The 41,396-nt window shown below is 63.8% G+C and carries 46 protein-coding genes; 23 read left to right on the top strand and 23 right to left on the bottom strand.

Features of this window, described 5'->3' with window-relative positions; translation table 11 throughout:
• Positions 1-162 precede the first annotated feature (162 nt).
• Both AU465_RS35675 and AU465_RS35670 read left to right on the top strand, forming a co-directional pair.
• Entirely contained in the window at positions 163-432 is a 270-nt protein-coding gene (locus AU465_RS35675; protein WP_192258147.1) for a type II toxin-antitoxin system RelE/ParE family toxin, read from the top strand.
• Positions 433-458: 26 nt separating this feature from the next.
• Entirely contained in the window at positions 459-767 is a 309-nt protein-coding gene (locus AU465_RS35670) for a HigA family addiction module antitoxin (protein WP_192258145.1), read from the top strand.
• A gap of 247 nt (positions 768-1,014) precedes the next feature.
• On the opposite strand, the gene AU465_RS35665 is transcribed toward AU465_RS35670, so the two are convergent.
• Complete coding sequence (locus tag AU465_RS35665) at positions 1,015-1,800, bottom strand: hypothetical protein (protein ID WP_192258143.1); 786 nt, start codon at positions 1,798-1,800, stop codon at positions 1,015-1,017.
• Between the two features lie 232 nt (positions 1,801-2,032).
• On the opposite strand from AU465_RS35665, the gene AU465_RS37585 reads away from it, so the two are divergent.
• Positions 2,033-2,629, top strand: coding sequence for a CatB-related O-acetyltransferase (locus AU465_RS37585; protein WP_192258141.1), 597 nt, complete (start codon positions 2,033-2,035; stop codon positions 2,627-2,629).
• Between the two features lie 102 nt (positions 2,630-2,731).
• On the top strand, positions 2,732-3,670 hold the full coding sequence (locus AU465_RS35655; RefSeq protein ID WP_192258139.1) for a glycosyltransferase family 8 protein: 939 nt from the start codon (positions 2,732-2,734) through the stop codon (positions 3,668-3,670).
• A 440-nt stretch (positions 3,671-4,110) separates the two neighbouring features.
• On the opposite strand, the gene AU465_RS35650 is transcribed toward AU465_RS35655, so the two are convergent.
• Positions 4,111-4,353, bottom strand: coding sequence for a DUF982 domain-containing protein (locus tag AU465_RS35650; protein ID WP_192258137.1), 243 nt, complete (start codon positions 4,351-4,353; stop codon positions 4,111-4,113).
• A 286-nt stretch (positions 4,354-4,639) separates the two neighbouring features.
• On the opposite strand from AU465_RS35650, the gene AU465_RS35645 reads away from it, so the two are divergent.
• Positions 4,640-4,825 (top strand): hypothetical protein, encoded by a 186-nt coding sequence (locus AU465_RS35645; protein ID WP_192258158.1) that lies wholly within the window; start codon positions 4,640-4,642, stop codon positions 4,823-4,825.
• Positions 4,826-4,974: 149 nt separating this feature from the next.
• Here the strand turns inward: AU465_RS35645 and AU465_RS35640 are convergent, their stop codons facing one another.
• Together AU465_RS35640 and AU465_RS35635 are read right to left on the bottom strand one after the other, a co-directional pair.
• The gene (locus AU465_RS35640) at positions 4,975-5,220 is read right to left on the bottom strand and encodes a DUF982 domain-containing protein (RefSeq protein ID WP_059186167.1); all 246 of its coding nucleotides are present in this window, start codon (positions 5,218-5,220) and stop codon (positions 4,975-4,977) included.
• 115 nt (positions 5,221-5,335) lie between these two features.
• Positions 5,336-5,524 (bottom strand): hypothetical protein, encoded by a 189-nt coding sequence (locus AU465_RS35635; protein WP_192258156.1) that lies wholly within the window; start codon positions 5,522-5,524, stop codon positions 5,336-5,338.
• Between the two features lie 448 nt (positions 5,525-5,972).
• Between AU465_RS35635 and AU465_RS35630 the strand changes: the two genes are divergently transcribed.
• Positions 5,973-6,332 carry an ArsR/SmtB family transcription factor gene (locus AU465_RS35630; protein ID WP_059186266.1) on the top strand — a complete coding sequence of 120 codons (360 nt, stop codon included), beginning with the start codon at positions 5,973-5,975 and terminating at the stop codon, positions 6,330-6,332.
• 338 nt (positions 6,333-6,670) lie between these two features.
• A complete protein-coding gene (locus AU465_RS35625) occupies positions 6,671-7,210 on the top strand; it encodes a cytochrome b (protein ID WP_192258135.1) in 540 nt (179 codons plus the stop codon).
• Positions 7,211-7,539: 329 nt separating this feature from the next.
• Here the strand turns inward: AU465_RS35625 and AU465_RS35620 are convergent, their stop codons facing one another.
• The 5 genes from AU465_RS35620 to AU465_RS35600 all read right to left on the bottom strand — a co-directional run bounded on the left by AU465_RS35620 (position 7,540) and on the right by AU465_RS35600 (position 12,631).
• Positions 7,540-8,346 carry an ABC transporter permease gene (locus AU465_RS35620; RefSeq protein ID WP_192258133.1) on the bottom strand — a complete coding sequence of 269 codons (807 nt, stop codon included), beginning with the start codon at positions 8,344-8,346 and terminating at the stop codon, positions 7,540-7,542.
• 4 nt (positions 8,347-8,350) lie between these two features.
• Positions 8,351-9,184: an ABC transporter permease gene (locus AU465_RS35615; RefSeq protein ID WP_192258131.1), complete on the bottom strand. Its 834-nt coding sequence runs from the start codon at positions 9,182-9,184 to the stop codon at positions 8,351-8,353.
• A 23-nt stretch (positions 9,185-9,207) separates the two neighbouring features.
• Positions 9,208-10,320 carry an ABC transporter substrate-binding protein gene (locus tag AU465_RS35610; protein ID WP_192258129.1) on the bottom strand — a complete coding sequence of 371 codons (1,113 nt, stop codon included), beginning with the start codon at positions 10,318-10,320 and terminating at the stop codon, positions 9,208-9,210.
• A gap of 69 nt (positions 10,321-10,389) precedes the next feature.
• Positions 10,390-11,484, bottom strand: a complete 1,095-nt coding sequence (locus tag AU465_RS35605) for an ABC transporter ATP-binding protein (RefSeq protein WP_192258127.1) — start codon at positions 11,482-11,484, stop codon at positions 10,390-10,392.
• Between the two features lie 259 nt (positions 11,485-11,743).
• The gene (locus AU465_RS35600; protein ID WP_192258124.1) at positions 11,744-12,631 is read right to left on the bottom strand and encodes a LysR substrate-binding domain-containing protein; all 888 of its coding nucleotides are present in this window, start codon (positions 12,629-12,631) and stop codon (positions 11,744-11,746) included.
• An 82-nt stretch (positions 12,632-12,713) separates the two neighbouring features.
• Here AU465_RS35600 and AU465_RS35595 point away from each other — a divergent pair, with 82 nt between their 5' ends.
• From AU465_RS35595 to AU465_RS35575, 4 genes are all read left to right on the top strand, one after another.
• Positions 12,714-14,306: a zinc-binding metallopeptidase family protein gene (locus tag AU465_RS35595; protein ID WP_192258122.1), complete on the top strand. Its 1,593-nt coding sequence runs from the start codon at positions 12,714-12,716 to the stop codon at positions 14,304-14,306.
• 32 nt (positions 14,307-14,338) lie between these two features.
• Positions 14,339-15,271: a dimethylarginine dimethylaminohydrolase family protein gene (locus AU465_RS35590; RefSeq protein ID WP_192258120.1), complete on the top strand. Its 933-nt coding sequence runs from the start codon at positions 14,339-14,341 to the stop codon at positions 15,269-15,271.
• Between the two features lie 376 nt (positions 15,272-15,647).
• Entirely contained in the window at positions 15,648-15,908 is a 261-nt protein-coding gene (locus AU465_RS35580; RefSeq protein WP_192258118.1) for a hypothetical protein, read from the top strand.
• 4 nt (positions 15,909-15,912) lie between these two features.
• On the top strand, positions 15,913-16,173 hold the full coding sequence (locus AU465_RS35575; protein ID WP_192258116.1) for a hypothetical protein: 261 nt from the start codon (positions 15,913-15,915) through the stop codon (positions 16,171-16,173).
• On the opposite strand, the gene AU465_RS35570 is transcribed toward AU465_RS35575, so the two are convergent.
• The 8 genes from AU465_RS35570 to AU465_RS35535 all read right to left on the bottom strand — a co-directional run bounded on the left by AU465_RS35570 (position 16,170) and on the right by AU465_RS35535 (position 21,849).
• Positions 16,170-16,874, bottom strand: a complete 705-nt coding sequence (locus AU465_RS35570) for an SOS response-associated peptidase (RefSeq protein ID WP_192258155.1) — start codon at positions 16,872-16,874, stop codon at positions 16,170-16,172. The genes AU465_RS35575 and AU465_RS35570 overlap by 4 nt on opposite strands.
• A 108-nt stretch (positions 16,875-16,982) precedes the next feature.
• On the bottom strand, positions 16,983-17,282 hold the full coding sequence (locus tag AU465_RS35565) for a hypothetical protein (RefSeq protein WP_246506740.1): 300 nt from the start codon (positions 17,280-17,282) through the stop codon (positions 16,983-16,985).
• A 513-nt stretch (positions 17,283-17,795) separates the two neighbouring features.
• The gene (locus tag AU465_RS35560) at positions 17,796-18,350 is read right to left on the bottom strand and encodes a dihydrofolate reductase family protein (protein ID WP_192258114.1); all 555 of its coding nucleotides are present in this window, start codon (positions 18,348-18,350) and stop codon (positions 17,796-17,798) included.
• 88 nt (positions 18,351-18,438) lie between these two features.
• Positions 18,439-18,585: a hypothetical protein gene (locus tag AU465_RS35555; RefSeq protein WP_192258112.1), complete on the bottom strand. Its 147-nt coding sequence runs from the start codon at positions 18,583-18,585 to the stop codon at positions 18,439-18,441.
• A 94-nt stretch (positions 18,586-18,679) separates the two neighbouring features.
• Positions 18,680-18,913, bottom strand: a complete 234-nt coding sequence (locus AU465_RS35550; protein WP_192258110.1) for a hypothetical protein — start codon at positions 18,911-18,913, stop codon at positions 18,680-18,682.
• A gap of 316 nt (positions 18,914-19,229) precedes the next feature.
• Entirely contained in the window at positions 19,230-19,652 is a 423-nt protein-coding gene (locus AU465_RS35545; protein WP_192258107.1) for a hypothetical protein, read from the bottom strand.
• Positions 19,653-19,765: 113 nt separating this feature from the next.
• Complete coding sequence (locus tag AU465_RS35540; RefSeq protein ID WP_192258105.1) at positions 19,766-20,302, bottom strand: cytochrome c; 537 nt, start codon at positions 20,300-20,302, stop codon at positions 19,766-19,768.
• Positions 20,303-20,328: 26 nt separating this feature from the next.
• Complete coding sequence (locus tag AU465_RS35535) at positions 20,329-21,849, bottom strand: multicopper oxidase family protein (RefSeq protein ID WP_192258103.1); 1,521 nt, start codon at positions 21,847-21,849, stop codon at positions 20,329-20,331.
• A gap of 188 nt (positions 21,850-22,037) precedes the next feature.
• Between AU465_RS35535 and AU465_RS35530 the strand changes: the two genes are divergently transcribed.
• The 4 genes from AU465_RS35530 to AU465_RS35515 all read left to right on the top strand — a co-directional run bounded on the left by AU465_RS35530 (position 22,038) and on the right by AU465_RS35515 (position 27,197).
• Entirely contained in the window at positions 22,038-23,957 is a 1,920-nt protein-coding gene (locus AU465_RS35530) for a multicopper oxidase domain-containing protein (protein ID WP_192258100.1), read from the top strand.
• Between the two features lie 191 nt (positions 23,958-24,148).
• Complete coding sequence (locus tag AU465_RS35525) at positions 24,149-25,216, top strand: type III polyketide synthase (protein ID WP_192258098.1); 1,068 nt, start codon at positions 24,149-24,151, stop codon at positions 25,214-25,216.
• Positions 25,213-25,947 (top strand): methyltransferase domain-containing protein, encoded by a 735-nt coding sequence (locus AU465_RS35520; RefSeq protein WP_192258096.1) that lies wholly within the window; start codon positions 25,213-25,215, stop codon positions 25,945-25,947. Before AU465_RS35525 ends, AU465_RS35520 begins: the two co-directional genes overlap by 4 nt.
• A complete protein-coding gene (locus tag AU465_RS35515; RefSeq protein ID WP_192258094.1) occupies positions 25,944-27,197 on the top strand; it encodes an NAD(P)/FAD-dependent oxidoreductase in 1,254 nt (417 codons plus the stop codon). The genes AU465_RS35520 and AU465_RS35515 overlap by 4 nt, the downstream gene beginning before the upstream one ends.
• 113 nt (positions 27,198-27,310) lie before the next feature.
• Here AU465_RS35515 and AU465_RS35510 read toward each other — a convergent pair whose 3' ends face one another.
• On the bottom strand, positions 27,311-28,123 hold the full coding sequence (locus tag AU465_RS35510; RefSeq protein WP_192258092.1) for a class I SAM-dependent methyltransferase: 813 nt from the start codon (positions 28,121-28,123) through the stop codon (positions 27,311-27,313).
• A 241-nt stretch (positions 28,124-28,364) separates the two neighbouring features.
• Here AU465_RS35510 and AU465_RS35505 point away from each other — a divergent pair, with 241 nt between their 5' ends.
• From AU465_RS35505 to AU465_RS35490, 4 genes are all read left to right on the top strand, one after another.
• Positions 28,365-28,844 carry a DUF2231 domain-containing protein gene (locus tag AU465_RS35505; RefSeq protein WP_210325408.1) on the top strand — a complete coding sequence of 160 codons (480 nt, stop codon included), beginning with the start codon at positions 28,365-28,367 and terminating at the stop codon, positions 28,842-28,844.
• 306 nt (positions 28,845-29,150) lie between these two features.
• The gene (locus AU465_RS35500) at positions 29,151-29,369 is read left to right on the top strand and encodes an RNA-binding protein (RefSeq protein ID WP_192258090.1); all 219 of its coding nucleotides are present in this window, start codon (positions 29,151-29,153) and stop codon (positions 29,367-29,369) included.
• A 497-nt stretch (positions 29,370-29,866) separates the two neighbouring features.
• Entirely contained in the window at positions 29,867-31,501 is a 1,635-nt protein-coding gene (locus AU465_RS35495; RefSeq protein WP_246506738.1) for a DUF2778 domain-containing protein, read from the top strand.
• A 294-nt stretch (positions 31,502-31,795) separates the two neighbouring features.
• Positions 31,796-33,037, top strand: coding sequence for a glycosyltransferase (locus AU465_RS35490; RefSeq protein WP_192258088.1), 1,242 nt, complete (start codon positions 31,796-31,798; stop codon positions 33,035-33,037).
• A 2-nt stretch (positions 33,038-33,039) separates the two neighbouring features.
• Here AU465_RS35490 and AU465_RS35485 read toward each other — a convergent pair whose 3' ends face one another.
• A complete protein-coding gene (locus tag AU465_RS35485) occupies positions 33,040-33,795 on the bottom strand; it encodes a bestrophin-like domain (RefSeq protein WP_192258086.1) in 756 nt (251 codons plus the stop codon).
• 219 nt (positions 33,796-34,014) lie between these two features.
• Between AU465_RS35485 and AU465_RS35480 the strand changes: the two genes are divergently transcribed.
• The 3 genes from AU465_RS35480 to add all read left to right on the top strand — a co-directional run bounded on the left by AU465_RS35480 (position 34,015) and on the right by add (position 37,251).
• Positions 34,015-34,800, top strand: coding sequence for a ThuA domain-containing protein (locus tag AU465_RS35480; protein ID WP_192258084.1), 786 nt, complete (start codon positions 34,015-34,017; stop codon positions 34,798-34,800).
• A 112-nt stretch (positions 34,801-34,912) separates the two neighbouring features.
• Positions 34,913-35,971 carry a Gfo/Idh/MocA family protein gene (locus AU465_RS35475; protein WP_192258082.1) on the top strand — a complete coding sequence of 353 codons (1,059 nt, stop codon included), beginning with the start codon at positions 34,913-34,915 and terminating at the stop codon, positions 35,969-35,971.
• Positions 35,972-36,258: 287 nt separating this feature from the next.
• Complete coding sequence (add, locus tag AU465_RS35470) at positions 36,259-37,251, top strand: adenosine deaminase (RefSeq protein ID WP_192258080.1); 993 nt, start codon at positions 36,259-36,261, stop codon at positions 37,249-37,251.
• 106 nt (positions 37,252-37,357) lie between these two features.
• Here add and AU465_RS35465 read toward each other — a convergent pair whose 3' ends face one another.
• Both AU465_RS35465 and AU465_RS35460 read right to left on the bottom strand, forming a co-directional pair.
• Positions 37,358-38,080 (bottom strand): 3-keto-5-aminohexanoate cleavage protein, encoded by a 723-nt coding sequence (locus tag AU465_RS35465; protein ID WP_192258078.1) that lies wholly within the window; start codon positions 38,078-38,080, stop codon positions 37,358-37,360.
• Between the two features lie 369 nt (positions 38,081-38,449).
• Entirely contained in the window at positions 38,450-38,866 is a 417-nt protein-coding gene (locus tag AU465_RS35460) for a winged helix-turn-helix transcriptional regulator (protein ID WP_192258076.1), read from the bottom strand.
• A 102-nt stretch (positions 38,867-38,968) separates the two neighbouring features.
• Here AU465_RS35460 and AU465_RS35455 point away from each other — a divergent pair, with 102 nt between their 5' ends.
• Positions 38,969-39,565 (top strand): dihydrofolate reductase family protein, encoded by a 597-nt coding sequence (locus AU465_RS35455; protein ID WP_192258074.1) that lies wholly within the window; start codon positions 38,969-38,971, stop codon positions 39,563-39,565.
• Between the two features lie 22 nt (positions 39,566-39,587).
• Here AU465_RS35455 and AU465_RS35450 read toward each other — a convergent pair whose 3' ends face one another.
• Positions 39,588-39,830 (bottom strand): hypothetical protein, encoded by a 243-nt coding sequence (locus tag AU465_RS35450; RefSeq protein WP_192258072.1) that lies wholly within the window; start codon positions 39,828-39,830, stop codon positions 39,588-39,590.
• A gap of 140 nt (positions 39,831-39,970) precedes the next feature.
• A complete protein-coding gene (locus tag AU465_RS35445; RefSeq protein ID WP_192258070.1) occupies positions 39,971-41,218 on the bottom strand; it encodes a cytochrome-c peroxidase in 1,248 nt (415 codons plus the stop codon).
• Positions 41,219-41,396 lie beyond the last annotated feature (178 nt).

Below are 41,396 nucleotides of genomic sequence, written 5' to 3'. Positions count from 1 at the left end.
TGTAACCCATCTATCCGGAATGAACTGTCACCCATCTCTCGGGAAGGGCACAGTTTCCCAATCTGGAGAATGGCAGAACAATCTCGAAGTCGTCAGTCCATCTGTGTATGCTTTTCGCTTACGAAACCTTGACGTGTGTATGCTATTTGCTTACATGACGGTATGATCGAGTCGTTCAAGAGCAAGGCGCTGGCGGACCTATTCTCAGCCGGCAAGACCGGGAAGATCGACCACCAGCGTATCCTTGTCAGGCTTGACCGTCTCGAAGCCTCCGAGCGGCCCGAAGACATGAACCTTCCGGGTTTTGATTTTCATGCTTTGAAGGGCTTCGACCCGACACGCTACAGGGTCCATGTGAACGGTCCGTGGTGCATCACGTTCGAATTCGACGGCAAGGACGCCGCCCGCGTCGACTTCGAGCAATATCACTGAGGCGGACAGATTGGAGACGTCTGTTTATGAGCGAGCACAAGCCGAAGCGTCCGATCGAGCGCGGCCCGTCCCACCCGGGAGCGCTGCTTGAGGACATCATCCCGGCGACCGGAAAGACCAAGGTGGAGATTGCCAGGCTGCTGGGCATTTCGCGACAGCAGCTTTACGACATCACCCGTGAGAGGAAGCCGGTATCGCCGGCCGTCGCGGCGCGGCTTGGAAAGATGTTCGGCGATGGCGCCGCCATCTGGCTTCGTATGCAGGCTGCCTATGACGCCTGGCATGCCGAGCGCGAAGTGGATGTGAGTGCTATTCCAACTTTGCGCGCAGCATAAGGGGTGTTCGCCGACGATCGGCCGGCGATCTGGTTGAGCATCGAATCGCCACGGTCATGGAGGTCAGCCCGTCAGGTACGGGGCTGTAAAGATCAAGGAAATGACCGAATACCTGTCGCGATACTACAGCCGGTGCGTGGTCCTTAACGAAAAGCAGGAGAGGGAGATCGATATTCGCGATCTGTCTGACCCGCGCGATATTCTTCTTTTGCCTTGAAGCGAAAAACAGCCGAACGAATGGCCGGAGTCAACGCGACCACATCTGTCGCTGGTGCCATAAGTCTACAGGCGTTCGCCAAAGACGATATCGAGCGGCTTCTGCAATTTGCTGAGCAATTGGCGCGTCGCCGTAGACATTGAAGAATTTACGAACGCGCGGCCCGGCGAACAGCTTTTTGCCCCGCGTGTTGTAGTTCCTGATTTTCAGGCGATGCGGGCTGATGGTTCGGCCATCTTGGGATAGGGCGATCCCAATGCAGAACTGCTCAGCAGCATCTATCTTCGCGATCTCATGAACGGCGAGGATCGGAGGATAGGCGTCGAGCAGGGCAGGAAGGTTGTCGCGATGCACGCCGAGGATGCCGCTATTCCACATCGGCTCATGGCCGGTCACAACATAGTCGCCGACCCGAACACCCTTGCCCTCCAGCCGCGGGCACCAAGCATGCGGCCCCTCGCAAAGACGCATGATTGAATTGCAGGGCGTAATGGCCTCGAAGGCACGGGATAGATTCCCGACCGGGTACATGTCCGTGTCCATGAAAAGCAATCGGTCAGCGCGCTTCAAAAGCTCGATAAGGCCGCCAGCCTTGATGCCGAAATGGTAGCGCCAATCGAAGGATAGCTCGTTCTTCTTCTCGGCGCTCACAAGTATCGTCTCAAGCGGGTATCCGCGAAAGAATGCCGGTCTGTCAGTTGCGACGATTATCCTGGCGCCGGGGCAATGGTGCAGAAGCTTAAGCGCGCTGAGTAGCGCGCCAAAGTGATAGAGCTCGTTGTCGCCATAGGCGATGTAACCAAAGAGGTCATTCATTCGGTCAAGTCGTTCATTCGATTAAGTGGAGCGGGCCGTTCGCTCCACTAGCAACACTCCCAGGCGCAATCCACCGCAAAACACAGCGCCAACAGACGAAAAAGGCTGCAACCGGTATCTTCGGCAATCTGCTCCCAGCCTGAAGATCACTCGCCCGGCTTGTGAAACCTCAGGCTTGTGGATTTGGTCCGTCTGCGGCTATGTCGTTATTGTGCTGGGGTAGGCTTTCAGAATGTCCGTATTATCCGACTGGTTGAGGAACGCTCGCTCGAAACTGCCGGAATACGTGACGGTAGGACGCCACACCTATGGTGTGTCACGGCGGAAGGTTTTTTTCGCCTCGAAGGAGGCCCCGCTGACGGTTGGGGCTTTCTGCTCGATCGCGGGTGAAGTGCTTTTCATGTGCTCCGGTCAGCATTTGACCGATCGCGCCACGACATTTCCGATCCACAGCCGGATGCTAAAGCAATCCGATCCCGTCGGAAATGGCGGCAAACCGAGTGGCGTCACAATCGGCAATGACGTCTGGATTGGCCACGGCGCTATAATATTGCCGGGGGTCGTAGTCGGCGATGGCGCGGTCGTCGGCGCAGGGGCTGTGGTAACCAAGGACGTGCCGCCCTATGCGATCGTCGGCGGGTCTCCGGCCCGATTGATCAGGTACCGGTTTTCTGAGGATGTGATTTCCAAGCTGTTGGCAATCCGGTGGTGGGAATGGGATGACGATAAGATCAAAAGGGAAGCCGGCACGCTCACCGGCCCCATCGAGCCTTTCATCGACAGGCATTTTGTGGCAGGCACCGGCTCGGGTGTAGTGCGGCTGGGATAAACATTCGGGTGGCTTAGCCGGATAATCGCGATCGATTTTTGATCGACCCATCATGCGAAGCTCGATATCACGGAGGCTGGCTTGCAGCGCCCATGCTACTTCTTGGCCACGGATAGCAATTATTTTCCCTATGCATGCCTGGCGGCGCGGCGGATATTGGATGTTTCCGCGCCAATTGATGGCTTCATTCTCCACGTGAAGGCTCATGAGCGCGATATGCAAGTCGCGAGGCGACTGCTTGGCGACAGAGTAGCGTTGCTCGACGTGTCCGACTTCATGGATCGCGTTGGCTTCCGTTTTGGTACCTACAGCATCGCTGCCTATGTCCGCCTGTTCGCAGACCTGCTACCGCAATTCGACGGTTATGGCCGGGTCGCCTACACTGACTGTGATGTCCTGTTCAATCGCGACATTAACGACCTGGCCTGCCAGGAGCTTGGCGCGCCTCTGCTCGCGGCCCACGACGATTATATGTACTTCCGGCCGTCTTATCGCAAAAGCCTCGGGATGCAGCCGGGCGCGCCATACTTCAATTCCGGCGTGGTGGTCTTCGACATGGACGCAGTGCGCACGGAAGGCCTCCTGGAGAGGACGCGCCAGACCGCCATTCATGGAAAAATGAACGATCAGAACGCGCTCAATGTCGCGTTCGAGGGCAAGTGGCAGACGATGCACCCGAACTGGAATCTGATGTCGGTCAGCAGGGAATATCGATTCCCGCAAGCCTATGCGCGCCACTTTGCGGGCAGCAAGCCATGGGAAAAGCAAATAGATGTTGAACTCGAGGCACTGGCGGTTTACCGCGACCTTGCGAAGGATACGCCATGGGGTGAGCCTTTTCGGCAAAGGTTCCCATTCGAACGCGGATTGCTGAAGCGTTTCAGGCGCCGTTTCGACGTCTTGGGAGGCCTCTTCGGCAGGGACGTTCATCGCCGCCGCGCGCGCTATGACGGGGCGAAAATGCACCAGATCTACGCCAGGCAGGCGGACGACAGGGCAATGGCGGTTCAATTCCCGGAAGTGCTCGGTGGGTTCGGCTGATCGACGCGGCGAAACGGTCCGGGTCGATCGGGACATCCTGTGGATAGTAACCTCCCGTTCACCACGGCCCGGTCTTCGCGTTGAACGCGGAGGCCCAACTCGCCAAAATGAAAGGGCCTGAACAAAAAGGCGCCCTGAAGCGCGGCGGCCGACGTTTTCATGTACCCCGTGGGATGCGCTCTGAACGCTCTCCAGTATACGTCGGCCGCGGTGCGGTTTTCCGTCCAGATTGCCCAGCGCAAAATCAAGCCCGCCCCGGCGATGGGAAGTCGGAACGGACTCGGCTTGGGTCTGGAACCCCGTAGTCAGGAGACTACGGGGAAGAAACAGGTCGGCGGCTGCGATGTTCCGAAATTTTCTCGGCTTGCGGACCGCCGAGGGCCGGGGGCAACTCGACACGATCCGGGTGCCCGTTTCTCCGCCCGGGACCGCGATGCGCTTCAGGCCAGCAGGCCGGCGGCCTTCGCCGCTCTGCGCAGGATCTTGCGCGCTTCGACGGGACTTCTCAAGCCGTCGAGTGCGTCGCGGCAGACGCGGCTTGCCGACCGCCAGGCGCCGTCGCGCGCCCGTCTTGGCCAGCGCTGGTCGAGGCATTCGACTGCTTCGAAGCAGCTCGAGACCTTGTGTTGTCCGCTTGGTTCGAAATCGATCACGACCGGCTCGGAAAACCAGACGTCGTTCATCACATCCTCCGTTCGTATGGTGGTCTTTTTGATCGAGCGACGGCGCCGGCAGGCGCCTATTGGGATGCGGGTCCGGGATGATTGGCGGACCCGCGCATTAACCATCCACTCCCGATAATGTTCCGAAGAATTTTGAGGTCGGCGATCGGCCGTCCGGGTCGGCTCACAGCCGGGATTCATTTTACCGGCGCGCCGCGCAAAAACACGTGACCAAAGTCACTGGCTGCGCTGTCGCCCGCGGCGATAATCGGGATCCGACACGCAGTTGAAACGCGGGGAACCTCTCATGCTGATCGCCGTGCTTGCATCCACCATGACCGTCGCCACGTTGATGGCGACCGCTTTCGGGCTCTATGAGGAGGCTGAGCGCAGCCGTTCGCACGCCGAAGCGGGCGCCAAGCAGCGGTTTCGGCCGGCGCGCCGGCTAGCCGCAAATTCGCGCAAAACCCCCGTCGAATTGCGCAACCGATAAGTGCCGGCACCGCCAGGCATGGCCAATCCGCTCTACCTGCCCATGTGCGTTTTGCGGGCCGCAATCCTGCTTTCCCCGGCGGCGTTCGCGGTGGTGGTGCTTTTGTGGCTCTTCTACCGATAGGCAGGTCGTCAAGTACCGCCTTGGGCCTATTCGACCAGCACATGCGCTTCGCGCGCGGCGCTGATGAAGGCTTCCCTGGCATTGTCGGCCGGAACGTCGCCGCTCATTGCCCGGCGGCAGGCGCGCAGCGCCGCGCCATGCTGCGCGCTGCCGGCGTCGCGCCATTGGCCCGTCAGCAATTCCACGGCCTGCTGCGCATTGGAAATGTGTCGGATCGAGCCTGCCACGCCGACGGCGACTTCGACCGGCCTGGAAAACCATCCCTGGATCATCGCGAAACCCCTGATGCATTGTGAGCGGATGATAAACGCGCAACTGCCCGGCAGGTTTCATCCCGATATTTCAACAGGATGTGAGCAGCGCGCCGGCAGCGGAGATGGTTCCTGTCTATCTTCCGAGCGGTTTGCGGGACAGTTCGATGAGTTCCGCCTCATCGGTGATGCCGGCCATGTAGTTGGCGATGATGCGCGAGGCGCGCGCTTCCTTCTGCTCTTCGGTTTCTCCATCGACTCGCCCGCTCTCGAAGACGCGCCCGAACAGGGCCGTCTCGGCGGGTGTGAACGTGTTTTGTGACATATTGGACACGGGCCTCCTCCTTCAGCTCATGTCCCCCTTTTCTGCCCCGGCTAATATTAGCACGGGTTCCGAAACGAGGGTGAGTCTCAAGGAGATGGCGACAATGTGCGTCGTGGCGCCCCGGCCGATGGGATTTCGTCCCATTGTCTTGCCCGGAGGCATGCCGGATACTGGGCCAGCTTCGCTATATCCTTGCTGAAACAACGAAGCGCTGATACTCATTAGCGGCGCGGAATTATTCCGAGTCTGCGCCAACTTGCGTCACGCAGCAACGCGGCGCATGCTGTCCGAGGCCAATATCCCGACGTGGTGGCAACCGGGTTACGAAGGGGTTTGGTCGAATAAAGAAGCAGGGCAGGTTCCGTGTCGGAGCAGGCCCACCAAATGCTCTGGAATTCTGAAGCCATTGCCCCCATGGCCTCGGAAGAGCATGGACATGGGGAAATCGATGGTGACGAAGAAACTTACCGCCAACGCAGAAAGCGCCGCAGCCTTTCTTGCGGTGATGGGCAACGAGAAGCGTCTGCTCATCATGAACTACCTGGCCGAGGGCGAACTGTCGGTCGGCACGCTTGCCGACAAGGTCGAACTCAGCCAGTCCGCACTCTCCCAGCACTTGGCCAAACTGCGCAGGTTTGGCCTGGTCGACACCCGCCGCGACCGCCAGATGGTCTACTACTCCTGCAAGTCGTCCGCAGCGCGCGAGCTCCTCGCTCTCCTCGACGGCCTGCTGACCATGGACAGGCCGCTCGCCGGCCCGGCCCGGCAGGCTCTGGTTGAAAGGATGCGGCGGCCGCAGGCCGCCTGATCGGCTGCGACGCAGGCGAAGGCCTGAGGGTCTTCGCCTGCGCGGTGCCTTCTAAAGGCGCGGATGCAAACGGGATGGCAACGCGCCGCGCGGCGCCGCGTATCCGCTTTTGCCTATTGTTTGGCCGGAATATTCCGGATCCGTAATTCCCATTACAAATTCGTAATTTAGCGGCCACAAGTTCGCCGGGAATGCGCTTGAGACAGCGGCTGTCTGTCTGATGCATGTCGCCCAAAAGTGCGCAGCGGTTTTGGGAAAACGACATGCATCAAAACAAAGACTTAAAACGCGTCGCCTGAACCCGTTTCTGCGCGACGCGCCTCACGGAGCCGCGCCGAATGCCCAGTGACGCCTACACGTCCACCCAAAAGTTCCTGCATTGGGCGCTCTTTGCCCTGGTCGTATTGCTCTACGCCCTGACCTATGGCGAAGACCTGCTGCCCCGCGGGGATCCGACCCTCGACGCCGTCTGGCGGCTGCATATTTCGTTCGGACTTCTGCTCGCCGCGCTCGTCTTTTGGCGGGTCGTCCTGCGCGGCATGAGAGGAGCGCCGCGCCTGCCGGCGGATATGCCTGCCCCGGAGCGTACCGCCGCCAGGATCGGGCATTTCATTCTCTACGCGCTGCTCGTCGCGATTCCCGTCCTTGGCATCCTTTTGACCTGGTTCAGGGGCGACGTGTTGAGCTTCTTCGGTCTGTTCATCGTGCCGGCCCCGTTTGCCCCGGACAGAGCGACCGCGCGAACCGTTCGCGAACTGCATTCGCTGTGCGCAAACGGCATACTGATCGTGGCCGGTGTGCACGCCCTGGCCGCGCTCTATCATCACTTCGTTCGCCGGGACACGATCCTGACCAGAATGCTGCCGGGAAATCGGTAACCCTCTGAGCGCTCGCCTGATCGCCTCGCATGGCGGGAGCGGCCGTCGCTATGCCGGTCCGGCTCGACGTCGCGCCGGCGTTCCCATCACTTTTGATTGAAGGGCGCCGCACCGGCGTGCTCTCGGATGCTCGCAAGGCGATGATAGTGCGACCCTTTTTGTCGACGCCGCTTGCTCTTGCCGGCCCGAAGTTTACGGATTTGTAGATCGACCGTCGGGCCTCTGTTGGCTAGGCTGTGCGCGATCCACACCCCCGGATCATTAGGAGCCGAACTTCCACTTTGGCGCCTGACGAGGCCCGTCGCTCCCGGCGGGCCTCTTTTCGTTTCTTACGGTGCAGCTTGCCGGCGCGTGATGACGCTGCGCACCGCGAGCACCAGCACCGTGATGATGATGAGGATCACCGAGAGCGCCGCGATCGCCGGGTCGATGTTGTCGCGCAGGCCCATCCACATCAGCCGGGGCAGGGTGATCGCGTTCACCGAGGTGATGAACAGCGTCACGCCGATCTCTTCCCAGGAAAGCACGAAGGAGAGGAGCGCCGCGGTGACGATGCCAAACTTGATGTTGGGCATGATGACGCGTGTCGTGCGCTCCCACACGCTGGCGCCGAGCCCGCGCGCGGCGAGGTCGATGCGCCGGTCGAGCTGGCTGAGCGAGACCAGCATCAGCACCGTCGCGAAAGGCACGGTCATCACCGAATGCGCCATCGCCACACCCAGCCATGTGTCGTAGCCGAAGAAGGACGAGATGCCGGACACCGAGGTGAGCAGGAAATAGAGCGTCACCGCCGAGACCACCGGCGGCACCACCATCGGCAACAGCACGAAGCCGACGAGGGCGGCGGTGAAGCGCGGCTGGAACATCCACACGCCCAGGCTGAACGTGAGCGCGAGCACGGTGGAGAGCGCGCTGCTCACCACGCCGATCCGCAGCGAAAGCAGGATGGAATCCAGCCAGCGCGGATCCTCGATCAGCGAGCGATAATGGCGCAGCGACAGTTCGCCCGTCGGCATGGTCAGCATGCGGCTCGGCGTCAGCGACACCGGAATGACGGCGAGCAACGGCATAAGCAGGAACAGCGCCACCAGGACGGCGAGCGCCAGCGAGACGGGACCGGGGCGGTAGGTCGGCATCGCGCTACACCAGTTGCTTCGGTTTGACGTAGCGGAAGACGAGCGCCATCAGCGCGCCGACAAACACCACCAGCACGACGCTGATCGCCGCGCCCAGTCCCCAATCCGGGCTCTGGAAGATGCGCAGGTAGATGAGCTCCGCGATCATCACGCTGCGGCCGCCGCCGAGGATCGCTGGCGTGACGAAGAAGCCGAGCGAGAAGACGAAAGTGATCAGCGCCGAGCCGATGATGCCGGAGCGCGTCATCGGCACGAACACCGTCCAGAAGGTGCGCATGCGGCTGGAGCCAAGCCCGCGCGCCGCCAAGAGCACGCGCTCGTCGAGGCTGCGCATGGCGGACGCCAGCGGGAACACCGCGAAGGGGATGAGGAAATGCGACATGCCGACGATGACGCCGAACTCGTTGCGCACCAGCGTCAGCGGCTCGGAGATGAAGCCGATCGATTGCAGCCAGGTGTTGATGAGACCGCGGTTGGACAACAGCGCCACCCAGCCGAAGGCGCGCGTCAGCACCGAGATCCAGAACGGCACCAGAATGCAGAACTCGGCAAGCACGCGCTGCACCGGGCTGCCGCGCACCCACACCACGGTGATCGCATAGGCGGCGGTGACCGAGACCACGGTGACGATCGCCGCGATGCGCAGCGTACGGATGAACACCGATTGAACCAGGTCATCGGTGAGCAGGGCATGGTACTGGCCGAAGCCGGGCGTGGGGAGGGTAAAACTCCACTTCACCACGCCGAGGAAGGGCCAGGCATAGGCAAGGATCAGGAACAGGAGCAGCGGCGCCATCAACAGCGCCGCGCCCATCCTGTCGGAGAGAGTGCCTCTCATGTCGGCTCGGTATCTCGGCCTGATCAGGCCGAGATGATCTTGGTATATTCGTCGAGCGCGGCGCCGTAGTTCTTTGCGTACCAATCCATGTCGAGCGGGATCTGCTTCTTCATGTTCTCCGGATCGACCGGGTTGATGCGCTTCTTGTCGGCCGGGATCAGCGCGTCGGCCGCGGGGTTTGCGGGACCCTGGCCGAGCTTGTCGAACATCACCAGCTCCTTCTGCGGATCCTGCGTGCTGGCGATGAACTTCATCGCCGCTTCCTTGCCGCCGGGATTGTTCTTCAGCACCGCGAGCGCGCCGGGCGAGATCAGGCCCTGGTCCCAGATGAACTTGATCTGGCCGCCCGAGTCCTGCTCGATCAGCGAGGCGCGCGTCGACCACACGATCGCCATCGAGGCCTCGCCGTTGAGCAGCACGCTCTGACTTTCGGCGCCGCCGCCCCAATAGGAGACGACGTTTTCCTTGAAGGCGGCGATCTTGTCATGCGCGCGCTTGAGATCCAGCGGATAGAGCGAGGCCGGCGCGACGCCGTCGGCGAGAAGGGCTGCCTCCCAGCTCGATACGCCCCATTTGTAGAGCGAGCGCTTACCGGGAAATTTCTTGACGTCGAAGAAATCGGCCATGCCGGTCGGCGCATTGCTGCCGAATTTCTGCGAGTCGTAGGCGATCACATAGGAGAAGAAATAGGTCGAGGCTGCATATTCCCAACCAAAACCCTCGCGCATCTTCTTCTTGTCGACGATCGTATAGTCGATCGGCTCGAGCATGCCCTGGCCGCCCAGCGTGATCGCCGAGAACGGATCGACGTCGACCAGATCCCAGGTCGGTGCGCCGCTCTTGAACTGCGCAGCGATCGCGCCTTCGGTCGGGCCCGAGCCGTCCATCTTGACCGGGATGCCGGTGTCCTTGGTGAAGGCCTGGCCGTAGGCGGCGTCGTATGCCGTGATGGCGTCGCCGCCCCAGTTCACCAGCACCAGTCCTTTCGTCTCGGCGAAGGACTGGGTCGAGCGCAAAAGCATCGGCGTGCCGGCGAGCACGAGGCCTGCAAGCTGCGCGAATTGCCGGCGCGAGATCTCGCCGCACTTTGCCCTTTCGGCAAGGGATTCGATGGTCTGTTTCTTCGTATCGCTCATGTCAGTTCCCCTTGTTGTCGTTTATCTGATCCGGAAAGCCGGTGTGGCGATGTCAGGCCGCTTCGGTGCTCATTGTCCTCCGTCCGGAAGGAGGAAGCCTTTTTCGGCCGGCCAGGTCAGCCAGACGGAATTGCCTTTGCTGAGCGCTGCCGCCGCCACCTCGTTCGGCACCGACACGGTGACCTTCGCGCCCTGGCGCGTGGTGAGGTCGAGCTTGGTCGCGGCGCCAAGATAGGTCGAGGCGATCGCGGTCGCCGCAATGCCGTTCTCGCCGGCCGCCGCTTCCCGCGCGATCGACATGTGCTCGGGTCGGATGGCCAGGATGGCGTCGCCGCGGACCTTCTCGGCCTTGCATCGCATGTTGACCGCGCGGTCCTCGCACAGGCCCGTCGCGCCATTGTCGGCGGGCTTGACGCCCTTGACCGGCAGCATGTTGATTTCGCCCAGGAATTCGGCGACGAAGCGATTGTCCGGCCGGTCGTAGACCTCGTCCGGCCTGCCCACCTGCAACAGCTTGCCGTGGTTGAAGATGGCGACGCGCGAAGACAGCGCCAGTGCTTCGCTCTGGTCGTGGGTGACGAAGACGAAGGTGGTGCCAGTCTCCTGGTGCAGCCGCTTCATCTCGGCCTGCATCTGGCCGCGCAGGCTCTTGTCCAGCGCCGAGAAGGGCTCGTCGAGGAGAAGCACGCCCGGCTCGAACACAAGCGCGCGGGCCAGCGCCACGCGCTGCTGCTGGCCGCCGGAAAGCTGCGCCGGCAGCTTCTTTTCGTGACCCTTGAGCCCGACGCGCTCAACCATCTCGCCGACGCGCCGCTTGATCTCGGTGGCGGATTTCTTGCGCACCTTGAGCGGGAAGGCGATGTTCTGTTCCACGCTCATATGCGGGAAGAGCGCATAGCCCTGGAACACCATGCCGGCGGCGCGCTGTTCGGCCGGGCGGTCGGTGATATCGACGCCATCGCTGAAAAGCCGGCCCTCGCTCGGTTGCACGAAGCCGGCCAAAATCATCAGGAAAGTGGTCTTGCCGGAGCCGGAAGGCCCGAGCAGCGTCAGGAACTCGCCGCGGCCGATATCGAGCGTCAGGTCGTCCAGCGCCCGGAACGAGCCGAAGCTCTTGCCGATCCCGTTCGCCTTGATCTCTGCGGCCCGGCCGGGTTGCTGCATCCTGCGTCTATCCTCACCGTTGGTCCAAATCGTAGGCAGGGCCGGGGCTCACCGCAACCGAATAGTTTTCGCCTGATCGGCAAATTTGATTCACGGGTGGCGCCAAATCTCCCCCTTGAGGGGGAGATGTCGCCGAAGGCGACAGAGGGGGCCGCCGCGCGTGAAGCGCCAACGCCGTTCGCGACGCCGATGGCGCCGGCGCTCTACGTGAGACGACCCCCTCTGGCCGCTTCGCGGCCGCCTCCCCTCAAGGGGGAGATTAGAGCCTGTTCTCCGACAGCTTCGCCCTCAGCCAGTCGCTGAAGGCATCGAGCACCGGATGGCCGGCCTTGGCATGCTCGAAGACCAGATAGTAGGAGCGCGGCGAGGGGACGGTGGCTTCGAACGGCTTGACCAGCCGGCCTTCGCTCAGCGCCCGGCGGCCGGTCAGCTCGTCACCCATGGCAATCCCCTGGCCGGCGATCGCCGCCGAAAACACGAGGTTCATGTCGGAAAAGAAGATGCCGCCCTCGGTGTCGGGATTTTCCACCTTGGACAGCGCCAGCCAGCGCGCCCAGTCCTCGGTGTCGCTGAGATGCAGCAGATTGGCGCGCAGCACGTCGGCCGGTTTGGAAAAGCCGCCGACCTTGTTGAGCAGCGTCGGGCTGCAGAGCGGCGTGAAGGAGACTTCGCAAAGCAGTTCCACCGCCCGGTTCGGCCAGTTGCCGACGCCGAAGGCGATGAAAGCGTCGGCCTCCGGATTGCTGACATCGTCGAGCCGCCGCGGCGTCAGCACGGAGAGCGCGACGTCCGGATACATCTGCTGGAACTCGCCGATATGGGTGCACAGGAACATCGAGGCGAAGCCCGGCGGACAGGAGATGCCGAAGGAACCGCCGACGCCGGCGCCGCTGTTGTGCGTTCCCGCGTCGCCGAGCACGGTCAGCGCCTTCCTGACATCGGCCGCGTAGCGCTGGCCGCGTGGCGTCAGCGCCACGCCCTTGCCGATGCGCTGCAACAGATCGAAGCCGAGGTCGCGTTCGAGCAGCCGAAGCTGATGCGAGACCGCGCTTCGGGTGAGGTGGAGCTCGTCGGCGGCGCGCCACACGCTGCCGTGACGAGCAAAACTGTCGAGGGCGCGCAGCGCCTGCGTGGAAGGTATTCGCAAGAGGCCTCAGGTGAACCGAATTTGCACGAGCCGGGAAAACATATCACTTTTTGATGGGCCGCTTCACTGCTTTCTTTAAGGCATGGAGGAACCGGTGACGACTTCAGCGCAGGAAACAGCGCTTGCCTGTATCGACGGCATCCAGCCGCTCTTGTCGGCCTGGACCCGCACCATTTTCGATTTCGGCGAGACCGCCTGGCGCGAGTACCAGTCGGCCGCCTGGTATGTCGACCGGCTGAAGCGCGAAGGCTTTTCGGTCGAGGAAGGTTCGGGCGGCATGCCGACCGCCTTCTGCGCCCATTGGACGAATGGCGACGGGCCCACCGTCGGCATGTATGCCGAATATGACGCCGTGCCCGGCAACTGTCAGGACGTCGCGACGGTGAAGCGCCCGCGGCCCGGCCTGGGCGTCGAGGCCGGCGGCCACACCGATCCGCATTCGGGTCTCGGCATCGGCAGCCTCGGCGGGCTGCTCGCCACCAAGGCGGCGATGCAGCAGCACAACATCCAGGGCACGCTGCGCTTCACCGGCGAGCCGGCGGAGAAGGTGAGGGGCTCGAAGCCGATCCACGCGGCCAAGGGCTATTATGACGGCCTGGCCGGTATGATCTCCTTCCATCCCTTCTACATGCTGCCGCTCTGCAACACGGCGCGCTGGGACACGCATTGCGGCGCGGCCTACGCGATGATCTACCGCTTTATCTGCGACGAACCCGAAAATTGGGTTCGCGCAAATGACGGCGCGCCGATCCCGCAGGCGCATTCGGCGGTCAGGGCGCCCGGCGCCAACGACGCGCTGATGATGATGTACATGGCCTCCAAGGCGCTGCGCGACTCCATGCTGCCGCATCAGGGCGGCTGGTCGATCAGCGAGGCGATCCTGACGGCGGGGCAGGCGACCGCCGACAATCTGCCGGCCGGGCTAGCCGAGATCCAGTACATGATCCGCGTGCCGACTATTGCCATGGCCGAGCAGGTGACCGCCGTGCTCGACCGCAATGCGGAAGCGGCCGCCAGGCTGAGCGGCTGCCGCTACGAGCGGCACTGGGTGTCGAAGTCGCGGCCGGGCCTCGCCAGTCACGCCATGGCCGACATCACCTATCAGGCGCTCGCAGCCGTCGGCCCGCCGCAATGGAGCGAGGAGGCGAGGGCCATCGCCCGCGAGATTCAGGTCAATGCCGGCGGCGAGGCGACCGAGAACCCGTTCATTGACGAGCTGGAGCGGCTGATCACGCCGCAAGAGGCCGAGGCGATCCTGCGCCGTGATCTGCCGCCATCGCAGGTGAACTCGACCTCCGACGACTACACCGACATGAGCTGGCACGCGCCGACCGCGCGTTTCTATGTCGCCCGTCCGGCGCTGCGCTCGGAGAACGGCCATGCCTATCCGGCCTGGGTGATGAACGCGCTGGGCGGCATTTCAGCCACTATCGACCCGATGGTGACCTGCGCCGCCAAGACGGTTGCGCTCACCGCGTTGCGCGTGCTCGAGGACAGGGCCGCGCGCGAGGCCGCGATGGACGAGTTCGTGAAGCGAACCGGCGGGGGCGTCGGCGGCTCGAACTGGATCGCGCCGCTTTGCGACTACGAGCCGCCGATCAACTTCCGCTGGCCGGAATATGTCACCACGCCGCGCGGGCGCGACTGGTGGATCCCGGCTGCTTCCACCGCATGACACACGAACACTATCAGCTCGAGGAGAACACCATGACCGTCCATGATCGCATCGTCGCCGAACCCTTCTCGCTGCAGCGCCGCAACCCCAACGGCGGCACCAAGCCGCTGACCGCCTGGGGCTTCGCCAACGAAACCGATGTGCTGACCGATGTCCTGCTCGGCTCGCCGAATTTCCTCAGGCATCTGTCGACCAGCTCGCTGTCGAGAAAACATCTGCGCGAGGCGCCCTGCAACATCCAGATCGCGCAGGCGCAGCACAAGGACCTCGTCGCGGCTTACGAGCATTTCGGCGTCAACATCCACTGGCACGAGCCGACGCCGGAACTGCCGATGCAGGTCTATTCGCGCGACTCCAGCGTCATGACGCCCTACGGCGCCTTCATCACCGCCATGGCCAACTGGTGGCGCCGCGGGGAGAACTACGCCGCCATCCGCACCTATGAGAAGCTTGGCATCCCGATCTACGACATGGTGACGGCCGGTACCTTCGAGGGCGGCGACTTCAACGTCATCGAGGAAGGCGTGGTGCTGATCGGCTGCGGCGGCGCCCGCACGCAGGAGGAAGGCGCGCGCCAGGTGCAGGCCTGGTTCGACAAGGAAGGCTGGGAGACCCGCATCGCCTTCATCGACGAATATTATGTCCATATCGACCTGATGGTGGTGCCGATCGCCGAAAAACTCACCGCCGTCTGCCTCGCCTGCACCGAGCCCGGCATCGTCGACTGGCTGAAGGGCAAGGGCCACGAGATCATCGACGTGCCGTTCCAGGACACGATGGCGCTCGGCTGCAACTTCATGTCGCTCGGCAGGGACAGGGTGATCGCGCCGACCTCCAGCAAGAGCCTGATCGGCCAGTTGAAGGCGCGCGGCTTCGAGGTCGCGGCCGTCGACATGAGCGAGATCTCCAAGACCGGCGGCGGCATCCACTGCATGGCGCAGGCGCTGAAGCGCGTGAAGGCATAGGGCTTCAGGGTCGCCAATTGTCAAAGCCGCGATCCTTCGCGCCCCTCTGTCCTGCGTTAGCTACCTTGCCGCCCAGCCCGCTTCGGCGCGCCGAGTGCTTCCAGCCGCTCCTGCAAATGCCCGTTGAGCACGATCATCTCCTTCAGCGCCTTCACTGATTGTGCTCGGCGATGAAGCGCTCGGCGATTGCCTGAAGCGCGGCCTCCTGGCGGCTGTCGAGCCTGACGATATGGTCCATATCCGTTGCTCCCTTCAGCTCATATTAGTAAGTGAACAAAAAGTGAACAAAAATGTCAAGGACGAATTGACTTCGCGAGGAAGAGATTCCTATTTTGTCAGGAGATGGGGCGGTTGCTCGGTATCAGGGAGAGCCGCATTGGGCAGACGGAAAAGCCGCTATGACAGATTGTTCCGGTCGGACGTGGAGGCGATCATCCTTGACGCGCTGGAGCTACGCCAGACAGTGCTGGCGGCGCAGCTCAACCTCAAGACCAATGGCGAAATGTACTGGCGGCTTAACGGCTTGGTGGAGAGGCTGCATGAGGTGATGGGCGCGGTTGCGGGTCGGGAGCCCGATTTCCGGGCCGCTTGGCTCGGCCTCTTGCCCCTGCCCGAGGATTATTCAGACCGGACATGAGAAAATGGCCGGACCCATGGACAGCGTTGGCCGAGCGGCCAAGGCCAACATGCTGCTTATCGTCGAATGCCGCCACTGCTACCACGTCGGCCGCTTCAAGGCGAACGACGTGGCCAAGGTGGTCGGCTGGAACAAGCCGCTCGAAGCCATCCGCTTCCGCTGCAAGCGCTGCGGCCGCAGGGACACGGAGGTGAAGACCCAGTTCATCGACCAGGACCACCCGTCAAAGGGCTATATCTGGGTGCTGCAGAAGGCGAGGGGTTAAAACAATGATCCCTGCGCCGGCGGCGCGGTGGGAAACTTGATCTGCGTCGCCGGCTTCTCGACGATCACCAGCGCATCATCAGGCGCCGGTCGCTGCAGCTTCTTCGCCTCCGACCATGGCGCGGTGAGCCAGAGGTCGGTCTCCTCCAGCGTGGTCAGGATCACCGGCATAGCCTTCTCGTGGATCGGCGCGATCAGCGCGTTGGGCCTAGTCGTCAGGAAGCCGTAGAGTTCGTGGTCGCCCGGACCTTCCTTGACCTTTCGCACCCCGTGCCACGACGTCCACAGCCCGGCGAAGAAGAACAGCGGCAGCTCTTCGCTGCGCGCAAACCAGAAGTTCTTCTGGACACCGGTTTCCGGGTCCTTGTCCCCGGGCTTGGGCGAGGGTTCGGCAAAACTTGTCACCGGCACCACGCAGCGATTCTCGACGCCGAGATAGGGCAGCCAGTGCCCATATTGCGGGTTGCGGATGTTGGTCGTGCCGGAATCGGCATTGCCGCGCATGCGCTCGAGTGGCGTCGGCATGCCCCAGCGCAAAGTGGCGAGCTCGCGACTGCCGTCGGCGGCGTTGCGCACCACCGGCGCCGGCTGGTTCGGATAGATGTCGATCGAAGGCTCGAGGTTGCCGATCAGGTCGCGCAGCGTGCGAGTCCACTGGCGGATCGCCTCCTGGCTGGTGGTGATGTTGTAGAGATTGCACATCGGCAGCACTCCCCCGTCCGCCGATTGTTCCCGCATTTTCGCGCCAAGCGCAAACACCCGTCGCGGAGGTGGAGCCAATCGTGCCAGGAGCTTACGTGCCGGATCGTGTTAACGCCCGCGCCCGCCGCGCCGCCTTGCCTCGACCGGCTCCTCGGCCGGTGGTTCTCCGGGCAGGCCGATCCGGTGGCGTTCCTCCTCTGCGAAGGCTTCGGCTTCCGCGTGAATGTCAAACACGAGCTGCGTCAGTCTTCCGCCCTCGACGACGCGCACGATCCACTGGCCGTTGATGCCCTTTACGCGGACGCTGTCTGGCTCGCCTGCCACCATGTGCAGCTCCAGCTCGTTGCCACAAGAAATGCATCCTTGAACAGCAATACGATTTAACTTGCGAAGGGTTGCCGCAAGCATCAGCGCATTGGCCTTTAGTAGGAGAACAGTCGCCGGGCGCCCGCCGATTTGACATTGTAAATAAAAATATCGAGAAACCGCCCGTCGCCGTGTAAAAAGCCAGGTTTTGAAACCCCAGGTTCGGGCGTGCTCGGCAGAATTCGATGTCGATAGGCCCGGTTCGACCCAACGACACGCCATCGCGTCTCGAACGCGTCCAAGCGGATCGTGAGGCCGGACGTGTCCGGCATGCCGATGGAATTGGTTCGGATCGGAGGTTATGTGGCCGAAGGCTTGCTTGAGCGGCGTCCGCCGCGCCGGCGGCCCGGCAGCCTGGGGGGGTGTATTGGGTTCGGCGGCCGGGCCTGACCGGAGTTTGCGAGCCTGCCGGCTGCCTCGAACATGCGCTTGTGCTCATACAAGGGCAAGAACGACCTAGGCCCTAGGACCAAAGCAGTGGGGGCGGCGCAAAACGGCCGAGGCGCCGGCGTTTCCCGCTTCTGTTTCGGCTGGCGCGTATTGAACTTGCGGCGCTCAGGCCGGTGCGTAGCGCAGCAGCGTCACGCCTTGGGAAAGGCGCTCGGCGCCAAGCGGCGTCAGCGCGAGCGACAATCCATGCTGGAAATACGGCTTGCCGCCGCCCAGTACGACCGGGTGCATGTAGAGCCGGTACTCGTCGATCAGGCCCGCGCGGGCCAAGTGCCCGGCCAATTCGGCGCCGCCGACGCTGATCTGGCCGTCCGTCTCCGTCTTCAGCGATCTTGCCATCGCGACGGCGTCGCCATCCGCCAGCCGGGCATTGGCGCCGACCTCGCGCAGCGTCGTCGAAAACACGATCTTCGGCGTCTCGCGCCAGGCGTGGGCGAAGTCGCGCTCGACCTCTTCGGCGCCGGTCTCACGGTCGGCGCTGTCCCAGAAACGCATCGTCTCGTAGAGGCGCCGACCGCAAAGCGCGATCGCGGTTTGCCGCATCTCCTCGTTGAAATGCCGGTGCAATTCCTCCTCGGGCACTGGCAGGTCGATGCTTCCGTCCGGCCCGGCAATATAGCCGTCCAGCGACATCAGCATGGAATAGACGATCCTGGCCACCGGCGCCTCCTTCTGACCCGTTCGAGGCCAAGGATGCACATCTGATTGCGTTTTGCAATCGGTTACCAGAAAGGTAGCGAGTCCTGGATCAGAAGCCGAAGAACTGCTTGCCGACGAAGTAGCCGAGCGCGACGACCACCAGCGGGAAAAGCGCCGGCGCGATCCTGCCGAGCGGCGAGGGTTTCATCTCTCTCGCTGGAGCATTGGGCTTGGCGTTGCCGAGGTTCTTGGTCATGGGGTTCGTCGCCGGTTGACCCATAATATTAGAATTCGCTGATTAATTTTCTCACAATTCGATCGATGCAATTTGCAGCTATCGTCGGTGGTCGCTATTCCGCCTGCTGGGTGCGCTCGGCGAGCGCGAAGGCTTGCAGGCTCCTCGATTTGCCGAGATCCTGGTTGGCATCGGCGATGATGGCGTGGAAGGCGGCGCGGGCGATATCCTTCTTCTTGGCATCGGGATGCACCTTGCGGACGGCCTTGACCAGTTCCTTCGGTGTCATGTCGGGGGTGACGAGGCGCATCATCGTGTCGCCTATGGCCTGCAGTTCGCTGGCATCCATAACGATGAACCCTGTCTTGGCTGCATGAGGCTAGCATATAGCGTGATCAGAACGTCACTTTTGTGATGCGCGCCGATCGAATCGGAGCGGGAGCTTCTACAGAATCTTCGTAGCGAAGGCATCGAGACGTGAATTCTCTCGATAGCCAAGCCACACCGCCAGGGCGGCCGCAACCCCGGTGGTGGCGCCGCCCATGACGTCACCCGCATAGTGGATGCCGATATGCAGCCGCGACCAGCAGATCAGCGGTTGGAGCGGTTCAGCGACCCTACCCGAACGCCGAACCGGCCCCGGTCTTCTACGCAGGAATCACTTTTTATGCCGGGATCAGCATGGCGATGCGATGGACGCCGACCTCCTTGCTTGTATTCGTCGCGTCGTCGGTCTTGCCCTTGGCGCAGGTGTACACGTCGCCGACCTTGAGCTTGAACTCCTTGTCCACCTTCTTGATGGTGAATGCGCCGGAAGTAATCGTGCACACCATGTCGTTGTCCATCACGCTTTGCGGCGCGTGTGCTCCGGGCTGAAACACCACGTCGACAATTGCAATGCTCTTATAGGCCGGAATGTCGGAATTGCCGGTGCCGACTTCCACCACCCTGACGCCGGGCGCGATCTCCTTGCCTTCGTTCGCACCGTATTTCTTGGTTTTCGCAAACGTTGCCGTCGTGAACAGGGGCGCCACCGCGGCAGCCGTTACACCGAGAGCGATTGCAGACCTGCGATTCATCTTTTTCATCGCATCCTCCTAAACCTGTCATGCGTGCATGAGCATGGCACAACATATTAGCACGAACTGATCTAATTGTGCAGAACAGTGCCTGCCGATCACCGCGCTGCTTAGGACGTACCTCACTCCACCTTTTGACGGAATTTCGAATGGCAACTCGAGCAATCCTGCAGGATGAGATGCAGGAGATGTTCGGCCGGCATCTTCGTCGGGTTTTCCTCCGCCGCATTTGGCCGCTTGCCGAGCAGGCTGCCGCCATCCATCGGCAGCATGGCGCCCATGCGCATGTCGCGGGTGATCGCAGGCGGCGCATTCTCGGCCTTGGCGGCGAGCGCTTCGGCGAGCCGGCCGATATGGCTGGCGAGCGCCTCGAACTCCGGCCGGGCCTGGTCGATTTCCGGTTTGGCGCCGGATGGCGCGCCAAGCGAGCGGGCGGGGAACTCGGCGATCAGGGCAGGGCCGGCGCGGGCGCTGAGCGTGTCCGCCGCCACTTTGAAAGCTTCTGGTGCGTAGGCGCGCCTGCCATCGAACATTTCGGCGATCGCCTTCACGGCAGCCGCCATCTCCTTCATCGAGGCCTGGCGCGCCGCCACGGCGGGATCGCCCGGACCGTCTGCCGGCGACGGAGCTAAGATCAGCGGGCCGGCGAGCACAAGCATCGCCGTCCCAAGAACGACGCGGAACCTCACGCCTGCACGTCGACAATGCCCATCATGCCGAGCTGCTCATGCTCGAGGATGTGGCAGTGATACATGCGCGGCCCCGCCCGCTCTTGGCGGAGCAGCAGCCGCACCGTCTCGCCGCGCGCCACGTTGACCGTGTCCTTCCAGGCGAGATAGGGCGGCTTGGCGACCTTGCCGCCGCGCTCGCGCTCGATCACTTGGAACTGCGTGCCGTGAAGATGGAACGGGTGGTCCATGTCGGCCTGGTTGACGATTTCCCACAGCTCCGTCTCGCCGGCCTTGGCCACGATGTCGACCCGCCGCATGTCGAACGCCTTGCCGTTGATCAGGAAGCCCATCTCCATGCCGGCGGCGTTCATCACCATGGTCTCGGTGAAGACGAGGCGGCGGCTGACCGTGGGCTGCCCAAGCTGCGCGATTGGCCTCAGCCTTTCGGGCAGCGTCGGCATCGCCTGCACCGGCGTGTCGGAGACATCGACCGTCAGCAGCGTCAGCCCGGCGTCCGCGGGCCGGCCCGGGCCCATCCACCCGCGGTCATAATCGAGTGTGGTGAGCGTGACGGTTCCCGGTCGGTCGAAGGCGACGACCAGCTCGACGCGCTCGGCCGGGCTGAGGAGGATCTCGTCGGCCGCCATGGGCGCCTCCAGCAGGCCGCCGTCGCTGCCGATCACCGTCATCGCGGCGTTGCCGAAGGCAAGCCTGAGGAAACGCGCATTGGTGGCGTTGTAGAGCCGCAGGCGCAGCTTCGCGCCCATCGCCACGGCGAGCCGCGGGTTCTTCTGGCCGTTGACCAGCACATGGTCGCCGACCCGGCCGTTCATCAGGTCGGCCATGGTGTTTTCGGGCATCGAGCCGTCGGCGGCAAGGCGAAGATCGGTGAACATAAGCACGGTGTCGCCATACTCGGCTGGAACCGGATCCGCCTTGGCCTTGACGACGAAGGCGCCGGCAAGGCCGCGATAGACCTGCTCGGCTGTCTTGCCGTGCGGATGCGGGTGATACCAGTAGGAGCCGGCGCTGCCTTCCGGCAGCTCGAAGGTGTAGACGCGGTCCGCGCCCGCCGCCACCGGGTCCATCGGATTGCCGTCCTGATCGGCCGGCACCGGCATGCCGTGCCAGTGGATGGTGCTCTGCTCGCCTTCAATCCGGTTGGCGAAGGCGATCTCGACGCGGTCGCCTTCATAGGCCTCGATCAGCGGCCCCGGGATCATGCCGTTATAGGCGAGGATCGGCGTGTCCCGGTCGGCGGCAAAGCGCGTTGTGGCCGACGCCGCCGTCAGCCTCGCCCTGAACAGGCCGGGCCGGCCGGTTTCGTTCGCCAGCGGCGGCAATTCGCGCAGCGTCTCGCCCTCGGGCAGCACGGCTGGGGCCTGCGCTCCCATGTCATGGCCGGCATGGTCACCCATGTCCGTTCCGGGCATGGAGCCCATGTCCGACGCGCCGTCCATCTTCATCTGCGCCAGCGCGCGCGAGCCCGACAGGACCGTTGCCAGGCCTGCCGCCAGAAAGCCGCGTCGATGCATTTTTCGCTCCTCGATCTCGATTGAAAAGGCCCCGCCGAAAACCTCGCCGTTGACGCTAAGGGTTCCAGTTGCTGGAAGGTCAAGCGGATCGAGCGGCTTGAGCCGGAAATTCCGGCGGATGGATCGGACTGGGCGCGGCCGCGTTCATGCGCATACAACCAGCCGTTTCATCGAGCAGAGGCCGGATCATGCTCATCCAACCGATCGATTATTTCCTCGTTGCCTGGTTCGCGCTGGCGGCCGTCTCGACGCTCTATGTCGGCTTCGACCAGTATCGCAACAATCCCGAGCCGGTGGTGATGAAATGGGGCTTCATCCTGGTGACGCTTTATATGGGCCCGCTCGGCCTGCTGCTTTACGTGCTGTCCGACAAGGAACCGCGCCCCGGCGAGCATGAGGCCTTCACCAGCCCACTCTGGAAGCAGGGCGTCGGCTCGACCATCCATTGTGTGGCCGGCGACGCCACCGGCATCATCCTCGCCGCCGTCGTCACCGCCACGCTCGGCCTGCCGATGTGGCTCGACCTCATCGTCGAATACCTCGCCGGCTTTGCCTTCGGCCTGTTCATCTTCCAGTCGCTGTTCATGAAATCAATGATGGGCGGCAGCTACTGGCAAAATGTGAAGAAGAGCTTCCTGCCCGAATTCATCTCGATGAATTTCATGATGGCCGGCATGGCGCCGGTCATGAGTTTTCTGATGATGGGCCGTGACATGCGCGCCATGGAGCCGACGGAGCTTCTGTTCTGGGGCGTGATGTCGATCGGTGTCATCGCCGGTTTTACGCTTGCCTATCCCGCCAATGTCTGGCTGGTCGCGCGCGGGCTGAAGCATGGCCTGATGACCGAGCGCCCACCAACAGCCGAGACAGACAAGCGGGAGCCGCCTGCTGGGAGGCAACACGCGAAGATGCAAATGCAGCGGGCCGACGCAAGTGGTCATGGCCATCACGAGCACGGCCACGATATGGGTTCCCACAAGGGAAGCGGTGGCCACCAGATGCGGTCGGACGCCACCACGCCGCAGATCGCGGCGCTCGGCGTGGTGTCGCTGATTGCGCTCGGCATCGGCATGGTTGCCCCGGCGAACTGGCTGAACTTGCGATTGTCGGCCCGCGATGTCGGCGGGGTGATCATGCCGCAAGGCATGATCATGGACCGCGACACGCCAGCCGACACCATGCGCGACATGGCGGCGGCCGATCCGCGCCTGGTGACGGCCTCCTACGGCCTCGTGGCCAAGGGCGACCATGATCTGCCGTTCCGCATGGAGAACGGTGTGAAGGTGTTCGAACTCAGGCCCTCGGTGGTCCGCTGGCAGATCCTGCCGGATGTCGCGGTCGACGCCTATGCCTATAACGGCCAGATTCCGGGACCGCGCATCCATATCCGGCAGGGCGACCGCGTCCGCATCAACGTCACCAACGGCCTGCCGGAGGAAACCACCGTGCACTGGCACGGCCTGATCCTGCCCAACCAGATGGACGGGCCGGCCGAGATCACGCAGGCGCCGATCGAGCCGGGGCAAACTTATTCCTACGAATTCACGGCCACCCAGCACGGCACCTATTTTTATCATCCGCACGCCAAGCCCGACCGCACCCAGGCGCTCGGCCTCTATGGCGCGCTGATCATCGATCCCGCCAATCCCGCCGACGAGGTCGCCGCCGATCATGACTATGTCATCGAGCTGCAGGAATGGCTGGTGCGCGAGGGGCTGACCTATCCGTCGATGCCGATGGACGGCGGCATGCCGAACTTCTTCACCATCAACGGCAAGGCCTATCCCTCGACCGAGACGATCCGCATGAAGGTCGGCGAGACGCTGAAGGTCCGCTTCATCGGCACCAACAACGGCTTCATTCACCCGATGCACATCCATGGCGGGCCCTTCGAGGTCGTCGCCCGCGACGGTGAGACGATTCCCCCCGCGGCCCGCTTCCTCGCCGACACCATCAATGTCGGGCCGGGTCAGCGCTACGACGTCGTCTGGAAAGCACAGCGTCCGGGCAAGTGGCTCATCCACTGCCACATCCCGCATCACACCACGAACAACAATGCCGAGGAGAAGGGCGGCGGCGGGCTGATGGTGGTCATCGGTGTGGGCTGACTGGCCATGTCCCGGGACGAAACCAGTTTTGCGAAACGTTTATCGAACAGGCAACGCTCAAGACCGGTGTTTGGCACCGGCGCTCCGGTGCTGGCGCCCAACTCGGGTGCCCCAATATCGGTGCCGATAAGCAAAACCCCTCCGACAGCAGCGCCACGGTTCTTCCGTGCCCGACGCCCAGGAGACAGAACATGACTGTCAACGCCTATATCAACCGGATTGCCACAGCGGTTCCGGAGCACGAAGTACACCAGTTCTACCTGCGCTACGCGGCCTCCATGCTGGCCGACGATCGCAAGAGGCTATTCGAACGCATGGCCGGCCTCGCCGGCATCGAGCACCGCTTCTCTTGCTTCGCGCCCGCCCTCGACCCCGAGGGGCCGTCAGCCGACCTCAGCGGAACCTTCAAGCGCGGCGCGTTCCCCGGAACGGCCGCCAGAATGGCGATGTTCGGCGAGGCCGCGCCCGTCCTGGCGCAGAAAGGCGTCAACGGGCTCCATCTCGGCAACGAGGCATCGCGCATCACCCATCTCATCGTCACCTCCTGCACCGGTTTTTCCGCGCCGGGCATCGACCTCGACCTGGTTCGGCGCTGCGGCCTGCCGGACGGTATCGAGCGCACGATGATCGGGTTCATGGGCTGCTACGCGGCGGTCAACGGCCTCAAGCTTGCCCGCCACATCGTCCGCTCCGATCCGCAGGCGAGGGTGCTGCTGGTCAATATCGAGATATGCACGTTGCACATCAGGGAAACCACCGAGCTCGAAAAGCTGCTTTGCTTCTGCCTTTGGGGCGATGGCTGCGCAGTGAGCCTTGTCACCGCCGAGCCGCCCGGCATCGAGCTCAACTCCTTCCGCTGCATCCTCGCTGACGAGCAGCGCGACCTGATGACCTGGGATATCAGCGACCACGGCTTCGACATGGTCCTTTCCGGCAAGGTGCCGGCAGCCGTCCAGATGGTGCTACGCAGCAACCACGACGCCATCCTCGGCGGCCGGCCGCCGGCGGCGATCGACCTCTGGGCCGTGCATCCCGGCGGCCGCACCATTCTCGACGCCGTCGAAAGGGCGCTCGATCTCGAGCCCGCCGCGCTCAAGCCGTCGCGCGAGGTGCTGCGCCGATACGGCAACATGTCGTCGCCGACCGTCATGTTCGTGATGGAAGAGATGCTGAAGAAGCCGGGCGGCCTGCTCGGCTGCGGCATGTCGTTCGGACCCGGGCTGACGGCCGAGACCATGCTGTTCAGGACCGTCTCATGAGTGCGCTCGCCCAGCGCAGCCTCGTTCCGGAAATCCTGGACGGGCTCGCGGCCGACGACGCACGGGCGCTTCGCTCGCGCCGCGATCTCGCCCGCATCAACGCGCTGATGTTCCAGGCGCCGATCATGGCATCGCTCATGCGGAAATTCTTGCCGAGGCCGCCCGGCCGCATCCTGGAGATCGGCGCTGGTGACGGCACCTTCATGCTGAAGGTGGCGCGGCGCATGGCAAGGGACTGGCGCGAGGTGGAGTTGACGATGCTCGATCGCGTCGGTCTCGTCACGCCGAAGCTCGCGGCCGATTTCGCCGCGCTGGGGTGGACAGTCGAAACCATCACCGCCGATGTCTTCGATTGGGCGGAGAAGGCGGATGGCAGGCTCTTCGACGCGATCACGGTCAACCTGTTCCTGCATCATTTCGACGACGCCGGACTGCTGCGCCTATTTTCGCTTTTGCGGCGCAAAGCGCCGCTCATCCTGGCATCGGAACCACTGAGGACAGGCTTCGCGCTGACCGCCGCCCGGCTTCTGCCGGCAATCGGCGTCAACGACGTCACCCGGCATGACGCCGTCCAGAGCGTGCGAGCCGGCTTTCGCGGCAGCGAGCTTTCCGACCTCTGGAGCGCCGCCGGCGGCAGCCCGCTCGAGGAGCGCCGCGCCGGGCCTTTCTCACACGTCTTCGTCGGCGAAGCGCGGATGCCGACCAGGCATACGCCCTGGGGTACGATGTGAGGCGGCCATCCACCCACGATGCGATCGTCATCGGCGGCGGTCCGGCCGGCACGTCGGCGGCGCTGGCGCTCGCCCGGCGCGGATGGGCCGTGGCGATCGTGGAAAAGAGTGCGTTTCCGCGCCGCAAGGTGTGCGGCGAATACATCTCGGCGAGCAATCTCGCGCTCCTCGACTGGCTGGAGATCGGCGATACCTGGCGCGCCGAGGGCGGTCCCGAAATCCGCCGGGTCGGCCTCTTTTCCGGCGACACCAGCATCGAGGCGCCGATGCCGGGCGCGCGGTCCGGACCCGCGGCAAGAGACGGCTTCGGCCGCGCGCTTGGCCGCGACATGTTGGATACCTTGCTGCTCGATGCAGCCCGGTCGGCTGGCGCTGAAGTCTTCCAGCCCTGCCGCGCCGTCGCCATCGAACGCGACGGTGACCGCCAAGCGGTGCGGATCCAGGCCAAAGGCGGCGGTTGTCGCGACGAGGCGGCGATCCTGCGGGCGCCGGTGATCGTCGCCGCGCACGGTTCGTGGGAGCCGGGGCCGCTGCCGAGCCAACTCGAGAAGCAAAGCCGCCCCTCGGACCTGCTCGGCTTCAAGGCGCATTTCACCGCATCGTCGCTGCCGCCCGACCTGATGCCCCTGCTGACATTCCCCGGTGGCTATGGCGGCATGGTGCTCGCCGACCACGGCCGCATGTCGATCTCCTGCTGCATAAGGCGCGACATGCTCGTCCGGCTGCGCGGCAGCCTCGCCCGAGAACGCGGTAGCCGTGTCTCGGCCGCCGAAGCCGTCGAGCATCACATCATGGCGACGTGCCGTGGCGCGCGGGAAGCCTTGGAGCAAGCCCGCCTCGACGGTCCGTGGCTTGCCGCCGGTCCGATCCGGCCCGGCATCCGCGTCGGCTACGAAGCGGACATCTTCCGCGTCGGCAATGCCGCCGGTGAGTCGCATCCGATCATCGCCGAGGGCATATCGATGGCGCTTCAGTCCGGCTGGCTCCTGGCGCATGAGCTCGGCGCGGCGGAAAGCGGGCAAACGGGACGGGAAGCGGCCGGCAGACGCTACGAGGCGGCCTGGCGGGGATTGTTCTCGACGCGGATCCTTGCCGCCGAAGCCATCGCCCGGATGGCCCTTGGCCCCGGCGGCGCTGCACTGATGGAGGCGGTCGTCCGCAATTTTCCGCGGGCGCTGACTTTGGGGGCACGGCTCAGCGGCAAGACGAGGTCCGTCCCCGGTTTGGCCGACGCGCGCCTGGCTCGATAAATTGGCCTAAAGCAGCGCGTCGCGATCTTTCAGATTCGCTCAGTGCGCTTTAGGTCTTTGATTTTACGCATGTCTTGTCCCGAAACCGGTTCCCACTTTCGGGAGACATGCTTTTAGAACTCAGCCACGACGATGTGCGCCTGAATTTTGGCGGCAACCTCGCCGCTGCCGTGCCTGTCCGCAATCGCGGATGCGGCGAAATCGGTCGCGGCTTCCAGTTTTCCCGAGTCCCTGGCCTCGATTTCGTTGCGAAGCAGGGTTCCCTGGCAATAGGCGACGGCCGGAAGCCGCGGCGAGGATGCTCGGCTTTGTTCGGCTCGTGTCTCGATCGCCACTCGGGAGAAACCTGCGCCCTCCAGCTCGCTGCGGATCAAAGCCGTATCGTGGTAGCCGTGCGGCGTGCGCGCCAGGAAGCGCGGCGGATCGTTCGGAAAAATCCTTGCAAGCGCATTCGTCACGTCATCGGCGAAAATATTCTCCTCGATGCGATCCCATACGCTGAACAGGAATCGTCCTCCGGGCTTGAGCACGCGCTTTGCCTCGCGATAGGCGGTCGAGCGGTCGGGGAAGAACATCGCCCCGAACTGACAGCAAACGAGATCGAAGGCCGCATCCTCGAACGGCAGCGCCAGAGCGTCCGCCTGGCGCCACGTGATTCGGCTGTCGGGTCCTTGCCGCGACGCGGCATAGTCGAGCATCGGCAGGTTGAGGTCGGTCACGACATAGCTTGCGCCGGCGGACAGTTTTGGCGCCAACGCGCGGGTGACGACGCCGGTGCCCGCGGCGGTTTCCAGGACGGTGATGGGCGATGACGACACTGCCCGTTGTGCAAGATCGGCGGCGTAGGGCTCGAAAATCAGCGGCACCATGTGGCGGTCGTAGTTTTCCGGAACCGAGCCGGCGAAGACCTTGTCCGTTTCCAGCATTGCGACCACCCACGTCCGTCTGGCCCGCAAGGCTAGCATACAAATATTTGTTTTGGCTTGGTTTCGATCGAGAGTCGTCCAACGGCATATGCGGCTATGTCGGCTGCTCCGGGCGCGGGGATTATGGAACATTCCGGGGCAATCGGAGTTCGATATTTAGTCCGGCTCTTTGCCGCCATGCCCGTGATGAGTTGTGCTGTGGCCTGAGGCGGCGCTCGCCACGCCTCCGGGAGGCAATACGATGACCCACGAAACGATCAGCCACAATCCGCACAGCACGGCAAGCATTGCCGGCCATCCTGTCCATGCAATGCTGATACCGTTCCCGATCGCCTTCTTCGTCGCGACCTTCGTTTGCGACCTCATCTTCTGGCGGACCGGTAATCCGGGCTGGGTCACCGCTTCGCTCTGGCTGCTGGGAGCCGGTCTGATCATGGCCGCGCTGGCCGCTCTTGCCGGCCTGACCGACATTATGGGCGATGCCCAGATCCGCAATCTTCGGGACGTATGGCTTCACGCCGGCGGCAACGTGATCGTCGTCCTGATCGAGCTTTACAACTGGTACACGCGATATGCCCAAGGCGAGGCGGCGGTGTTGCCGGTTGGCCTCATCCTGTCGCTGATCGTTGTTCTCATCCTTCTGTTCACCGGCTGGAAGGGCTGGGGAATGGTCTATCGGCATCATGTGGGGGTCGCCGACGAACCGGACCAGATGCGCTGAATACCCGACGTTTGCCGGTGTTTGAAGCATTCAGGAAAAGTGCGCAGCGATTTCCGTCAGGAATTGCGTAAAAACAAATAGTTGGACCGGGTAAGCGATTCAAAGGCTGAAAGGCTCAAGGCGCCCCGCAGGCCAGAGGGGCGTCGGACGACGGGTAGTGGGTCGGTTTGAAATTTCGACTGCGAACGAGTCGCTACGCCGCCTCGAAAGGTGTAGAATTGACTCGTCGTCCGCACCGAGCCGAGGCACACGGACGCTTGAAAGAGTAGATCGCGCTTTCGCCCATCCAAGGGGGAGGGAAGCGTCATGGCTTTCACCAAACACAGCGGCATATTCACGCCAGTCGAGCTGGAGCTTCTCCAGAGGGTATTTAACCAGTTGTGCGACGAGCGCCGTCTGGCCCTTAAGGACGGGGACCAAAGAGAACAGCTTGCCTGCCACGTCATCGAAGCTTTCCAGGACGGCTTCACCGCCGAAGCGGAGTTGTGGCAGTCGCTTTCGAAGCGCCGCGCGGCCAGGGCGTGAAGCCATCTGGCTTGATAATTCTGTCATTGATTTTCGGGCACACGGCGAAATCTTCCTTCCTGCCGCGGGGTTCGCGTTGCGTTCTGTTCCCGAAAAGATGTCGCACCTCACCGCGCCAGGCTCTTCCTGCCGTTTTTTAACCTCAATCCGCCCTTAGCCGGCGATCGCCCGAAAGGGTAGAACCTTCGCGCTTGCTTGACTCGGCCCGCAAAAACGGGCAGCAAAAGCGGGCGAAGGCGAGCATTTTTACCGTGGCGGAGACCATGGAGGGCTCTTTTTCGTATGGACCGTCGCCAGATTGGCGGCTGGTGGAGGGATTGGTTAACCATCTTTGTCCATCTTTTGAATCAATCGGCAACAGGCGCGTGAAGGTGCAGGGGGCACCAGGCGAACTGTGATCGTGACGGGTGCCAGGTCCGCAAACCGGCATGCCGATTGAGAGTGGTCGTATGGCGTTTTTGCGTTTGAAAAACCGGGGTGACACTCCTGAGAGGGGTTTGACTTCGAAGAGATCCGGCCAACGCTGGGTCGTGGTGCCCGCCATCGGCGGAGCGCTCGTTCTATGGTCGGTGGCGACCATGGCCGGCCTCTATTCCGTGAGCACCTCGCTCACCGCCGCATCCAACGGATTGCCGCAGAGCCTGCTTGCGCCGCGCAGCATTGCGCTTGGCGACCAGCGTCGCAAGCTCGTCAATGCCTGGGCGCCCCGCCTTGCCGCGGCCGGCGCCTACAAGACGGGCTCGCTCACCCGCGGCTGCGATGCCGGCTGCCTCAGCATTGCCACCAGCTTCGCGCCCTCGGTCTCAGCCCATGACGGCAAGGCCGCGCGGCTGAAGCCGGCGGCTCCCGACAGCGTATCGCATGAAAAGGTCGTGCTGGCTTCCGCCGCGGACGCCGCCGACCGTTTCGACAGCGTCATCAAGCGCGCCGGGCTTTCGCCGCAGAAACTCGCCGATGCCTTCCATCGTGCCGAGAGCGCGCCTTTCCTGCTGGCGAGCCTGCCGTCGGCAAGCCGCTTCGGCGGCGCCGTCCAGACCGACCCGACCCAGACCGACCCGACCTTGAGCGGTCCGGCCGAGGCACGGTTCGGCTCGAACCAGGTCGATGTCCAGCGTGCGTCCGAGCTGGCACTGGCGCTGGCAAATGTCGTGCCCGAAGAGACGGTCGACGTGCCGACCGCGGTCGCGCTCGCCAACACCCGTGCGCCCGACGCGACGGCCGGCGCCTCCGATGATGCCGAAGCCTCGGGGCAGGCCGCTGGAAATCAAGCCGCTGGAAACCAGGGCGAAGTGCAGGTCGCCTCGCTGCCGTCGCAGGATGATTTGCCCGACAGCATCGCCGTTCCGGGCCTGAGGCCGCGCGCCACGCTCGAGCGCGCGACCGAGGAGCCCGAACAGAATGCCGCGCGGAAGCCCGAGCCGGCAAAGCCGCAGGCAACCCAGAAGCCCCAAGCTGCCAAGCCGGAGCCTGCCAAGCCGCAGCCGTCCGTTGCCGACACTGCACAAGGACTGCAGACGCCGCGCTCGATGAGGAATTCCGACCAGGCGCTTCCGGGCGTGCCGGGCTCGACGGCCCTCGTGCCGGACTCGAAGCCCGCCAGGCGCGGCAAGGCGCAGGCTTCCGAGATGCTCGCCTACGCCAGGCCGGACACGCCCGAGCGCGGCGGCCTCGGCAATGCCTTCAGGAATCTGTTCAACGGGCCTTCGACCGGCAATGGCGTCGCCGTCTACGACATCTCGGCCAAGACGGTCTACATGCCGGACGGCTCTCGGCTGGAGGCCCATTCGGGTTTCGGCTCAATGGTCGATCAGCCGCGCTTCGTCGATCGCAAGAATGTCGGCCCGACGCCGCCCGACACCTACAATCTGTCGATGCGTGAATCGCGCTTCCACGGCGTCGAGGCGATCCGGCTGACGCCGGCCAGCGGCAAGAACAAATATGGCCGCGACGGATTGCTCGCCCACACCTATATGCTACGCGGCGGCCGCGCCGAATCCAATGGCTGCCTCGTTTTCAAGGACTATCAGCGCTTCCTGTCCGCCTACAAGAAGGGCAAGATCAAGCGCCTCGTCGTCGTCCCGCGCCTGACTAGGTCGCCCACCCAGGTCGCCCAGGAAGGCCGCCAAGGCTGATCCAACGCGATTGTACCGGCGGCAGCCTTGTTGCCGGTAGCCTGCCTTCGATCTCTGACGATTCACGGTCTTTTGCCGCTATCGGCGCGGAGGACGGTCGACGCGCGCGTTCAATGCCTTCAGGACTCTGCTTGCAGGTGCGGCGGCGATCAATTCCATTGAGTTTTGGGCACGGGAAGGAAGAACTGCCCCTCCCAGAACATAGATATGGCGCACCCCCGGCTTGCGGCAAGACCCCGGCCATGGCGTATGTACGCTGCCCTTGACCTGATTTTTAGGAGAGGGAATTCCTGAATGCGGATTTTGTTGTCGACTTACGGCTCGCGCGGCGACGTCGAGCCGGTGGTGGCGCTCGGCGAGCGACTGCAGGCGCTCGGCGCCGAGGTGCGGGTGAGTGTCCCTGGCGATGAGGAATTTGCCGCGCTGTGCGCCCGCGCCGGCGTGCCGCTGGCGCCGGCCTTCTCGCCAGTGCGCGAATGGGTGAAGGAGATGATCCGGCGCAGGAGATCGGCGTCGCCCGGGAGCGTTGCCGCGCTCATCTCCGGCCAGGCGGCCGAGATCGTCGCCAGGCAATACGAAGCGCTGGCCGCAGCCGCCGAAGGCTGCGATGCCGTGGTGGCGTGCGGCCTTCTTCCTTCTTGTGCCGCCGCGCGGCTGATCGCCGAGCAGAAGGGCATGCGCTACATCCTCGGCACCTTCTGTCCCATCTGGCTGCCGTCGGCACATCACCGGCCGCACGAATATCCGGGACATCCGCTTCCAGCCGGCGTGACCGACAATCGGCTGCTGTGGAAGACGGATATCGCGACCAAGAACGCGCTGTTCGGCGAAGCGATCAACAGCCACCGCGCGTCGCTCGGATTGCCCGCGGTGGAGAATGTCCGCGACTATGTCTTCGGCGATCCTGTCTTGCTCGCCTGCGACCCGATGCTGGGGCCGTGGCTGCCCTCGGACCTGACTGACGCGCTGCAGACCGGCGCCTGGATCCTGCCCGACGCACGGCCGCTCGCTGACGGGCTGGAGGCGTTTCTCGATGTCGGCTCGCCCCCGGTCTATGTCGGCTTCGGCTCCATTGCTGTCGCCAGCGAGGCTGCGCGCACTGCCATTGAGGCGATCCGCGCCAGGGGCCGGCGCACGGTCATCGCGCATGGCTGGGCCGAGCTCGGCCTGATCGACGATCGCGACGATTGCTTCGCCGTCGGGGATATCAACCAGCAGGCGTTGTTTGGCCGGGTGGCGGCAGTCATCCATCACGGCGGCGCCGGCACGACCGTTGCCGCCGCGCGGGCAGGGGCGCCGCAGGTGGTGGTGCCGCAGATCGGTGACCAGCCCTACTGGGCGCGGCGCGTGGCCGAGCTCGGGATCGGTGCCGCGCATGACGGACCGACGCCGACTGCGGAGTCATTGGCCGTGGCACTGGATAAGGCGATGGTGCCGGAAACCCGCACCCGGGCGGGCGAGGTCACCCGTTTGATCCGCGCCGACGGTGCGGCGGTGGCGGCGAAGCTTTTGATCGAGATGTTCAGTCGGACTTGAGCTCACTGCGTCAGTTCCGCCAGCGCCCTTTGCAGGGGCGCCGGCGAGACCTGGATCGGACCGGAGAAAGGGCTGTTCATGTCGATGATCAGATAGATCGCCGCGGTCACCAGCGCCCCGGAAATGAGGCATGTAAAGACGATAGTTCCATTGCGCGGTGCCCGGAATCCGAAGCTGGCGAAGATCAGCGTCAGCCAGGCGACGAGCAGGGCGATCAGCGGCGCGGGGATGGCGCCCTCGGACTGCTCGGCCAGTATCCAGCGTTGTTCGATCACCTTCTGCAGCTGCTGTGTCGCGGCCTGCTGCGCGGCGGTCTGCTTGGCGCCCGTAGGCGACAATGCCGCCAGGATGTCGCCGACCTGATTGAGCAGCAGTTCCGACAGCCTGTTTGGGACGACGGTCGTGTCGCTGTCGGCGGTGGAGGTGTCGACGACGCGCTGCAGGTAGGCGGTGAGCGATTGCCGGGCGCTGTCCGCCTCCGGTCCATAATGTCGGAGCGTTCGGTCAAGCAGAATGAGATCGGTGGCGAAGCTGTGGACGTTGCCGTTGATGGACTCGAACGTGTTCTTGGCCGAGTTGATCATCAGGCCAAGCACCAGCGAGGACATAACCACGAAGAGGTTCGCGGCAAGCCGCACCACCGCGCTGGTGTCGTCGCCAAGATGGTGAGCGGGGAAGCGCTCATGCACCATGAGGCTGACCAGCGAGGCCCCGGCCAGACAAGCAAAGATCGCCAGCCCTGCAAGCACTTCGCCCATGGCCAATATTGCGCACGGGAAAGGGCGCTTGCCAATTGGGTGGAGGAGGTTGAATCAAAATGGAAGCATAAGGACCTATGCTGTTGTTCGCTGAGGAGGCTTTCGGGCTGGGCTGCACGCGCAGCAGAGCGAGGGGCAAAAACCGCTTCCAATGCCAGCCGAAGACGCTATCTATGGCGCGGGGCGGCTCCACCTCAACAATCATACACGAGGCTATTCATGACAATACGCGCTGTCGTCTGGGGCGAGAATATCCACGAGCGGACCAATGAGGTGGTGGCCGGCATCTATCCAGAAGGCATGCACGCCACGATTGCCGCCGCGCTGAACGCCGACAAGGCGATCTCCGCCTCGACCGCGACGCTGGAGCAGCCCGAACACGGTCTGCCGGAGACGCGCCTTGCCGAAACCGACGTGCTTGTCTGGTGGGGCCACAAGGACCATGGCGCGGTGGCCGACGAGGTGGTCGAGCGCGTCGCCCGCCGCGTCTTCGAAGGCATGGGGCTGATCGTGCTGCACTCCGGCCATTTCTCAAAGATCTTCAAGCGGCTGATGGGCACGCCCTGCACGCTCAAATGGCGCGAGGCCGGCGAGCGCGAGCGGCTCTGGGTGACCAGCCCCAGCCATCCGATCGCCGAAGGCATCGGCGAGTATTTCGAGCTCGAGAATGAGGAGATGTATGGCGAGCAGTTTGCCGTGCCGGAGCCGCTGGAGACGGTTTTCATCTCCTGGTTCCAGGGCGGCGAGGTATTTCGCTCGGGCCTGACCTACCGCCGCGGCGCCGGCAACGTCTTCTACTTCCGCCCTGGACACGAGACCTATCCAACCTATCACGACGCCACCGTCCACAAGGTGCTGCGCAATGCGGTGCAGTGGGCGCACAACCCGCAAGGCTCGAAGCCGGCCATCCTCGATGCGCCGAACGTACCGGTCGAGAAGGCGCTGGAGCCGATCGTCGAGCGCGGCGGCAAGCTGCATGCGTCCGGCGAGGCCGGCTTTCGCTAAAAGCATCGAGGAAAAGCGCGACGCGTTTTTCCGTCTGGAATTGCGTGCAAATTACACGTAGATCACATCCGCCCACATAATTGAATCGAACCAATTCGCTTGGAGAGGCATAATGCGGCTATTGATACTCGGTACCGGCTGGATGGCGCAGGAGCATGCCCGCCGCTTCAGCGCAATCGAGGGCGTCGACATCGTCGGCGCCGTCGATGTCGATCCCGCCCGCGTCGGCGATTACGCTGACGCCTACAAGATCCCGAAGCGCTTCACCTCGCTGGAGGCGGCGCTCGACTGGGGCGATTTCGACGCGGTCGCCAATGTCACGCCCGACCGCATCCACCACCCGACCACCATGGCGCTGATCAACGCTGGCAAGCCGGTGCTGTGCGAAAAGCCGCTGGCCGAGAATTTCGGCAAGGCGAACGAGATGGCCGATGCGGCGGAAGCCGCCGGCGTCGTCAACATGGTGAACCTCACCTACCGCAACGTGGCGCCGTTGCAGAAGGCGCGCCAGATGGTGCAGGCCGGCGAGATCGGCACGGTGCGCCATCTCGAGGCGTCGTATCTGCAGAGCTGGCTGGTGTCGAAATTCTGGGGCGACTGGCGCACCGATCCGAAATGGCTGTGGCGGCTGTCGCGCGGCCACGGCTCGAACGGCGTGCTCGGCGACGTCGGCATCCACATCCTCGACTTCGCGAGCTATGGCGCGGCCCTCGACATCGACCACGTCTTCTGCCGGCTGCGCGCCTTCGACAAGGCGCCGGGAAACCGCATCGGCGATTACGCGCTCGACGCCAATGACAGCTTCGCCATGACGCTCGATTTCGCCAACGGCGCCTTCGGCGTGGTGCATGCCAGCCGCTGGGCGACCGGACACCTCAACGAGCTTCGGCTGCGCATCTATGGCGACAAGGGCGGCATAGAGGTGGTGCACAATCTGAACGGCTCGCTGCTCAAGGCCTGCGCTGGCGAGAATGTCGAAAACGCCAAATGGGAAGAGCTCGACGCCGGCACCGTGCCGACCAACTACCAGCGCTTCGTCGATGCGGTGAAGAGCGGCGTTCAGACCGAGCCGAACTTCCGCCATGCCGCGGGTTTGCAAAAGGTGCTCGACCTCGCCGTGGTGTCGGACGAGAAGCGGGCGGAGCTGAGGGCGCACGCGGATACGCAGTGAGGGTTGAGAGCTAATCTCCCCCTTGCGGGGGAGATGGCCGGCAGGCCAGAGGGGGGTGCTGTCCTGCCGACCTGTCAACCGTCCTCAGCCGCGTCAGCCGATGGAAAGGTATCGGATAGAAATAATTCGCCTGCGCCGGCGTTCCTTCACACCCCTCTGTCCTGCCGGACATCTCCCCCGCAAGGGAGGTGATTGGCTGTCATCGAGCGCAATTCTTTCAATCATTTCTTGAAACGCGGACCGGATCTTTCGTGGTTTGATGCGGCAAGCGAACTCGGGAGGCTTCATTGACTGACTACATCGCGCTGCCGAAGGCCGAAGTGCACATCCACGTCGAGGGCTGCTTCGAGGCCGACGACGTGATCAGGAATTGCGAGGAGGCCGGCATTCCGCTGCGTGCCCCGCGCGACAGGCTCTTCGAGGCGCACGATCTGAAGAGCTTTCTCAAGATGCTCGATTGGCTGTGCGGCACGTTTCGCACGCGTGAGCAACTGGCCGTCACCGCCTACAAATTTGCGCGGCGAATGGCCAAAAGCGGCGTGCGCTACGCCGACGTCATCGTCAACCCGACCCACTGGCCGCACTGGCATAGGAACATCCCCGGAATGATCGACGCGTTCGATGCGGGTTTTGCGGCCGCCGAGCAGGATGGATACCCGCCGGTCGGGCTTTGTGTCAGCCTGCTGCGCACGCAGTCCGCGGAGGAAGCGATCGAACTGGTGGAGTTGCTGAGCAGGATCAGGCACCCGCGCGTCGTTGCCCTTTCGATCGACGGCAACGAAGCGGCCGCCGGCCGCACCGGCCCGCGTTTCGTCGAGGCCTTCCGCCGCGCCGCCACGGCCGGATTGCGGCGGACCGTCCATGCCGGCGAGTCGAGCGGTCCCGAGGGTGTCCGCGACGCCATCGAATTGCTTGGCGCCGATCGCATCGACCATGGCGTGCGGGCGATCGAGGAGCCGGCTCTGGTCGACCTGCTTGCGCAGAGGCGGATTCCCCTTGGCGTCTGCCCGATCTCCAACATCGCGCTCGGCGTCTATCCATCGCTTGCCGAGCATCCGATCGATGCCCTGCGCAAGGCCGGTGTTCCGGTCTCCATCAACACCGACGATCCGGCGCTGCTCGACACGACGCTTGAAGCGTCTTACGCCGCCTGCGCGGAGACCTTCGCCTGGGACGGCGAAACCATCCGCCAGCTAGCCGCGACATCGGTGCATGCGAGCTATGCCGACACTGCGGTGAAGGCACGAATCCTGGCGGATCTGGCGGTGTGGCAGGCTTGACGGACGAGACGCATGGAGCGGCCGGGTGGCTGCTCTTGGCCCATCGAAGCAAACAAACGTCAGCGCTCCACGGCGCCCTCTGTCCCGCCAGCCTAGCTAATGCTCTCTACCGGGAGCGATAAATCCCCACCGCCGCCTTCACCAGCGCCACATTCCCGCCGGCCACGCTGCCGTCCGGCAATTCCTTCCCATCCTCCAGTCCGACGCGCGTCGAGAATTTCCGTGCCGCCGCCCGCTCGACGAAGGGCCACACGGTGGCGTTCTCGCCATGCAGCAGGATCGAGCGTCGGATGCCTTCGCGTTGCAGCACCTTTTCGATGCCCTCGGCAACCGCGAATGCGTCGTCCAGCGTCTGCTCGGAAACCTCGATCAGTACGCGCAGCACCCGCCCGCCATGGTCGAGGCTGGCGAGCCGCAAGGCGTCGCCGATCGATGCGAGCCCGGCCTCGATGCCGACGCCGCGGTTGCGTAGAGTCTCCATTACTTCGGGCGCCGCCGCCTCGCTGAGGTTGACCGAGGCATAGTCGGGCAGTTCATGCCAGCCGGCGATGGCCGCCAGCGTGCGCCTGTCGTCCTTCTCGATCCAGGCGCCGGTGGAGACGCCGATCAGCGTGCCGGGGCAGGCGCGGCGCAGCGCCATCACCGTCCGGTCCATCGCTTCAGGGGCGAGGCTTTCCCGGCCGTCGGCGCCGCGCGCGTGGAGATGCAGTTCTGCCGCGCCCGCCGCGATCGAGGCCGCGCCGTCGCGCGCCATGGCGTCCGGGTCGAGCGGAAGCGCCGGATGGAAATCGGCGGGGCGGGCGCCGTTGATGCAAGCCTGGACGATCATGGCGATGGCGATCCTGTTGCAATGCGAATCTAGCGCAGGCAGGGCAAAGCGGAAACGGCCGATCGTGAAGCTTGCTGACAGGGGCAAAGAGACCGATGCCAATCGCGGGCGGCTGCGGGACAGCACCCCCCTCTGGCCTGCCCGTCCTCCGCAACTGCTGCGGAGGGTGAACCGGCCATCTCCCCCACAAGGCAGGAGATCGGATGTCGCGCCGGCCTTCGCCAATCTTCCAGCGTTGAAGAAGGGCGCCGTCGCGGGAACGGCCCCTCTCCCCGCATAGTGACGGGGAGAGGGGCGCCTTCGCCGCGGGCTTCGCCAATCGCCGGCGTCGCAACATCGGACGAATAGATTTCGCTTGGACGATCTTTGCTACCCCAAATGCTCCGCCCTCAGCTTATCCTTCATCCGCGCCAGCACCGGCTCGCCGCCGGCCGCCAGCTCAGTGGCAATCCGGGCAAGATCATCGTTGGCCTTGCGATATTTGCTGCCCCACGCGCCGAGCGCCGCCAGTACCGGCAGTAGGTTGATGCCGGCTTCGGTCAGCCGGTAGATCGCTTTCAGCCCGTGGGTCGGGTCGTCGCTGCGGGTGAGGATGCCTTCCTCCTGCAGCGTCTGCAGCCGCTCGGCGAGCGTTCGCGACGAGATGCCTTCGTCCGACTGCAGGAACTCGCGAAAATGCCTTTTCCCGGCGAAGATAAGGTCGCGGATGATGAGCAGCGTCCAGCGGTCGCCGATAAGCTCGAGCGAAAGGCTGATCGGGCAGCCGGACCTTTCTCTGGTCGACATAAATTTGGTTCCATTTTTAAATCACTTTACTATTGACACCATTCGCCCAATGCGTCAACGGTTCCAAAAGTAAATCAATCGGAAACATGAGGAGGACCTGAGATGAAAAAGCTCATCCTGCAAATGCAGATGTCGGTCGACGGCTTCGTCGGCGCCGATGAAGATCGTCGCTGGCAACTTTGGGAATGGGGCGACGAGAGCGACTGGGACGACGAGCTGAAGCAGGACTTCAACGCCGCCTTCGAAACCGTCGACACCATCCTCTTGAGTCGCAAGATGGCCGAGGAGGGCTACCTCAACCACTGGAGCAATGCGGCGAGGAAATATCCGAAGGACCGCTTCTACGCCTTCGCCCAGCGCATCGTCGAAGCTGAGAAGGTGGTGCTGAGCGACAGGGTGAAGACCTCGCGGTGGGAACGCACGCGGATCGCCGGCGGCGACCTGCCGCGCGAGGTCAACGCGCTGAAGGCGGGCGAGGGCGGCAACATCGCCGTTTTCGGCGGCGCCGGCTTCGCCTCGGCACTGATCGCGGCCGGGCTGGTCGACGAGTTCCAGCTTTTCATCAATCCGGCGGTGCTGGGCGCCGGCCGCCGCATCTTCGACCAGGGCGGCTTCGCCAGACTGAAGCTCGTCGGCTCGAAAGCCTATGCCTGCGGCATGGTGGTGAATCGCTACGCGCCGGCCGTGCGAGGGGCCTGAATCAATCCGGCAGCGCGTCGTCTCAACCGTTTGTTCGTCCGCCATTTTCCGGCGGATGGCGAGGGACATTACCGCCTTGACGCCACCCCAGGAGGTTGATCTCCCGGCATTCCGCATCATCGTTGGCCGCGGCCGTGAACCGCCGGGCTTCAAGCGACGTCAGACCGATGAGCACGCGCCCGGCATGTTCGGCGGGTTTGTCATTGGTCGTGTCAAACACCGCCCAGCTATGATGAGGCGGCTCCTGCACCGCAACGAATCTCATTCGAGCCCCCGCTCTGAAGAGACGCTAATGTAGCAGACGCTTTCTGGCGGCGCTGTGACGAAGGCCACATAAACAAGAGGCGTCCACCGATTATTTTGGCCGGCGGACATCTGCCGGTCTGCGGTGCGCTTCGAGCTGCCTCACTGCCCCGCCTGGTCGGCGTCGGTCAACGTGCCGAGGAAGGCGACAATATCGTCGATCTCGGCGTCGGTCAGTGCCGGCTTGTCGCCGGGTTTCCTGCCGTTGAAGGGCGGGTCGGTGTTGAGGTTTCCCCAGTAAGCTTTTGGCAGGTCGTCGAATTTGTCGACCGTGCCGTCGGCACTCTTCGGATACCAGCGGCCGGGATCGCTGTCGCGGCTGGCGTAGAAGGCGACAGCCTCGCGCAGCGTGTGGAAGCGGCCGTTGTGGAAGAAGTTCTTGCGCAGCGCGACGTTGCGCAGCGTCGGCGTCTTGAACAGGCCGCAATATTCGGCCCGGCCCTTGAAGTCGCTGCGCAGCGGCCCGCACAGGCCGAGATCGACATAGGTGGGGTCGGCATTGGCGGGGATCGCCGGGTTGCGCGGCACGGCGATCGCGATCAGGCCGAAATCGGTGAATTGCGGCGGCTCGCCGTCATTGGCGGGCTCGCTCAGATGGCAGCTTGCGCAGTTGCCCTTGTTTCCATCCTCGAACAGCATGCGGCCGTGCAGCTCCTGTGCCGTCAACCGCGCCTTGCCGGCGAGGAAGGCGTCGTAGCGGCTGGAATAGGGATAGAAATCGGCGCTGCTTTGCTCGAAAGTGCCGAGCGCCTCGACCGCGGCGTCGAAGGCATCTTGCGGATGGTCGAAGACATCGTCACCGAACACAGCCTTGAAGGCATCGGCATAGGGCGCCTTGCGCAAGGCGGCGACAACGGCTCCCTCGTCCTTGTTGGCCATTTCGAAGGGAGACAGCAGCGGGATACTGGCCTGGTCCTTGCCGTGGTCGGCGCGCCCGTCCCAGGTCAGACCGCCGGTCGGGCCGTTGTCGACGCTTTCGTCGCCCTCGTCCTCGGAATCATAGAAATGCTCGGTGAAGGCGGGCGCCACCTGAAGGTAGCGCAGCGACGGCACGCCGCGCAGGCCGGGCTGGTCGAGATTCGGCCCGCCCAGCTCGACCGGCGCGGCGGAAGCCGGGCCGAAGGCATGGTTGGGATCGTGGCAGGACGAGCAAGCCTGCTTGCTCGAGGCCGACAGCGACGGATCGAAAAACATCTGCCGCCCGAGCGCCGTCAGCGCCTCGGCGCGGGCGAAGGCTTCCGCGCGTGCCATCGGGCCGGGATGGACACTGCCCGCCGGCACGCCGTCAGAGGGCCACAGGATGATGGTGGATGCAAGCGCCGCGAGCGCGGCGGGGTTCCATCGTGTCATGGCCGTCAGTCCCGTCTGCTATTGGCGCAGGCGCACATTGCCATGGATTGTTGACTGGCAAAACGCAATTGCCAAGCTGGATACGCCTCATCCGACCGCTTCGCAGACATCTCCTCTGCAATAGGAGAAAGATCCCATGAGGCGACGGGCGGCGGAACTCAGGTAAGGTTTCGGGGTC

Source organism: Mesorhizobium silamurunense (assembly GCF_014843905.1).
Classification (GTDB): domain Bacteria; phylum Pseudomonadota; class Alphaproteobacteria; order Rhizobiales; family Rhizobiaceae; genus Mesorhizobium; species Mesorhizobium silamurunense.
This window is presented reverse-complemented; position numbering and strand designations above follow the sequence as displayed.

Coding starts and splice junctions, on each gene's coding strand:
- AU465_RS35675 (WP_192258147.1), top strand. CDS start 163: ATGATCGAGTCGTTCAAGAGCAAGGCGCTGGCGGACCTATTCTCAGCC.
- AU465_RS35670 (WP_192258145.1), top strand. CDS start 459: ATGAGCGAGCACAAGCCGAAGCGTCCGATCGAGCGCGGCCCGTCCCAC.
- AU465_RS35665 (WP_192258143.1), bottom strand. CDS start 1,800: ATGAATGACCTCTTTGGTTACATCGCCTATGGCGACAACGAGCTCTAT.
- AU465_RS37585 (WP_192258141.1), top strand. CDS start 2,033: ATGTCCGTATTATCCGACTGGTTGAGGAACGCTCGCTCGAAACTGCCG.
- AU465_RS35650 (WP_192258137.1), bottom strand. CDS start 4,353: ATGAACGACGTCTGGTTTTCCGAGCCGGTCGTGATCGATTTCGAACCA.
- AU465_RS35645 (WP_192258158.1), top strand. CDS start 4,640: ATGCTGATCGCCGTGCTTGCATCCACCATGACCGTCGCCACGTTGATG.
- AU465_RS35640 (WP_059186167.1), bottom strand. CDS start 5,220: ATGATCCAGGGATGGTTTTCCAGGCCGGTCGAAGTCGCCGTCGGCGTG.
- AU465_RS35635 (WP_192258156.1), bottom strand. CDS start 5,524: ATGTCACAAAACACGTTCACACCCGCCGAGACGGCCCTGTTCGGGCGC.
- AU465_RS35630 (WP_059186266.1), top strand. CDS start 5,973: ATGGTGACGAAGAAACTTACCGCCAACGCAGAAAGCGCCGCAGCCTTT.
- AU465_RS35625 (WP_192258135.1), top strand. CDS start 6,671: ATGCCCAGTGACGCCTACACGTCCACCCAAAAGTTCCTGCATTGGGCG.
- AU465_RS35620 (WP_192258133.1), bottom strand. CDS start 8,346: ATGCCGACCTACCGCCCCGGTCCCGTCTCGCTGGCGCTCGCCGTCCTG.
- AU465_RS35615 (WP_192258131.1), bottom strand. CDS start 9,184: ATGAGAGGCACTCTCTCCGACAGGATGGGCGCGGCGCTGTTGATGGCG.
- AU465_RS35610 (WP_192258129.1), bottom strand. CDS start 10,320: ATGAGCGATACGAAGAAACAGACCATCGAATCCCTTGCCGAAAGGGCA.
- AU465_RS35605 (WP_192258127.1), bottom strand. CDS start 11,484: ATGCAGCAACCCGGCCGGGCCGCAGAGATCAAGGCGAACGGGATCGGC.
- AU465_RS35595 (WP_192258122.1), top strand. CDS start 12,714: ATGGAGGAACCGGTGACGACTTCAGCGCAGGAAACAGCGCTTGCCTGT.
- AU465_RS35590 (WP_192258120.1), top strand. CDS start 14,339: ATGACCGTCCATGATCGCATCGTCGCCGAACCCTTCTCGCTGCAGCGC.
- AU465_RS35575 (WP_192258116.1), top strand. CDS start 15,913: ATGGCCGGACCCATGGACAGCGTTGGCCGAGCGGCCAAGGCCAACATG.
- AU465_RS35570 (WP_192258155.1), bottom strand. CDS start 16,874: ATGTGCAATCTCTACAACATCACCACCAGCCAGGAGGCGATCCGCCAG.
- AU465_RS35565 (WP_246506740.1), bottom strand. CDS start 17,282: ATGCTTGCGGCAACCCTTCGCAAGTTAAATCGTATTGCTGTTCAAGGA.
- AU465_RS35555 (WP_192258112.1), bottom strand. CDS start 18,585: ATGACCAAGAACCTCGGCAACGCCAAGCCCAATGCTCCAGCGAGAGAG.
- AU465_RS35550 (WP_192258110.1), bottom strand. CDS start 18,913: ATGGATGCCAGCGAACTGCAGGCCATAGGCGACACGATGATGCGCCTC.
- AU465_RS35545 (WP_192258107.1), bottom strand. CDS start 19,652: ATGAAAAAGATGAATCGCAGGTCTGCAATCGCTCTCGGTGTAACGGCT.
- AU465_RS35540 (WP_192258105.1), bottom strand. CDS start 20,302: ATGCTTGTGCTCGCCGGCCCGCTGATCTTAGCTCCGTCGCCGGCAGAC.
- AU465_RS35535 (WP_192258103.1), bottom strand. CDS start 21,849: ATGCATCGACGCGGCTTTCTGGCGGCAGGCCTGGCAACGGTCCTGTCG.
- AU465_RS35530 (WP_192258100.1), top strand. CDS start 22,038: ATGCTCATCCAACCGATCGATTATTTCCTCGTTGCCTGGTTCGCGCTG.
- AU465_RS35525 (WP_192258098.1), top strand. CDS start 24,149: ATGACTGTCAACGCCTATATCAACCGGATTGCCACAGCGGTTCCGGAG.
- AU465_RS35520 (WP_192258096.1), top strand. CDS start 25,213: ATGAGTGCGCTCGCCCAGCGCAGCCTCGTTCCGGAAATCCTGGACGGG.
- AU465_RS35510 (WP_192258092.1), bottom strand. CDS start 28,123: ATGCTGGAAACGGACAAGGTCTTCGCCGGCTCGGTTCCGGAAAACTAC.
- AU465_RS35505 (WP_210325408.1), top strand. CDS start 28,365: ATGACCCACGAAACGATCAGCCACAATCCGCACAGCACGGCAAGCATT.
- AU465_RS35500 (WP_192258090.1), top strand. CDS start 29,151: ATGGCTTTCACCAAACACAGCGGCATATTCACGCCAGTCGAGCTGGAG.
- AU465_RS35490 (WP_192258088.1), top strand. CDS start 31,796: ATGCGGATTTTGTTGTCGACTTACGGCTCGCGCGGCGACGTCGAGCCG.
- AU465_RS35485 (WP_192258086.1), bottom strand. CDS start 33,795: ATGGGCGAAGTGCTTGCAGGGCTGGCGATCTTTGCTTGTCTGGCCGGG.
- AU465_RS35480 (WP_192258084.1), top strand. CDS start 34,015: ATGACAATACGCGCTGTCGTCTGGGGCGAGAATATCCACGAGCGGACC.
- AU465_RS35475 (WP_192258082.1), top strand. CDS start 34,913: ATGCGGCTATTGATACTCGGTACCGGCTGGATGGCGCAGGAGCATGCC.
- AU465_RS35465 (WP_192258078.1), bottom strand. CDS start 38,080: ATGATCGTCCAGGCTTGCATCAACGGCGCCCGCCCCGCCGATTTCCAT.
- AU465_RS35460 (WP_192258076.1), bottom strand. CDS start 38,866: ATGTCGACCAGAGAAAGGTCCGGCTGCCCGATCAGCCTTTCGCTCGAG.
- AU465_RS35455 (WP_192258074.1), top strand. CDS start 38,969: ATGAAAAAGCTCATCCTGCAAATGCAGATGTCGGTCGACGGCTTCGTC.
- AU465_RS35450 (WP_192258072.1), bottom strand. CDS start 39,830: ATGAGATTCGTTGCGGTGCAGGAGCCGCCTCATCATAGCTGGGCGGTG.
- AU465_RS35445 (WP_192258070.1), bottom strand. CDS start 41,218: ATGACACGATGGAACCCCGCCGCGCTCGCGGCGCTTGCATCCACCATC.